This window comes from Enterococcus sp. DIV0901a (genome assembly GCF_051711525.1).
In the GTDB taxonomy this organism is placed as follows: domain Bacteria; phylum Bacillota; class Bacilli; order Lactobacillales; family Enterococcaceae; genus Enterococcus_B; species Enterococcus_B faecium.
The window spans coordinates 1-57,671 of sequence record NZ_JBIOMW010000002.1 but is presented as its reverse complement, the minus strand read 5'-3'; the positions used below and the strand labels follow the sequence as shown (position 1 = coordinate 57,671).

The 57,671-nt window shown below is 35.6% G+C and carries 55 protein-coding genes and 8 pseudogenes; 11 read left to right on the top strand and 52 right to left on the bottom strand.

Annotated features, from left to right (window positions below):
* Window positions 1-125: 125 nt before the first annotated feature.
* The gene (locus tag IGL70_RS13130; protein ID WP_002290351.1) at window positions 126-359 is read left to right on the top strand and encodes an addiction module antitoxin; all 234 of its coding nucleotides are present in this window, start codon (window positions 126-128) and stop codon (window positions 357-359) included.
* Window positions 356-763: a type II toxin-antitoxin system death-on-curing family toxin gene (locus tag IGL70_RS13125; protein ID WP_080346340.1), complete on the top strand. Its 408-nt coding sequence runs from the start codon at window positions 356-358 to the stop codon at window positions 761-763. The genes IGL70_RS13130 and IGL70_RS13125 overlap by 4 nt, the downstream gene beginning before the upstream one ends.
* 450 nt (window positions 764-1,213) lie before the next feature.
* On the opposite strand, the gene IGL70_RS13120 is transcribed toward IGL70_RS13125, so the two are convergent.
* The gene (locus IGL70_RS13120) at window positions 1,214-1,723 is read right to left on the bottom strand and encodes a hypothetical protein (RefSeq protein WP_002295345.1); all 510 of its coding nucleotides are present in this window, start codon (window positions 1,721-1,723) and stop codon (window positions 1,214-1,216) included.
* A 213-nt stretch (window positions 1,724-1,936) separates the two neighbouring features.
* Window positions 1,937-4,834: pseudogene (locus IGL70_RS13115) on the bottom strand (type I restriction endonuclease subunit R); the annotation flags it as partial.
* A gap of 161 nt (window positions 4,835-4,995) precedes the next feature.
* Here IGL70_RS13115 and tnpA (IGL70_RS13110) point away from each other — a divergent pair.
* Together tnpA (IGL70_RS13110) and tnpB (IGL70_RS13105) are read left to right on the top strand one after the other, a co-directional pair.
* Window positions 4,996-5,400, top strand: a complete 405-nt coding sequence (tnpA, locus tag IGL70_RS13110; protein ID WP_002287522.1) for an IS200/IS605-like element ISEfa4 family transposase — start codon at window positions 4,996-4,998, stop codon at window positions 5,398-5,400.
* A gap of 16 nt (window positions 5,401-5,416) precedes the next feature.
* A complete protein-coding gene (gene tnpB / locus IGL70_RS13105; RefSeq protein WP_002287525.1) occupies window positions 5,417-6,565 on the top strand; it encodes an IS200/IS605 family element RNA-guided endonuclease TnpB in 1,149 nt (382 codons plus the stop codon).
* A 312-nt stretch (window positions 6,566-6,877) separates the two neighbouring features.
* Here tnpB (IGL70_RS13105) and IGL70_RS13100 read toward each other — a convergent pair whose 3' ends face one another.
* The 5 genes from IGL70_RS13100 to IGL70_RS13080 form a co-directional block, all read right to left on the bottom strand.
* Window positions 6,878-7,585, bottom strand: coding sequence for a hypothetical protein (locus IGL70_RS13100; RefSeq protein WP_002322978.1), 708 nt, complete (start codon window positions 7,583-7,585; stop codon window positions 6,878-6,880).
* The gene (locus tag IGL70_RS13095; RefSeq protein WP_002305049.1) at window positions 7,578-8,015 is read right to left on the bottom strand and encodes a hypothetical protein; all 438 of its coding nucleotides are present in this window, start codon (window positions 8,013-8,015) and stop codon (window positions 7,578-7,580) included. The genes IGL70_RS13100 and IGL70_RS13095 overlap by 8 nt, the downstream gene beginning before the upstream one ends.
* 15 nt (window positions 8,016-8,030) lie before the next feature.
* Window positions 8,031-8,282, bottom strand: coding sequence for a hypothetical protein (locus IGL70_RS13090; protein ID WP_002287517.1), 252 nt, complete (start codon window positions 8,280-8,282; stop codon window positions 8,031-8,033).
* On the bottom strand, window positions 8,282-8,488 hold the full coding sequence (locus IGL70_RS13085; RefSeq protein WP_002324499.1) for a hypothetical protein: 207 nt from the start codon (window positions 8,486-8,488) through the stop codon (window positions 8,282-8,284). The genes IGL70_RS13090 and IGL70_RS13085 overlap by 1 nt, the downstream gene beginning before the upstream one ends.
* A gap of 447 nt (window positions 8,489-8,935) precedes the next feature.
* Window positions 8,936-9,196 carry a hypothetical protein gene (locus IGL70_RS13080; protein WP_002346647.1) on the bottom strand — a complete coding sequence of 87 codons (261 nt, stop codon included), beginning with the start codon at window positions 9,194-9,196 and terminating at the stop codon, window positions 8,936-8,938.
* A gap of 154 nt (window positions 9,197-9,350) precedes the next feature.
* Between IGL70_RS13080 and IGL70_RS13075 the strand changes: the two genes are divergently transcribed.
* Window positions 9,351-9,473, top strand: a complete 123-nt coding sequence (locus IGL70_RS13075) for a putative holin-like toxin (RefSeq protein WP_002295624.1) — start codon at window positions 9,351-9,353, stop codon at window positions 9,471-9,473.
* Window positions 9,474-9,631: 158 nt separating this feature from the next.
* Here the strand turns inward: IGL70_RS13075 and IGL70_RS13070 are convergent.
* From IGL70_RS13070 to IGL70_RS13050, 5 genes and pseudogenes are all read right to left on the bottom strand, one after another.
* Window positions 9,632-9,835: pseudogene (locus tag IGL70_RS13070) on the bottom strand (hypothetical protein).
* A pseudogene (locus IGL70_RS13065) lies at window positions 9,830-9,916 on the bottom strand (IS200/IS605 family transposase); the annotation flags it as partial. The pseudogenes IGL70_RS13065 and IGL70_RS13070, both read right to left, overlap by 6 nt.
* Before the next feature lie 267 nt (window positions 9,917-10,183).
* Window positions 10,184-10,660 (bottom strand): PTS sugar transporter subunit IIA, encoded by a 477-nt coding sequence (locus IGL70_RS13060; RefSeq protein ID WP_002305045.1) that lies wholly within the window; start codon window positions 10,658-10,660, stop codon window positions 10,184-10,186.
* A gap of 12 nt (window positions 10,661-10,672) precedes the next feature.
* The gene (locus tag IGL70_RS13055; RefSeq protein ID WP_002305043.1) at window positions 10,673-12,175 is read right to left on the bottom strand and encodes a PTS transporter subunit EIIC; all 1,503 of its coding nucleotides are present in this window, start codon (window positions 12,173-12,175) and stop codon (window positions 10,673-10,675) included.
* 13 nt (window positions 12,176-12,188) lie between these two features.
* Complete coding sequence (locus IGL70_RS13050; protein WP_002305042.1) at window positions 12,189-12,878, bottom strand: N-acetylmannosamine-6-phosphate 2-epimerase; 690 nt, start codon at window positions 12,876-12,878, stop codon at window positions 12,189-12,191.
* 160 nt (window positions 12,879-13,038) lie between these two features.
* Between IGL70_RS13050 and IGL70_RS13045 the strand changes: the two genes are divergently transcribed.
* The 3 genes and pseudogenes from IGL70_RS13045 to IGL70_RS13035 form a co-directional block, all read left to right on the top strand.
* Window positions 13,039-13,857, top strand: a complete 819-nt coding sequence (locus IGL70_RS13045; protein ID WP_002305041.1) for a MurR/RpiR family transcriptional regulator — start codon at window positions 13,039-13,041, stop codon at window positions 13,855-13,857.
* Window positions 13,858-14,346: 489 nt separating this feature from the next.
* Window positions 14,347-14,730, top strand: a complete 384-nt coding sequence (gene tnpA, locus IGL70_RS13040; protein WP_033603157.1) for an IS200/IS605 family transposase — start codon at window positions 14,347-14,349, stop codon at window positions 14,728-14,730.
* A gap of 16 nt (window positions 14,731-14,746) precedes the next feature.
* Window positions 14,747-15,556: pseudogene (locus IGL70_RS13035) on the top strand (RNA-guided endonuclease TnpB family protein); the annotation flags it as partial.
* Here the strand turns inward: IGL70_RS13035 and IGL70_RS13030 are convergent.
* On the bottom strand, window positions 15,554-16,507 hold the full coding sequence (locus IGL70_RS13030; RefSeq protein WP_113805648.1) for an IS30 family transposase: 954 nt from the start codon (window positions 16,505-16,507) through the stop codon (window positions 15,554-15,556). The pseudogene IGL70_RS13035 and the gene IGL70_RS13030 sit on opposite strands and share 3 nt — an antisense overlap.
* Window positions 16,508-16,602: 95 nt before the next feature.
* On the opposite strand from IGL70_RS13030, the pseudogene IGL70_RS13025 reads away from it, so the two are divergent.
* Window positions 16,603-16,962, top strand: a pseudogene (locus IGL70_RS13025) (RNA-guided endonuclease TnpB family protein); the annotation flags it as partial.
* A 155-nt stretch (window positions 16,963-17,117) separates the two neighbouring features.
* Here the strand turns inward: IGL70_RS13025 and IGL70_RS13020 are convergent.
* From IGL70_RS13020 to IGL70_RS12905, 24 genes are all read right to left on the bottom strand, one after another.
* The gene (locus IGL70_RS13020; RefSeq protein ID WP_002305039.1) at window positions 17,118-17,714 is read right to left on the bottom strand and encodes a type IV toxin-antitoxin system AbiEi family antitoxin domain-containing protein; all 597 of its coding nucleotides are present in this window, start codon (window positions 17,712-17,714) and stop codon (window positions 17,118-17,120) included.
* Window positions 17,715-17,794: 80 nt separating this feature from the next.
* Window positions 17,795-17,944, bottom strand: a complete 150-nt coding sequence (locus IGL70_RS13015) for a hypothetical protein (protein ID WP_002326517.1) — start codon at window positions 17,942-17,944, stop codon at window positions 17,795-17,797.
* Window positions 17,945-17,959: 15 nt separating this feature from the next.
* Window positions 17,960-20,164 (bottom strand): type IA DNA topoisomerase, encoded by a 2,205-nt coding sequence (gene topB / locus IGL70_RS13010; protein WP_002326518.1) that lies wholly within the window; start codon window positions 20,162-20,164, stop codon window positions 17,960-17,962.
* 10 nt (window positions 20,165-20,174) lie between these two features.
* Entirely contained in the window at window positions 20,175-21,635 is a 1,461-nt protein-coding gene (locus tag IGL70_RS13005) for a toprim domain-containing protein (RefSeq protein WP_002305036.1), read from the bottom strand.
* A gap of 60 nt (window positions 21,636-21,695) precedes the next feature.
* Entirely contained in the window at window positions 21,696-24,068 is a 2,373-nt protein-coding gene (locus tag IGL70_RS13000) for an ArdC-like ssDNA-binding domain-containing protein (RefSeq protein WP_002305035.1), read from the bottom strand.
* Between the two features lie 12 nt (window positions 24,069-24,080).
* On the bottom strand, window positions 24,081-24,275 hold the full coding sequence (locus IGL70_RS12995; protein WP_002302840.1) for a hypothetical protein: 195 nt from the start codon (window positions 24,273-24,275) through the stop codon (window positions 24,081-24,083).
* Between the two features lie 145 nt (window positions 24,276-24,420).
* Complete coding sequence (locus IGL70_RS12990) at window positions 24,421-24,756, bottom strand: hypothetical protein (RefSeq protein ID WP_002305032.1); 336 nt, start codon at window positions 24,754-24,756, stop codon at window positions 24,421-24,423.
* 38 nt (window positions 24,757-24,794) lie between these two features.
* The gene (gene mobP2, locus IGL70_RS12985) at window positions 24,795-26,387 is read right to left on the bottom strand and encodes a MobP2 family relaxase (protein ID WP_033603155.1); all 1,593 of its coding nucleotides are present in this window, start codon (window positions 26,385-26,387) and stop codon (window positions 24,795-24,797) included.
* A gap of 19 nt (window positions 26,388-26,406) precedes the next feature.
* On the bottom strand, window positions 26,407-26,829 hold the full coding sequence (locus tag IGL70_RS12980; protein ID WP_002304995.1) for a hypothetical protein: 423 nt from the start codon (window positions 26,827-26,829) through the stop codon (window positions 26,407-26,409).
* Between the two features lie 41 nt (window positions 26,830-26,870).
* Window positions 26,871-27,146: a hypothetical protein gene (locus IGL70_RS12975; protein ID WP_002304994.1), complete on the bottom strand. Its 276-nt coding sequence runs from the start codon at window positions 27,144-27,146 to the stop codon at window positions 26,871-26,873.
* A gap of 385 nt (window positions 27,147-27,531) precedes the next feature.
* Entirely contained in the window at window positions 27,532-27,675 is a 144-nt protein-coding gene (locus IGL70_RS12970; protein WP_002325547.1) for a hypothetical protein, read from the bottom strand.
* A gap of 17 nt (window positions 27,676-27,692) precedes the next feature.
* Window positions 27,693-27,923 (bottom strand): hypothetical protein, encoded by a 231-nt coding sequence (locus tag IGL70_RS12965; RefSeq protein ID WP_002304981.1) that lies wholly within the window; start codon window positions 27,921-27,923, stop codon window positions 27,693-27,695.
* 22 nt (window positions 27,924-27,945) lie between these two features.
* Window positions 27,946-28,752, bottom strand: a complete 807-nt coding sequence (locus tag IGL70_RS12960; protein ID WP_002326520.1) for a hypothetical protein — start codon at window positions 28,750-28,752, stop codon at window positions 27,946-27,948.
* Window positions 28,753-28,762: 10 nt separating this feature from the next.
* Window positions 28,763-29,407 (bottom strand): translation initiation factor IF-2, encoded by a 645-nt coding sequence (locus tag IGL70_RS12955; RefSeq protein ID WP_002326521.1) that lies wholly within the window; start codon window positions 29,405-29,407, stop codon window positions 28,763-28,765.
* A gap of 15 nt (window positions 29,408-29,422) precedes the next feature.
* Window positions 29,423-30,628 (bottom strand): glucosaminidase domain-containing protein, encoded by a 1,206-nt coding sequence (locus tag IGL70_RS12950; protein WP_002304929.1) that lies wholly within the window; start codon window positions 30,626-30,628, stop codon window positions 29,423-29,425.
* Entirely contained in the window at window positions 30,628-32,652 is a 2,025-nt protein-coding gene (locus tag IGL70_RS12945; protein ID WP_096705319.1) for a VirB4 family type IV secretion system protein, read from the bottom strand. Before IGL70_RS12945 ends, IGL70_RS12950 begins: the two co-directional genes overlap by 1 nt.
* A gap of 162 nt (window positions 32,653-32,814) precedes the next feature.
* Window positions 32,815-33,408, bottom strand: a complete 594-nt coding sequence (locus IGL70_RS12940; protein ID WP_010731502.1) for a hypothetical protein — start codon at window positions 33,406-33,408, stop codon at window positions 32,815-32,817.
* A complete protein-coding gene (locus tag IGL70_RS12935) occupies window positions 33,409-33,741 on the bottom strand; it encodes a hypothetical protein (RefSeq protein WP_002295656.1) in 333 nt (110 codons plus the stop codon).
* A gap of 51 nt (window positions 33,742-33,792) precedes the next feature.
* Window positions 33,793-36,183, bottom strand: coding sequence for a pLS20_p028 family conjugation system transmembrane protein (locus tag IGL70_RS12930; protein ID WP_047937784.1), 2,391 nt, complete (start codon window positions 36,181-36,183; stop codon window positions 33,793-33,795).
* Window positions 36,180-38,789 carry a VirD4-like conjugal transfer protein, CD1115 family gene (locus IGL70_RS12925; protein WP_096705463.1) on the bottom strand — a complete coding sequence of 870 codons (2,610 nt, stop codon included), beginning with the start codon at window positions 38,787-38,789 and terminating at the stop codon, window positions 36,180-36,182. The genes IGL70_RS12930 and IGL70_RS12925 overlap by 4 nt, the downstream gene beginning before the upstream one ends.
* On the bottom strand, window positions 38,789-40,843 hold the full coding sequence (locus IGL70_RS12920; RefSeq protein ID WP_010728562.1) for a hypothetical protein: 2,055 nt from the start codon (window positions 40,841-40,843) through the stop codon (window positions 38,789-38,791). The genes IGL70_RS12925 and IGL70_RS12920 overlap by 1 nt, the downstream gene beginning before the upstream one ends.
* Window positions 40,844-40,912: 69 nt before the next feature.
* Window positions 40,913-41,215: a TrbC/VirB2 family protein gene (locus IGL70_RS12915; RefSeq protein WP_002314409.1), complete on the bottom strand. Its 303-nt coding sequence runs from the start codon at window positions 41,213-41,215 to the stop codon at window positions 40,913-40,915.
* A gap of 17 nt (window positions 41,216-41,232) precedes the next feature.
* The gene (locus IGL70_RS12910) at window positions 41,233-41,475 is read right to left on the bottom strand and encodes a DUF5415 family protein (protein WP_002307547.1); all 243 of its coding nucleotides are present in this window, start codon (window positions 41,473-41,475) and stop codon (window positions 41,233-41,235) included.
* Entirely contained in the window at window positions 41,472-41,930 is a 459-nt protein-coding gene (locus IGL70_RS12905) for a hypothetical protein (protein WP_002311541.1), read from the bottom strand. Before IGL70_RS12905 ends, IGL70_RS12910 begins: the two co-directional genes overlap by 4 nt.
* A gap of 187 nt (window positions 41,931-42,117) precedes the next feature.
* Here IGL70_RS12905 and IGL70_RS12900 point away from each other — a divergent pair, with 187 nt between their 5' ends.
* Both IGL70_RS12900 and IGL70_RS12895 read left to right on the top strand, forming a co-directional pair.
* The gene (locus IGL70_RS12900; RefSeq protein WP_002311538.1) at window positions 42,118-42,327 is read left to right on the top strand and encodes a hypothetical protein; all 210 of its coding nucleotides are present in this window, start codon (window positions 42,118-42,120) and stop codon (window positions 42,325-42,327) included.
* A gap of 119 nt (window positions 42,328-42,446) precedes the next feature.
* Window positions 42,447-44,498: a CAP domain-containing protein gene (locus tag IGL70_RS12895; RefSeq protein WP_010731500.1), complete on the top strand. Its 2,052-nt coding sequence runs from the start codon at window positions 42,447-42,449 to the stop codon at window positions 44,496-44,498.
* 35 nt (window positions 44,499-44,533) lie between these two features.
* On the opposite strand, the gene IGL70_RS12890 is transcribed toward IGL70_RS12895, so the two are convergent.
* From IGL70_RS12890 to IGL70_RS12820, 15 genes and pseudogenes are all read right to left on the bottom strand, one after another.
* Complete coding sequence (locus IGL70_RS12890) at window positions 44,534-46,633, bottom strand: isopeptide-forming domain-containing fimbrial protein (protein ID WP_171025420.1); 2,100 nt, start codon at window positions 46,631-46,633, stop codon at window positions 44,534-44,536.
* Between the two features lie 42 nt (window positions 46,634-46,675).
* Window positions 46,676-46,924 (bottom strand): hypothetical protein, encoded by a 249-nt coding sequence (locus IGL70_RS12885; RefSeq protein WP_002311534.1) that lies wholly within the window; start codon window positions 46,922-46,924, stop codon window positions 46,676-46,678.
* A gap of 9 nt (window positions 46,925-46,933) precedes the next feature.
* Window positions 46,934-47,761 carry a pilin N-terminal domain-containing protein gene (locus tag IGL70_RS12880; RefSeq protein ID WP_047936599.1) on the bottom strand — a complete coding sequence of 276 codons (828 nt, stop codon included), beginning with the start codon at window positions 47,759-47,761 and terminating at the stop codon, window positions 46,934-46,936.
* Window positions 47,758-48,513 carry a class C sortase gene (locus IGL70_RS12875; protein WP_002311532.1) on the bottom strand — a complete coding sequence of 252 codons (756 nt, stop codon included), beginning with the start codon at window positions 48,511-48,513 and terminating at the stop codon, window positions 47,758-47,760. The genes IGL70_RS12880 and IGL70_RS12875 overlap by 4 nt, the downstream gene beginning before the upstream one ends.
* Before the next feature lie 12 nt (window positions 48,514-48,525).
* Window positions 48,526-48,891 (bottom strand): annotated as a pseudogene (locus IGL70_RS12870) (prealbumin-like fold domain-containing protein); the annotation flags it as partial.
* Window positions 48,892-48,956: 65 nt separating this feature from the next.
* On the bottom strand, window positions 48,957-50,075 hold the full coding sequence (tnpB, locus tag IGL70_RS12865; protein ID WP_002311530.1) for an IS200/IS605 family element RNA-guided endonuclease TnpB: 1,119 nt from the start codon (window positions 50,073-50,075) through the stop codon (window positions 48,957-48,959).
* Window positions 50,076-50,098: 23 nt separating this feature from the next.
* Window positions 50,099-50,500, bottom strand: coding sequence for an IS200/IS605 family transposase (gene tnpA, locus IGL70_RS12860; protein WP_002311528.1), 402 nt, complete (start codon window positions 50,498-50,500; stop codon window positions 50,099-50,101).
* A 526-nt stretch (window positions 50,501-51,026) separates the two neighbouring features.
* A pseudogene (locus tag IGL70_RS12855) lies at window positions 51,027-52,637 on the bottom strand (pilin N-terminal domain-containing protein); the annotation flags it as partial.
* Between the two features lie 52 nt (window positions 52,638-52,689).
* Window positions 52,690-53,361 carry a class A sortase gene (locus IGL70_RS12850; protein WP_096705464.1) on the bottom strand — a complete coding sequence of 224 codons (672 nt, stop codon included), beginning with the start codon at window positions 53,359-53,361 and terminating at the stop codon, window positions 52,690-52,692.
* Window positions 53,362-53,446: 85 nt separating this feature from the next.
* Window positions 53,447-53,714, bottom strand: a pseudogene (locus IGL70_RS12845) (hypothetical protein).
* Between the two features lie 66 nt (window positions 53,715-53,780).
* The gene (locus IGL70_RS12840) at window positions 53,781-54,014 is read right to left on the bottom strand and encodes a hypothetical protein (RefSeq protein WP_002311524.1); all 234 of its coding nucleotides are present in this window, start codon (window positions 54,012-54,014) and stop codon (window positions 53,781-53,783) included.
* A gap of 191 nt (window positions 54,015-54,205) precedes the next feature.
* Window positions 54,206-54,496 (bottom strand): hypothetical protein, encoded by a 291-nt coding sequence (locus IGL70_RS12835; RefSeq protein ID WP_002311523.1) that lies wholly within the window; start codon window positions 54,494-54,496, stop codon window positions 54,206-54,208.
* Window positions 54,497-54,514: 18 nt separating this feature from the next.
* The gene (locus IGL70_RS12830; protein ID WP_096705466.1) at window positions 54,515-54,856 is read right to left on the bottom strand and encodes a DUF5406 family protein; all 342 of its coding nucleotides are present in this window, start codon (window positions 54,854-54,856) and stop codon (window positions 54,515-54,517) included.
* Between the two features lie 618 nt (window positions 54,857-55,474).
* On the bottom strand, window positions 55,475-55,807 hold the full coding sequence (gene traE, locus IGL70_RS12825) for a type IV conjugative transfer system protein TraE (protein ID WP_002323647.1): 333 nt from the start codon (window positions 55,805-55,807) through the stop codon (window positions 55,475-55,477).
* 823 nt (window positions 55,808-56,630) lie between these two features.
* On the bottom strand, window positions 56,631-57,671 hold the full coding sequence (locus IGL70_RS12820; RefSeq protein ID WP_002303636.1) for a replication initiator protein A: 1,041 nt from the start codon (window positions 57,669-57,671) through the stop codon (window positions 56,631-56,633).

Below are 57,671 nucleotides of genomic sequence, written 5' to 3'. Positions count from 1 at the left end.
TTTTCTTAATTAATTATATAGAAAGAACAATCTTTCTATAGAGTTAGACATGAGAGGGACTATGCTTGATTTAAAATCAACAAGCGTATATACTGTATATACAAAGAAAAAGGAGGGAGAAGACTATGGCAATTAAAGAAAGAAAATTTAGGGAAGTGGGGAACTCAGTAGTATTAACTATTTCAAAGGAGTTTCTTAAAGAAAATGGGTTAAATCCCGGAGATACGGTTTTTTTAGATGAAGAAAAACTTCGAGCGGCAATTACAAAAAAACAAGCCTTATCTGATGAAATTGATTTAGCAATATCTCAAGCATTAACTGAATATGATACTACTTTTAGAGAGCTTGTCGATAAATGAGTATTCATTACCTAGAAGCCAAAGATATTATAAAAATGAATGTAATCCAAATAAAAAAATACTCTCCTAATGAACCCCTTGGTGTAAAGGATGCGAATGCTTTAGAAATGTGTGTAGGGCAACTTCGAGCCTCAGCTTTTGGTGAAGAGGTTTATCCTTCGATTTATGAAAAAGCAGCTATCCTACTTATACAATTGATAAAGAAACATCCTTTTCACAATGCAAATAAACGTACTGCTTTCTTAGCTACTTTTGTCTTTTTGAAAATCAATGGACAGCTTTTAGCTATTGATCAAAAAGATGCTGTAAATTTAGCGGTATATATTGCTACATATGATAAGGATTTTGACCAACTAAAATATGAAGTGATCAACACTATAAAGACACATACGAAACCCATTTAAGGAGTTGCTGTATGTGTCTTTATAGTGTTATTAGCTGCTATAGCGAAATAATTGAAGTAAATTACAAATAGCTATAATTCAAATCCAACTATATAGAAAACGTAAATTTTCTATATACTTGGATATGCTGGAATGTTTAAGAGAGTAATTACATTTCTAGAAAATACAATAAAAATTACAGGATAATTAGCCATATCCTACCTCCTCTAGCAGTTGCTCAAAAGTTAGCACTAAGTAACTTCTTTTTTGTTGCTGGTAACAATTTATCAATACTAAAATAGCTTTTAAGTATCTAATAAATACTAATTTTAAAGCTCTTGATTATTATGAAACACGATATAACAATATTGCTATATCGTGCTATTGTAATATTATACATTTGAAGACAGCGTATTCTTGTTCTAATATCAGGAATTTTTTATAAATATCAGTCATATTAAGACTCAAAATTTATTGGTATGTTCCTCTGTATAGAGTTTGACCGTCTACCATTATATAGCAATTATTATCATTGTTGTCTTGCACCAATATACCGTTAAGGGTAGCACTAGGAGTAGTAACAATCACTGGAAACTCATGAGAAAGCTCGGTCATTTTTCCTGTTCTGCTAGAATCGTGTTCTATTGTCAAGCCATTTACTATAAACGTGAATACTTTACTTCCTATTGTTATAGTAGCTTTTTGAGAAACAGTTTCTGTAGCTGGAGCTGTGCTTCTTTCCGAATTTGTTAGGGTTTCACTGGATTCATTGCTATAAACAATTGTAGAGGATTCTACGGCTTCTTGAGTGTCCACGTTGGTGCTGCTAGCTTCATCTAGCTTCCTTTTGTATTGTTCGTTACTGATTGCTAAGCTTTCCCGTTGGTCATCAAGCTTATTCATTTCTGTAATGGTATAAAATAATCCTCCTGCTAGTGCTATATTAACAACTAAACTAACCGCAAATAATACCTTTTTCATTCTTCCTTCTCTTCTTTCTCTTTTTGTAATTCCTTACTTTTGGCTCAAAAAGTCACTTATTAAGTTTATACCAACCGAAGCTAAATATTTGTATATAACTATACATGTTATACCCGTGGTGCTAGTTAATTTTTTCCTCTAGGAAAAAATTAACTAGCACCACGGGTTAATCATATTATATTTTTATCATCCAGTTTATTGAATTCTTCTCGTTTACCTCAATTCATTCTCAAGTGGAATCAACTCATCATCTAACATTTTACGCCAGGCTCGCTTCATTTCTTGTGTGTATTTAAATGGCTTCGCTTCTGGATGTTTGGCTTTATATCCTTCGTAATCCTCACTGTTGATAATTGCTTTCATATTAGGAATTCGATCTTCACCTGGTAGATATTGCAGATTAGAAGCATGTAATTCTTTCTCAGAGACAAACCACTCATTGGAAAAGACATGAATCAAATCATCACTTGCTTGTGTAAAATAGCGACGTTTAATGACAAAGATATCTTCATTACTATCTAAAGTCCCCACATCAAATGCATTTAAAATTTGTCGGTAAACTTCTTTGACTCCTTCTGTTTTATTCAATTTAGCCAAAGCTTTTTCAATTTCTTCTCGTGCACCTGAACTATTCGCAGCATAAGTTCCTAGTAATTGATCAATATAAGTAGAATCAATATCATACAACTTAGTGGTATTTTCACTATAAAATTCGATCGTTGAAAAATCTTCTCCCTCTTTTTCTGGTTCTTCCTCTATTAAGGAACCCTTCACGGTCTCGTACACGCCAATTTGTTCTTCCAAAAGTTGAATTTGATTGTTCAAAGTTGAAGATTGCACCATGTCATCATTGTAATCGTCATAAGTCACTAACGATTCATACGCACGATTCAATTCTTGAAATGCTTTGACATATTCGATACGAGTTTCAAGAGGCGTATGTTCATCAATGGATTCCATGGATGAAACCTCTTTTAACTTACCATATGCTTGCTTGAATCTTTTTTTTGATTCCTGATAACTTGGATAAATCAAACCCGATTCTTCTTTTGCTTCTGAATACAGTTTTGTCGCATCCTCGACATTCTTCTCCATTGTCGCTGGCTTACGAAACGTCACAATCAATCCTTTTTTCTTTTCAGGATACGTACGGTTCGTACGTGAAAAAGCTTGAATCAATCCTGCATACTCTAGATTACGATCCACAAATAGGGTTTGAATCGTAGGTGCGTCAAAACCTGTCAATAGACGATCCACTACAATCACTAAATCGATTTGTTTCCCAAATTGTTTGAATTCCGCTCTTTTTCGTGCCAAACGATTATTGATGTCTCCGTTATAACGCTCAATGTCTGCTAAAGACCAGGAAGTATCATAATACTGATTATATTCCTCAATAATTTTTTGCATTTCTTCTTGTTGGACACTTGAATCTCGGCTGTTTTCTTCTAATGAATAGGTAATAGCGATTCGTGGAAAATCAGGATCCTCCATCGTTCTTCCTTCACGAATGGGCTGATTAGGAAACTCTTTTGTTAACCAGTCAGGTTCTTTCGTCATTTCTTTGATCGCTCGATAATACTTTTTGGCCATGTCAATGGAACTCGTGGTTAAGATCGCAGACTTCGTTGGACGGCCATTTCGAAAATTAAATTTTGTATAGGCATTATCTGGACGGAACATTTTATGAATGACTTTTTGGATATGTTCATCTGCTTCAAAAACAGCAGGGTCCAAATAACTTTCTTTTTTGATTGTCTCCATTTGATCGATCATACGATTGATCTGTTCTGATGAATACTCTGCATATGTTTCTACTTCTTTTAATTTCCGATAGATTTTATTCTCTAATGAAGTCGGCTCAACGGTGTTTTCATGCTCTACTTGAAATCCTAAAACAGAGCCATCTTCTAGCGCATTCTTGATGGTATAGGTATGCAAGACCTCTCCATACTGATCATGGGTCGTACGTGCTAATTGCCCTTTGGCTTGTTTCCGATTCTCAGGGAAAATTGGTGTACCTGTAAAGCCAAACCAAGTGGACTTCGGAAACATTTTTTTGATTTCTTCCATATTTTCAGCACTTAACGCTCGATGACACTCATCGACTACAAACACGATATGTTGTCCCATTAATTTTTGGAAGCGATTGGTTCCTTTTTTCTCTTCTTGTTTCTTTGCATATTTCAACGCCGCATCTAGTTTTTGACGGGTTGTAATGATTACAACATTTGCATTGGCATCTGCCAACAGAGTTTCACTTAACTCTTTGGCACTTCCTGTTCCAACGATCAAGCTATTCGCTTTGGCATTCCCGGAAGAAATCCCAGTATTAAATTCCGAAGCAAATTTCGTAAACTCTGCGGTGGTTTGATTATCTAAATCTTTGCGGTCCACTAACATGATCGTTCGATCGATCCCCGATTTTCGTGCTAAAAGCTTAGTAGATACAAAACTAGTCAACGTCTTTCCTGAACCAGTCGCATGCCACACATACCCTGATTGATGTTTATTTGCGGCAATAAACAAGGCTTGAATCGCATGCACTTGATAAGGATGTAACACCATGAGGGTTTTATTGTCTTGATCTTCACTGACAATCGTATAATCCGCAATCAAGCGATGGGCATCCGGGATATTTAGCACTTGTTTGCAAAACTCATATAAGTTTTCTACCTTTTTATTATCTTTCGTTCGCCAACTAAATAAAAACTTAGGATGTAAATCCTTCGGTAAGGCATTTGCAAAATACCGAGTCGTTTGTTCATTAGAAACCACAAACAACTGTAAGGTCGAAAAGATATTGTTCCGAAACATGCCTTCTTCTGCATATTTTTTGATTTGGTTAAAGGCCTGATGAAAACCATCTTTTGCGGTTACTTGTTTCAACTCGATTTGAACAATCGGTAATCCATTGATCAATAAGGTGACGTCAAAACGTCGATCCCGTGCTTCTATGTTACTTCCACGTTTTGCAATTTGATGGACCACTTCATAAGTAGAGATTCCTCCACCAATGTCTTGATTGGAATAAAGGATAAGTGAGACAGAACCTAATTGCGAATCTTCCCGTTCAATCGTGATCCGAGCCATCCCATTTTCACCTTTTAACAGAATTAGGCAGAAGTCGCCCATCCTCTATAGGTGGGTGATGAATGCCGTTCGGTATGAGGGTTACCGTTGGTAACTCGAAGACCGACAACTAAGGCGTATTGCCTTTTTATTTTGTCCCATGTTACAATCAGTCTATACAAGAAATGAGTTGATATAACATGGAATTAGATACAAATAATCATTCAGTATTTCTTCTTTATTACCACCTTGTTTTAGTAACGAAATATCGTAGACAAGTGATTGATGATGAAATATCTGATTATGCCAAAACTACTTTTGAAAGAATTTCAGAATCGTATCACATTACTTTAGTGGAGTGGAATCATGATAAAGACCACGTTCATATTATGTTCAAAGCTCAACCTAAAACAGAATTGACAAAATTCATCAATGCCTATAAAAGTGCCAGCTCAAGATTGATAAAACGTGACTTTCCAAGAGTCAAACAATTTCTTTGGAAAGAAATGTTCTGGTCTAAAAGCTTTTGTCTTCTGACAACTGGTGGCGCACCAATTGATGTGATTAAGAAGTATATCCAAAATCAAGGAAACAATCATAAATAGAAAGTAGGTGAACTTTATGGAACAACTAAAAGCATACAAATTCAGAATCTATCCAACAGAGGAACAAGAAATCTTCTTTGCCAAATCTTTTGGTTGTGTCCGTAAGGTCTACAATCTAATGCTTGATGACCGAAAAAAGGCGTATGAAGAAGTTAAAAATGATTCTTCTAAAAAAATGACTTTTCCGACACCAGCTAAATACAAGAAAGAATTTCCGTTTTTGAAAGAAATTGATAGCCTTGCTTTAGCCAATGCCCAACTTAATTTAGATAAAGCATACAAGAATTTTTTTCGGGATAAATCCGTTGGATTTCCACGTTTCAAAAGTAAGAAAAATCCTGTTCAGAGTTATACAACGAATAATCAAAATGGTACAGTTGCTTTGATTGATAGTAAATTCATCAAAGTTCCTAAATTGAAGTCATTAGTAAGAATTAAGCTTCATAGACAACCAAAAGGGATTATCAAATCTGCTACAATATCACGTCATTCTAGCGGTAAATACTATATTTCTTTGTTGTGTAAAGAAGAAATTATCGAATTACCTAAAACTAATTCCACAATTGGTATTGACTTAGGTATTATGGACTTTGCGATTCTTTCTGATGGACAAAAAATTGATAATAATAAATTCACGTCCAAAATGGAAAAGAAACTAAAGCGTGAACAACGCAAATTGTCTAGGCGTGCTTTATTGGCTAAAAATAAAGGTACCAATCTATTTGAAGCTAAAAATTATCAAAAACAAAAACGCAAAGTAGCTAGATTGCATGAAAAAGTAATGAATCAACGTACTGATTTTCTGAATAAGTTGAGTACAGAAATGATCAAAAATCACGATATTATCTGTATTGAAGACTTAAACACAAAAGGTATGTTGCGAAATCATAAATTAGCTAAAAGTATTTCTGATGTTTCTTGGTCAAAGTTTGTGACTAAATTACAATACAAGGCTGACTGGTATGGACGAAAAATCATCAAAGTAGATAAATGGTTTCCGTCTAGTCAGATTTGTTCAGAGTGCGGACATAAAGATGGCAAGAAATCTCTTGAAATTCGAGAATGGACTTGTCCTGTTTGTCATACTCATCATGATCGTGATATCAATGCTAGTATCAATATTCTGACCGAAGGTCTAAGACTACATTCTATGGGATTGGCTTAGATCCAATCATCAAGAACCGTAGGAACTACGGGGATAGCTTGGTAAATAAGAGACACCGCTGTTAGTAAAGAAATACGCTATCAAGTATGCTCTATTCCCAAGAAGCTCCCACTTCAAGCGTTAAGAACCGTCAGGTTTAGCTAAGTGGTGAGTAGTTCACATGTACGGCTGCACTAAGTCGCATGAGTATTTCTCCAACAAATAGGAATAATAATAAGGGAATAATTTTGTTCATATAAATCTCCTTCTTTCTCTTAGGTTTTCGGGCTTTGCTCGCTTATTTCACACATTCTCACTTTTCGGTATAAATGGTTATTGATCTTTTTTCCTTTCAAATCGTTGATATGGCATTCGTTTACGGTCAAGTTCATTTTGGATTTCTTCTGTATCGTCGTAAGTGTAGGTATCTAAAAAATCAGTTAAAGTCGTGTACCAGTCGTCGCCTGGGTTATCTACTTCTTCTACATATTCCCTCAAAAATACTTCGGGTACAGCGAGTTCATAATCCATTCCCATTAACACGATAGATTCCGTCCCACACGTCAAAAATTTAGTAAATACAAGGTAATAATCGTCTACCATCGCATCTTTGCTGTTTAGCTCTTCCATTTCTTCTTCCATTAATTCCATGCTCTCAAAAATTGAATAATATTCTGATTCTGAGTAATAGTGTTTCCTGCAAATCGTGTAGCTGACAAAGTTTTCGACCAGTTCACTCCTTTCTAGGTAAACATTCATGATATATTTTTCTGTTTCTAGTCGTAGAAGCTCCGCTCCTTTTTTTAATGTGTCAGGACGACGTTTATACACGTCTAAATAATTATTGCTGACTGTAACCTTCGTTTGACTCGTTTCACTTTCCAAATACAATTGTTCTTCGACTCTTTGAATAAAGTACTTCATTTCTTCCATACAACTAAAGTCTTTTTGAATCCGTCTGATTACTTCATTCAAATGTTCTTTGTTTGTTAAAAAGTGTGACACATCTTCCGTTGTTAGTTGATAAATCACCTTATTCATTTTCGTTGTCCTCCTTTTTCATGATGTAACATGCGCCATACTTGTTGACATTTTCTAAGTAGTCCAACCATTCACTTGAAACAGTCTTGGCTTTTTTCGTTTCGACAAATTTCCCATACGTTAGTTCTAAAGCTTGGTATTCAGAAGGTTTGATAGTGTTTGGCTTGACGCCTGCTTCCAAGCATAGTAAGGCTTGGAAAAACCATTGTCCATTTTGCTTTTTCAGTTCTTCAAGCGTTCGATAGTAGGTCGCAATGAGATTCATTTCGACACCCGATTCAATCATTTCTTCCACAGCTACCGACAATCTTTCCTTATAATGTTTTTTTGGAACACGTGTCTCATTGTATAGGAATGTCATATCCTCCATTTTTTGTGCCATTTTATCCAAAGGTAATTTGACAAATTCGTCATAGTAATTTTGAGCCATATTTTTTTCTCCTTTTTAGTTCTCTAATTTGGTTAACCAATATTCGTTTTCATAAGTTTCCATGTTTTCTTGATAATGCAGTTCATATCCTGCAATCTTCACTAGGTCTTCAAATAGCATAGTCGGTGCATCCTCTACTAAAGGGGTTTCTATCGTCCAGTACCGCGGAATAAGTAAAGCTTCTGCTACTTTTTCAGAAATGACTTCTTTGTCCACCAAAATTTGAACGACTTCTTTTACAGTCAATAATTTGTGTTGTGTTTTCATCAGCGTTTCTTTCCTTTCTCATCAATCAAAATATAATCGCCATAAGACAAGGTATATTTTTTCCCGCATGTTGGACATTGATACAAACAATAGCTTTTGATACATTTCGCTCTTTCTCCACAATCGCATTCGACAGTATATGGTGCATGATAGTTTGGGAATAATTCGCTGAAGGGAACACCCCAATAATCAAATTTCTTTCGCATGATTGATTCTGCCTCCTCTTAGGAAAGGTTTTACTTCCTTTCGTTAGTTCTTTCTTTATTGATTTGTTGGCCAGAATGAATCAACTAAAAGCGACAAGGACAAGGGCGTGCAGCGTGCCATTTACCCTTGTCCTTGTCGCTTTTTGGTGATAAAAGGCAACTTGTTGCCGGTCTGGCAAATCAATAAAGAGATAGCGAACAGGAACGAACCTTTTGGTGAGAGGAAGTTTTTTCTATTTTGTCTTGCTTTGCAAGACCCCTTATCTTAGTGAACGTGCAACGTTCACTTCCTTTCTTCTCGAACGGCGGTGGCGGTTGGAGTGAGAGAGAGGTTTTTCAATTGAGAAGGCGCTTGCGCCTTCCTAAAAAGGCCTTTTCATTTTTCTTGTTTCTATGTAAAACAAAAAGAGCTGCAATCCTCATTTAGGACTGCAGCTCTTCTTTTATTTATATGCCCATTAATCTCGTAAAATGATCAGGGTTTCTAATTTGCATTGATTCAATGACTAGTTGATTTCGTTTATTGAAGTGACCTGTCACTGAAATAGTATACTTGCCTTCTTCCAAAATCAGCAATTTATCCGCTATTTCTATATTGGCCACTACACAATTGATTGGTTCATGACTCGTGTGTAATGTAAATCGCACAAGCAATGGCTGTGTCTTGATCACCCGAATTTTATCGAGTAAACCAGTATAATATTCCATCGCGATCACCTCGATAAAATTATAGCAAAACCAGCTAAAATTGAGAATTTTTATTCGATTTTAGATATGCTATAATAATCAAGACAGTAAAGTTTGAAGACGGTGGCGACTTCTGGAAAGGTGGTGGTGCTTATGAATGTAAGTGCTAAAATCTATGAAAGGAGTAAGCCTTTTGTCCGCATATGAGACAATTCAAACCATTCTTGGTTTTGGTATGTTTACCATTGCTTTGATTAGTTTGATTGTAAATATGCTTAAAAATGACAAAAAGAAATAACCGTCTACTTTAGCAGGTCAGCGGTTATTTCCAAATAACTATTATTCTGCCACCGTTCTTTAATCGGTGCTGTTACTGAGGGGTTGTTCGTGCAACTCCTCTTTTTCACGTTCATTATAGCAATATTTCGCAAGAAGTTCAATGATTTCCCGTTAACCCTACATATAAAGCGGTAGAATAGCCGTAAGTATAACAGCTGTCGCGGCTATTGTGACTTTAGTCAATCACCAAAAGGAATTATCCTTTCCTGCTCTTTTTAAAAGATAAGAACAGACAAGATACACGAATACAAGAAATAGTGATCCTTTCGCAATTCTATTTACCAAAGGATTTTCAGTGACGCCCAAAGAAATCCCGTCTATTACTTGTCTACGATATTTTGTTACTAAAATAAGGTGGTAATAAAGAAGAAATACTGAATGATTATTTGTATCTAATGTCATGTTATATCAATCCATTTCTTATATAGACTGATTGAAACATGGAACAAAATAAAAAGGAAATATGTCTTAATTGTCGGTTTTCGAGTTACCAACGGTAACCCTCATACCGAACTGCATTCATCACCCACCTATAGAGGATGGGCGACTTCTGCCTGAATTACGTTAAAATAAAAAAATGAACAGAAAGAAAACAGTTCTTTCTGTTCAGCAACTTCATTTTACAAATATCCTATTTAGCTTATTTTATAGCTTTTTATATACACTTTTTTAAAAAGTGATTTTTCCACATGAATTCCCATGAGCAATTCGACCATTATCTATTATTAAATCATTGAACTGGTTTTTCTCCGGAAAAACAACTATAACAGAAGTATCTTTACCAGATTTTATTATTTTGTCAAAATCCACATCAACCAACGAGGTTTCAGGAGTAACATCATCATTTTCTTGAACACAAATCGAAAAAGGCTCTCCTTGTAATTCGACTGTATCAATTCCAATATGAATCAAATAATCAATGCCTGAGTTGCTTTTTATATTAATAGCATGTTTAGTAGGAAATATATTTGTTACTCGACCAGCCAATGGAGCATAAATTTTTGAACCATCAGGTACGACGGCAAAACCATCACCTAGTAATTTTTGTGAAAAGACAGGATCATTTACTTCTGTGATGGAAATGATTTTTCCGGAACAAGGTGCATAAAAAGTTTCTTGTTTTTTCTTTTTGAAAATTTCAAACATATTAAAAACCTCCTAATTATCTTTTCCTAATATTTGATTGATTTCTTGACTTAGTAAGTCAGCTTTCCCTCCAAAAACAGCTTGGATACCACCCTTCACTTCGAAGACAGCAGTTGCACCAGTGTCTTTTATTGTTTGTTTTTGAATAATCTCCCCATTCGTAACAGCAACACGCAAACGAGTTGCACAAGCTTCAACAGACTCAATATTTTCTTTTCCACCAAGAGCTTCAATAATGATAAGAGACTCTTCATGTAATGATGTATTTTTGTTTATTACTTTTTCAGAATGAACTTCTACTTCTTCTTCCATTCCAGGAATAGCTACCTTAAATTTTTTGATAAAGAATGTAAAAACAAAGAAATATATAAATGCCCATGCAATACCAAAAGGGATTAATTTTAACCAATTAGTTTTGTCATTCCCTTGAAGTACACCGAATAATAAAAAGTCGATCAAACCACCTGAAAAGGAATTCCCTACACGAATATTTAAGATATCAGCAAAATAAAAAGATAATCCATCTAAGAATGCATGAATCACATAAAGCCAAGGAGCAACAAATAAAAACATATATTCAACTGGTTCAGTAATTCCAGTTAAAAATGAGGTAAGGGCCCCGCTAAAATAAAGCCCACCATTCTTTTTACGATTTTTCTTAGGAATTGCACGATACATTGCATAACATGCTGCAGGTAAGCCAAACATCATTGTTGCAAATCTTCCTGCAAAAAATCTAGTACCATAAGTAAACAGACCAGTGTGGTTTGGATCAGCTAGTTGGGCAAAGAAAATATTTTGGGCTCCAGCAATTGTTGACCCAGCTACAGTTTCGGTACCACCTAAAGATGTATACCAGAACAAAGGGTAAATGGTGTGGTGTAGTCCAACAGCACCTGTTAAACGCAATAAAAAACCATATAAAAAAGTTCCTAAACTACCCATTTGAGCAATTTGTTCACCAGCAATTACTAAACCATTTTGAATTGGTGGCCAAATTAAATAAAAGAAAGAACCAATAATGATTGCAGCTAAACTAGAAACAATCGGAATAAATCTTGATCCTCCAAAAAAACCTAAGAATTGTGGTAATTCAATTTTTCTATATCGATTGTGTAAAAATGCAACAGTACCACCCACAACAATTGATCCCACTACACCTGTATCTAGTGTTGCATCTTTTGCTGAAAAAAGTTCAAGAAACCCACTAATAGTTGCAGTATATACTAGATAAGCTACCCCACCAGCTAAACCAGCTGTTCCTTTATCTCCGTTTGCAAGTCCTACAGCAATACCAATTGCAAAAATTAGTGCTAGGTTTGCAAAAACTGCATTGCCAGCATAACTCATAATACTTAAAATTGTATGCAACCACGGTTGAGCTAAAAATGGATAAGCATTTATAGCGCTCTCATTTGTTAGCGCTCCTCCCAATCCCAATAGTAATCCGGCTACTGGTAATATAGCAATTGGTAGCATGAAAGCGCGTCCTAATTGTGAAAATTTTTTAAACATTTTATTTCTCCTCCTAACTTAATGCTTTAACAAATCTTGATGCAATTTCCTGTGGTCGAGTAATAGCACCACCGACAACAATACCTGCAACTCCTATTTTTTTTATCTCTTTTGCTTGTTCTGGAGTATGAATCCTTCCCTCAGCAATTACACAAATTCCTTCTTCTACCAATTTTTTAATCAAATCTATATCTGGCCCATCTTGTTTTTTACTTTCCTCAGTATATCCACTTAAAGTAGTTCCTACAAAATCTATTCCTGCTTTATATGCATTTTTGCCTTCTTCAAATGTAGAAATATCTGCCATAAATAACTGATGAGGATATTTTTCTTTTATTTTAGTAATAAAAGAATTTATAGATAGTCCATCATGCCGCTTTCTAAGAGTGCAATCCAGAGCGATTACCTCAACACCGGTTTCTACTAATTCATCTACTTCTCTCATAGTGGCAGTAATGAATGGAGATTCTGGTGGATAATCTCTTTTAATAATTCCAATCATTGGTAATGATACACATTTTCTAATTTCAATAATATCTCGAACAGAATTTGCACGTATACCAACTGCTCCAGCCCTTTGAGCAGCCAAAGCAAAATAAGGCATTAAACTTTCTTCCTCTTTGTAAAATGGTTCACCAGGTAATGCTTGACATGAAACAATCAAACCTTTTGAAATAAGATCTAAAAACCTTTTTTTATCCATTATCCTAAACACTCCAATTTTTTATTATTTTTGGATAATAACTCCAAAAACAATATAGCATCCGCTTTCATAAAAGTAAAGATAAAAATGGAGTATTTAGGAGTTTTTTTTATTGTTTTGGAGTATAATGGAGAAAAGTTGAAATTATAGAGGAGTTTGTATGAATTATATCTATTTAATTAAAGAAAATTATCCATTTTTAACGAAGTCTGAAAAAAAAGTCGCTGATTTTATTTTAAATTCTGGGAAAACTATTATTTATAGTACGATGAGTGATATTAAGAAAAAAACAAAAGTTGGTGATGCTACTATTATTCGCTTTTGCCAAAAAATTGGTTTTTCTGGTTTTTCTGATTTAAAAATTGAAATTGCAAAGGAAGACTTTAGTCAAAAAAAAGAACATCCAACTAGTGTAAAGTACTATGATGAAATTGCTAATAATTTAACAGAAGCTCTCTATTCTACTATTAGGCTTTTAGACGAAGAAAAATTGAATGAAGCCATTAAAATGATCACTCAATCAAAAAACATATATATATTCGGAGTGGGATCTAGTGGAAATACTAGTCTTGATTTAGAAAATATGTTTCTTCGCGTAGGAGTTCAAGCAAAAGCTGTACTAGACCCTCATTTTCAATCCCAAGTCGCTTCTTTATTAACAGTTAATGATTTAGTAATCATTTTTTCTTTATCTGGAAAAACGAAAGATACTTATGATTCATTGAAAATAGCTAAAAAAAATGGCGCAAAAATTATTGCTATAACTAACTATATTCATTCACCTATAGGAAAGTCTGCAGACTTAGTTTTACAAACAGCCATTGAAGAATTTCTTAATGGTGGATCTTTAGATGGAAAAATATCACAACTTTATATTTGTGATCTATTAGTTCATGGTTATGAACAAAACAATAATATTGATTCAGTTGAATTAAGAGAAAAAGTTTTGCGCTCTATTATTGATAAAAGTATTGATTAAAACGCAATGCTTATGGGGTTCGAAACTTTTATCATTTCAAACGACGGATCATGATCTGCCACAGTAAAACCATTTTAACCAAATAAAAAGAACAGAAAGAAGTTTTTCTTCTTTCTGCTCAAATTATTCTAAGATTTCTCTTTACCAACATCATTTGACAAAGACCCGAAAATACACATAGACATCATCCCCTGAGTAGCCACGTCATAAACTTATTACAGTACCATTATATCATAGAATAAAGAACTTTATCTCGACCCAAAACCTGATTAGATTTTTTAAATATGTTGATTATTTTATGAATAGATATTTTCACTTTTCGGAATATATAGTTTTTTCAGTTATTTAGATTTCATGTTCCTTCCTCTTCTCTTTTGCATTTTTTTGTTGAGTTTCTTCTCTATCAATTACACGATATCCTCTAAGATCAAATAATCCATTTCGTTCTAATTCTTGCAAAATTTCCTGAACATCAATCAATCTATTTAAATTGGTGTATTTCTTCTTTATTACCACCTTATTTTAGTAACAAAATATCGTAGACAAGTAATTGATGATGAAATATCTGAGCATGCTAAAACGACTTTTGAAAGAATTTCAGAATCGTATCACATTACTTTAGTTGAGTGGAACCATGATAAAGACCACATTCATATTATGTTCAAAGCTCAACCTAAAACAGAGTTAACAAAATTTATCAATGCCTATAAAAGTGCTAGTTCACGTTTGATAAAACGTGACTTTCCAAAAGTCAAACAGTTTCTTTGGAAAGAAATGTTTTGGTCTAAAAGTTTTTGTCTTTTGACAACTGGTGGGGCACCAATTGATGTGATCAAGAAGTATATTCAGAATCAAGGGAATAATCATAAATAGAAAGCAGGTGAGTCTTATGGAACGACTAAAAGCATACAAATTTAGATTATATCCAACAGAAGAACAAGAGATTTTCTTTGCCAAATCTTTTGGTTGTGTCCGTAAGGTCTACAATCTCATGCTTGATGACCGAAAAAAGGCGTATGAAGAAGTGAAAAATGATTCTTCTAAAAAGATGAGTTTTCCAACACCCGCAAAATACAAGGAAGAATTTCCGTTTTTGAAAGAAATTGACAGTCTTGCTTTAGCGAATGCTCAACTCAATTTAGATAAGGCGTATAAGAATTTCTTTCGGGATAAATCCGTTGGATTTCCACGTTTCAAGAGCAAGAAAAATTCTGTCCAAAGTTATACAACGAATAATCAAAATGGCACAGTTGCTTTGATTGATAATAAATTCATCAAAGTTCCTAAATTGAAATCCTTAATTAGAATTAAACTTCATAGACAACCAAAAGGGATTATCAAATCTGCTACAATCTCACGTCATTCTAGCGGTAAATATTATATTTCTTTGTTATGCAAAGAAGAAGTTAGCGAACTACCTAAATCTAATTCTGCTGTTGGTATTGACCTAGGTATTACAGACTTTGCAATTCTTTCTGACGGTCGAAAATTTGATAATAATCAATTCACGTCCAAAATGGAAAAAAAACTCAAACGTGAACAACGTAAGTTGTCAAGACGTGCCTTATTAGCTAAACAAAAAGGTATCGATCTGTTTGAAGCTAGTAATTATCAAAAACAAAAATGTAAAGTAGCTAGATTGCATGAAAAAGTAATGAATCAACGTACTGATTTTTTGAATATATTATTTGTCAAATTAAGCGAGACAAAACTTTCCATTTACGTAACTCAAAAAAACTTCTAATGGTGTTTGGTAATTTAGTGATTTTCTAGGGATATGGTTTCTTTTGGACGCAACGGATGAGATGAATCCTTGATTGACTTGGTTGAAGTCCATTTCTTTTGGTAGTCCATCTTTTCGGAGGAGTCCGTTTGAATGTTCATTTAATCCCCGTTGGGAAGGCGTTCCTGGGTCTGCGAAATAAATATCAATATCATTCGTATTACTAATACTTTTCCAATTAGAGAATTCTTTTCCACAATCAAAGGTAATTGATTTGAAAAGATTTTTGGGTACGGATTGAAGCCATTCATTAATCGAATTTTTAATATCAACTGCCTTACGGCCTTCTGGTTTCAAGGCGATAATGGCTTTTGAAAGTCGCTCAACGAGTGTGATGACGGCACTTTTATGGTGGATGCCGATAATCGTATCACCCTCTAAATGTCCAAATTCTTCTTCGAAAACGACATAATCTTTTTTACGTTCAGAAATATTTCTTTTGAATGCCTGTTTTCCACGTTTTTCCTTATAACCATTTGGTTTTCGTTTTCCTTGCATCGGTAAATGTAAAACATTGAATTCTCCCGTCTTAAACCGGCGATAGAGGGTACTTACTGAACAAGAGAAGGTTCGCTCTGCACGGCCAATAATGACGTCTGGGGTCCAACCTTCAGTTGATCTTTTTGCAATGTATTCTTTTTCCTCAGCAGGAAAAATGATTTCGGTTCTCCCACAACGTCGCTTATTTTCTTTGTATTGTTCAAAGTATTCAAGTGCTGTTCCACCACATTTGAGAAAGTTATAGACATTGTAAATTGTTTGGCGTCCACGTTTAAGCTGCTTCGCAACGATAGCAACCGGAGTTTCTTGATGAAAATATGCTTCTATCATTACAAGCTCGTTTGGTGTAAGATGGGTATAAGTCATTTATGTTCACTCTCCTTGTATGCTTTAGCGGGTATTACAATTTGAGTGTAACATAAATGGCTTTTTTATTTGTCTCGCTTAATTATACAAACGGCGATAAGTTAAGTACAGAAATTATCAAAAATCACGATATTATCTGTATTGAAGACTTAAACACAAAAGGTATGTTGCGTAATCATAAACTAGCAAAAAGTATTTCGGATGTATCTTGGTCTAGTTTTGTGACTAAATTACAATATAAAGCTGACTGGTACGGACGTGAGATTATTAAGATAGATAAATGGTTTCCATCTAGTCAAATTTGTTCAGAATGTGGACATAAAGACGGTAAGAAACCGCTCGATATTAGAGAATGGACTTGTCTTATTTGTCATGCTCATCATGACCGAGACATCAATGCTAGTATCAATATCCTGACCGAAGGTCTAAGGCTACATTCTATAGGGTTGGCTTAGATTAACTAAACAAGAACCGTAGGGACTACGGGGATAGCTTGGTATATAAGAGAAACCGCTGTTAGTGAAAAAATAAACTATCAAGTACGCTCTGTTCCCAAGAAGCTCTCACTTCAAGCGTTAAGAACCCTCAGGTTTAGCTAAGTGGGGGTAGTTCACTTTAAAGCCATAATATAAGAGCGTATCGTTTTGTCTGTAGGCAAAATTCGTCGATACTCATTCAATTTTCTAAGATTTTTTCTGTCCGACTCCATGTAGTTTTTGATTGCTTTTACTTTGATTTCATCCTCAACGTTATACCAGGGATTCCAAATGTCACACAAGGTTCTTTCTGGATCATAAGCTATAACAGGATTCCCATAACGACTCTTTATTTCGATCTTACCTAATTCATACCATTCCGCTTTTGAATAGTGTAACTCAACTGCGAATTCTTTCAACCCCTTTTCAGAAACGTGATAACCGTAAGGTACGGTTAGATCGATCTGTCTAGGGATCATATCCGTTAAATCATATAAATCCAACGCGGTGATATGCGAAATAATGCCGCGCTCATATTTCTTTTGTGCCATAAACAATTCATCAGGAAATTGACCAGGTAAGGTGAAAAAACCTGGATACTCACGATCCAGCTCTCCACGATCTACCATACGTTTGATCGTTACAGGAGAAATGCCCGCTTTTTTGGCATCCTTCAAAGCCAAAGTTCCGTTAAATTCTTCTAGCAGCTTGTAAACCATTGCTTTTGTCATTTTCTCCCTCCTTTGTATACGTATAAACTTATAAATATAGTATAATATAAGTTTATGCGTATACAATAGCCAGGAAGATTTTATCGATCTAATTCAATTTCTTTTTGAATCCGTTGCTGGTTCTTTAATTGCTGAAGTCTTCTTTTACTGGCACGTAATTTCTCTTGTTCTGAACGAATTTTTGCTTTTTGATTTTCGATTTCTTGTTGTTTGTGTGTTGTATTTCGCATAAGATAACCCCTCCATTATTTTGTAGTGCGGCGTGTTCTTTTCTTATAGTTCGTTTTTTTCTTTTCAGAAAATTCAAAGCTCGTTGTGAAGTCTTCTTTTAGAACAATCGTTGCTTCAAACGAACCCTTTTGACCTTTTAATCCTTTCACTGGCTGGCTTGTTCGGCCATTTTGAATGATTTCCTTCAGCTGTGTCGCTGTGAGTTTCTTTTTGGCAATCGTTGTCCATAATCTAAAATCACAAGCTTCAGACGTACATGCGGCCACCTTATGATAGAGTAAAACTTCTTGTTCCTGGCATTTTGGACAAATCCCTAAATGACGCGCGGCTTCTTGCTTTTCACTGGCTGCTTTCACCTCTTGTAACGTCGATCCAAAATCAGTGGATTGGATTTGTCCTGGTACGACTTCCAACAAGTGAGAGACAAATTTTTGGATATTTGTTAGAAAAGTGGTTTGTGTTCCTTTTCGTTCACCGATCTTTAACAAGTAGCTTTCCCATTTGGCGGTCATTTCGGCACTTGTGAGCAGCGGTTCTTTTTCAACGGCTTGACAAAGCAAAATCCCTTTATTCGTCACAACGAGCTTATTTTTCTCTACCTTGATATATTCCTTTTGTTTCAAGGTTTCAATAATATTCGCCCGTGTCGCTTCTGTACCGATTCCTTCTACTTCTTTCAATATGGATTGCGCCTCTTCACTATCCACGGTTTTCCCAGCTGTTTTCATCGCAGTGATCAACGTACCTTCGGTATAAGGTTGTGGTGGCTTGGTTTCTTTTTCAAGGACTTGTAGATCTACCGTCACCGTTTCTCCTTTTGTCACTTTAGGAAGAAGCGGCTCTTCTTCCTTCTCTTTTCCCTCACTCTCTTTGCCAAATAACTTCTTCCAACCTAGATCTAGCGGCACCTTTCCGATTGCCTTTAACTGAAGCTGCTGAACTTGCGTCAAGATTGTTGTTTCTTCATAAGTATATTTTTCCGCAAACATCGCCACCGTTGTTTTTAACACTTGTTCATAAATAGCCTGCTGCAGTCGACTTAGTTGTTCAAAAGCCGCTGCTGTCATAACCGTTTTTGTAGGAATGATCGCGTAATGTTCCTGGACTTTCTTGTTATTCACATACCGACTATTCGGCGTATGAATAGGGGTAGGGATTGATTCGGCCTTTAAAAAATGCTTGTATTCATCTAAATGATCCAACAGATACGCATATTCCCCTTCCGTAATATAAGGGGTATCCGTTCGCGGATAGCTTAGATATTTTCCTTCATACAACCCTTGCATGGCTTCCAAAGTATCTTTGGCACTAGCTTTCATGAGTTGATTCATTTTAGACTGAAGGCTCGATAAAGAAAAAAGACGTGGGCTAGCCGCACTTTTTTTCTCTGTTTCGACTTGAAGGATCGTACCTGGCTGTTTTCCTAATTGAACACCTTTTTCTTTTAAATAGGCTTCAAATGCTTCTTGCGTCGCTTGGGTTTCATTTGGATCAAGCTTCGCATCAAATGCGCCATTTTGAGCGATTACTTGGGCTTTTCCTTCAAAATATGGTTCTTTTTGGAAGTTTCTAATCTTTTCCTGCAATTGATAAATTATGTAGAGCGTTGGGGTTTGAACTCTACCTAAAGAAAAACTTCCTGGTATGCCTTTTTGCTGCAAGAGTAAACTATACAGTGGGCTACCGTTCATGCCGATCAACCAATCGGCGATCTGACGTGCTTGTGCTTCTTCAAATTTGGGATAGGTCTCTCCTGCGTCTCTTAACTGCTGAAATCCTTGATAAATGGCTTCTTTTTCTAAGGAGTTGATCCAAAGTCTTTTAAATGTTTTTCCCTGATTTGCGCCTGCTTGTTGAATGATCGTCCAAGCGATCAGTTCCCCTTCACGAGCGCTATCTGTCGCAATAATAATGGTATCAGCCGATTGAAGTTGCTGTTTCACCACGTTGAATTGCTTTTTCTTATCTTTAGGAACATGATAGCGATAATGTGTAGGAAAAATAGGCAAATGTTCTAATGACCATTGTTTCCAATCTTCATCGTACATATCGGGCGAATCTAACTCGACTAAATGACCAAAGCCATAGGTGATCACAGTTTCACCAGGAAACAATCGATCTTGGATTTCAAAATACCCGTCTTTTCGGGTGGCTTTAGAAAAGCTATCGGCATAGGCCTTCGCTTGTGACGGTTTTTCTGCTAAAATGACAGTTTTCATCGTGACGATCTCACTCCCTTTCTTGTTGTCTGCCTTGTTGAAACAACATCGCACGTTTTTGCTTTCTAATTTCTTGTTGCTGGATCTCATGCTTCAATTGATCGTTCCAATCCTTTTTCACTTCAGGTACAAATTCATGTTCATGATTTTTATAGCCTTTGTAGTATTGTTCTGCTTTATAAGAGAAAAGAATCTGAGAATTAATATCCCCTTTTCCTTGATAAAAACGATCAAAATCGTACGTACCATTCGAGAGTTCACAATCTTTTAATTCTTTTGCGACTTCTCTACAAATATCTTTCAAACTAATGACTTCTATTGAATCGTTAAAAGAAAGCTGCTGACCAAAAGACGCATTGACTTTGTGAGCGGAAACCAGTTGGTTCGTTAATTGCAGATTGTTTTCTGTCTTGTGTATGGCCATAATAGCTTCTGTTGTGACCTTTTCTTCTTTTGCGACTTCTTCATAAATGACTTTGTATTCTCTTGGCACTTGCCAATCATTAGCGATTCCTCGTTCACAACGTACTTTCTGATTCGTAAATGGATCGACTGCGCCCATTAATTGTTCTTTTTCGTAGAAAATATGTCCTGCACGGTCATTATCCACACAAATCTCGATGGATTGAGGAAAGGCTTGTTTCTTTCTCAATTCAGATACTGCCTCACCAAAATAATGACTGATCACATGGTGTTTTAACCCTTCCATAGAGACTAACCACGTATCGTTTAACTGATCACGATTCAGTGCAGCGTAGCTAAGTAAATCAATACTACTCTCAAAAAATTTTAACTGTTTAGGATCACCAATCTTTAGGTTAAAGCCATGATTCGCTGTCGAATTTTTATCTATATGCTTATATGTGCCTCTCTCACCAAAACGTTCATAATCAATGAATGTTCCTTGATAACTCGCCCCTACTGTCTCTTTTGTCTGTGGATCTTTCCATAAAAAGGCGACCGCATGATCCAAACGATCGTCTCGAACTAAGAAATTTTGCCGTTCATGTTTTGGCTTTAGTTCGGCAATCAATCCTTCTTTTTCTGCATAATCAATCAACCAATCGGGCAGTTTTCGTTCTTCCTTCAGATAATTCCTTCCTTTTTCTGTGAGTGGTTGATAATCAACGAGGTGATCTTTGTACTTTTCTGTCTCAAAATGAAGATTTTCCACTCGTTCTGTTTTGTCTTCATTCTTTAGAATAAAATCAGTGGCTGCTTTAAATTGTTGCTTAGGGTCTTGGATCTCTTTGTCTATGAAAAAAAGTTTAGCTAATTCAATAATGTCGCCACTAATATTTTGACTATTCCAATAAAAACGTTGTTTTCTTCGATCAAAAACAAAAGAATCATGGTCTTCTAAGCGATAGTCTCGTCCTTTATTGACTACAGCCATTCCATTGTTTCGAGCAAAATCCACTATATCGATCTGTTTACATCGATCAATAAGACTCATTTTTTTCTCTGTCATTTTCAAACCTCCCAAAAGAAAAAAGACTATCCGTTTTTCAGATAGTCTTTTTTACTTGTTTTATACGCGTTCTTTTTGTGACAATTGTTGTTCATAATAGATTTCATTTTTTCGTTTGGCCACTTCTGACACTGTTTCAAGTGAAAATCGGAATGGATTTCCTAGCGCAAATTCTTCTGAAGGTAACGCCGTTTGAATCTCTTTTCCATAACTTTTTCCTTTTAAAATCACTTGATTATGCTGCGGATCTTCAATAAACGCCGCATCCTTCAAATGTAACGTTCGGCCCGTGTCTTCTTCCAGGACTTTCCCGTCTTTCTTGTCGATCCAAAGTGAGCCAACGGGCACAATATTCTTTTGTTCTGCTGTTTCTACAACATTTTTCTCATCCTGCTTCACTTCTGCTGGCTGGATCTCTGGTTCTCTTTCTCTGTATTGATTGATTTCATTAGAAATGGTTTGAATGAATTCATTTGCGACACGACTGACATCATTCATGATTTTCCCACGTTCCGCAGCTTCCTTATCATCCAACGTCTGACCATTCTTCGTCCATGTCGCAATATAAGGAATAGCTTTCTCCGAGGTGTCCATCCCAAAATGCTTGCACACAATATAGGAGGTCATTTCTGCCTGTAGTTCTTTTGTTGCAGTATCTAATTCTGAAAATTTGTGCATTCTAGCATGGGCTAATTCGTGAATACTTGTGGCTAAATGCTGCGTAGGAGTATTTCGAGTATTCATGACGATTTCTTCTTCGCCAGTAAATTCGTTACGAACGTACGCCCCACGTGCTTGTCCTAATTCTCTTTGATAGACTTCACTTTCTGTCATATCTCGAATTTGAATTCCAATATTTTTGGCTACCGCTTGAATCCCAACTTGAAGTTCTGTATGCCCTGTTTGATCCAATTGAAAATCAAAGACGCGGTTCGGGAAGATTTTCGGATAGTCTTCAGGCTTCAATTGTGTTTGTGTGATATCAAACACTTTTTCAATCGTGTAGTAAGGTTTTTTGATCACTTCGATTTGACCACTTTCGATTCGTTTTTTATCTTCTGGTGTAGCCTCTGTTTCTCGAACAAAGCCACGTCCTTTCTCATAAAATCCTTTGACCGTTTTTCTGACAAAGATCTTGTTCCCTTGTTCCCCTTTTTTGATATAGATTCCTTCTTTTTTCAACGCGGCACGACCTAAACAAGCCGTTGCGCCTGGAAATTGTTCCTCGATCAATAATTGATTTCTAAAGGATCGTTCTGGAAAACGAGACATAAAATTCAAAAGTTCTTTGACGTCTTCAGGTGAATGAGTATGCTTTTTCACCGCATCAAGCGCCTGTTGGGAAAGTGATTTGACTTCTTGCTTAATCTCTTCTGCCGTTCGTTTTTGATAACCCTTTTGTTTTGTTTTTGTCTCTTTAATCTCATTTTGTACTTTTGAAATAGGTTCATTTTTGACTGTTTGTTTTTGTTCCTTCTCAGGTACTTGTTCGCACAATCTAGCTAACTCTAAATAGATGGGGTGATTACTATTGACGCCATCCCCTAGATCCATTCGTATCTGATCTACTACTTCTCCATTCTTCACTTCTTCAAAATAGAATTTATAATAGCCTGCTTCTGCGGCGTATTGGTTATCCAGTGTTTTGAGTTGATCGATCAATTCTAGTGTTACGATCTCCCCACCATAACTTTTCAACCCTTTTGCTGGATCATTTTCGTTGAATTCTACTCGATAGAAATGATCGGTTTCTTTCTCCTTCACAGAATCAGTAGGTGTAGCTTCTTCAAGTAATTCACGAACAGCTGCCTTTTCTTCTTCCGACGTGGCTTGGTATTTTTTAGATTCCTCAAATCTACCGTTTTCATTGAGTTCTAAAGCGACTTTTCGATAGCCTTTCAGAAAATAGATAGTTGGATTCTTTTTCCATTGCGTCACTCGTCCGCTGTCAATGATCGCTTGTACTTCAGGAAGAATATTTTCTTTTCCTTTCTCTGATTTTTCTTTCAGCTGTTCTAATGTTTCCAATTTTCGTTGGTATTTTCGGATCGTGGCAGCTGAAAAAGTCGATTCACCTTTTTCAAAGCGTTCGATTTCTTCTTTGATTCTTGGAATATTTTCGATCGTCATATCCAGGCCACCGTACTTGTTATAACCCATTTCCTTTAGCTCTTCTTGTCTTTCAAGTTTTTCTACCTGTTTTTCTTGTTGCTTGATCTCTTCTCTCAGACTTTGGACTTTATTTTCGATTCGTTCTTGTTGCCTAAACCAAGAATGCCCGTTTCTCTTATCGTTCATTGGTTGACCGTTGGTCTTTCTTTGGTGTTCAAACATCTTTTCGATTTGATCATTTAATTCATTTTGCAATCGTACTAATTTTCTTTTGGATTTTCCCAAACGACTATTGTCTAGTGGTTCTTTTTCTTCTGCCATGTCCGTTTCCTCCTAAACAAATGGATAATCTTCTGCCGCATCGACGAACGTCTTCGTAGTCAGATTTAACGTTAAAATATCGCCACTTTGATACGCTTTTGCCGCTTTGTCTGTGACGACAAAAGCTCTGCCTGTTTGAATTTCTGTCACAAAAACGAGATTGTCTCTGCTTTTTTCAACAACAACTCCAATCGTTGAATAAGCCATTTCTTCTTCCTCCCTTCTCTTTCTTTTGATATAATGTAGTCGCAAATCGCACCACTCATTGAATTGGCGGAAAACAATTCATTGAAAAAAAGAGTCCTGGACAATTACGTTCAGGACTCTTTTACTTCTTTTATTCACTTAACAACTAACATTCTGTGAGTGAAATAGACTCTTCAATGCTTTTACACGGGAAGTTATTGATCCCCTCTTCATTCATTTCCCAAGTAGTATAATAAGGCGCTAACTTGCCCTCATATTCTTGAATGATAAAATATTTTTCACCCTTCACATGATTACAACAGTACACACCAGTAGCTGGGTACTCAACGACTAAAAATTGATTTGGATCAAACTGTTCGTTTATCAACATTTCTCTTATCTGAAACAAATGCTCTTTTTCTAAACAATCGGGAAGTTGTTCGATTCGTTCTTCTCTTAATGATCCTTCTATAACTTTCCATTGATCTAAATATTGTTTCATTGCTATTCCTCCTACTGTCTTTACTGTCTTTACTGTCTTTACTGTCTTTCTTGTTCCATTTGGATTCTTCGTTGTTGCTCTTCGTAGGCTTTACTTGCGTGGTATTTTTCTTCATGGGCATTAATCGTTCGATTTAATTGACGCAAACTCCGTTGCGTGACAACTCTTTGTTGGAATTGTTTCCTGCGCTTCATGAATTCTTCGTAACTATATTTGTATTCATTCGTTGGTAACTGTTTAAGCGTTCGAAAGGATCGTTCATTGTAAATAGATTGCATCTGATCCATACTTTCTATTAAAGGTTTTATTTGACTATCCTGTTTCTTCAGTTCTGTTAGAATGGCATTTCCTGTACGCTTTTTCAAATCAAAGAGAGCATTTTTTTCTGCATCCTTTGATTCTCTCTTGCTTTCCCCATAAAGACTTTTTGCTTCTTCTTTCAATGATTTTGAAATCTGTATATATTCTTGATATTCAGGTTCTTTTGTTAAAACATATTTGGTTAACTCATCGAGTTTCTCTCTTGTGTATGGTGAAAGTTTGGTTCGTTTTTCATCCCCGTAATTCCATTCCGAACGTTTGTCAGGTAGGGTTTTATATACTTCATTTAATAAGTTCATTGCGTGTCGATCGTAACGCGCTGGCTCTTTTACCACTTTTGTTAAGGTGTTACGCAAATCACTTTTCCGCGTCAATAAATTTCGTTTCTCCATACCAATCATTCGATCCTTTTCATAAGAAAAACGTTCTAACTCATGTACATAATTGGTCTTCATTGCGTCTAATGTTGCTTGTCTTCTCTTACCTTTCGGTACGATATAACTCACACCATTTTCAACCTCCGTGTAAGGTTTACGCGTATTTTCTTTTTCAACAACTGCAAAATGAATATGGATATGCTTAGTGTTACGGTGAATCGTTGCCATCCAGTAACCTGTTTCATTCAATTGTTCTTTCTCGAATAATGTCTCCATCATTTTTCTTCCAGCTGCTTTTACTCCTTCTTCATCTAAGGTATCTGTTTTGGGATCGTACAAGCCCATTTTTTCAAGATACGAATTGTCGTGAGAGACAACATCTTGATAAATGATTGAGCCTTTTTGTTGTCCTCTTTGGAAGATTTGTTTGATCTCCTTCAGATCACTTCCTTTCACTTCGTCTGAAGCCATAGAAAAAACTCCAGAAAGATTTCCTGAAGCTTTTTTATGTGGCTCTGTTTGATATTTTTTCATTGCTTGGTTCAACCGTTGGTATTCTTTTTGTTCCCTTTGCGTTAGTTCTTTCTTTTGTTCTAACGCATAGTGACGGGTCATATAAGAAAGATATTTGGTAAAATCTTGTTCCTCTAACTTGTCAAAATTGATTCCATGTTCCATCAACGATTGAGCTTCATTCGACGTTTCACTGAATTCTTTATCCGTCTTACTCTCCGAAAAAGTTTCTCCTTCAGGAATATAAAACTCCTCTAAAGCATTCTTGATTCGTTGCAGTTCCTGTTCTTCGTCCGGCGTGCGTCGTTCCTTTTCTTCCAGCGCTTTTTCTCTTGTCATATAATCAATGTATGTTGAAAAAGATTTTTTATTGGGCAAGGTAAATTGACAAGTGAGAATGACTGCAGGCGATTTATTCATCATGTTCCCCTTCTACTTTTTATCTTTTTAAAAACTTTGTTGGATCAAACGGGTCTATTCTGGCATGAACAGATTCATTTATTGGTTTCTTGATCTTAGGAGAATACTTTTTCGTTTGATTCGCTTTTATTTTCCCTTCCACACGCTCTTTTGCTTCTTGATAGACAGTTGAATTTGTACCAATTAGTATTCCTGTATCTTTCAAATGAAGATCCGCAAACTCTGAAACCATTTCGGTTAAAATAGAAATTTCTTTTCCCATTGCATTCAATTTACTTTGAATTGGATTTATTTTTTCTTCGATTTTTGGATCATACATCATACACAAATGTCTGACTGCTTCACTATAATTAGATATATCTTCATGAGTAGAAATTATTTCATCAAGTACTTCGATATGCATATCGTAAAGATATACATGTTTTCTTGTTGCTTTTGCCAAAATTGATTTCCTCCTTTTATAAATTCACAATACTATTTTTATTATTCAATTAACAAACCAATTAATTGATTATTTGTTGCAATATATTCTTCTAAAGTTTTCGTATTATAAGTTTGAATATCCACAAATTTTTCTAACAACCGATCAAATTGGTCTTTTTTATAATTCAGAAGAGCGTGATCAAAATCATTTTCGATCAAAACTTTTAGGTATTGATTTCGACTCCATTTTTTGCCAGTCTTGACCGTAAGTTCTTCACAACGTTTGTCAATTTTATTAATATACTTTTTTTCAATATTTCTAATTAATAAGTCCATATTTTCCTCCAAATTTATTATGTGTAGGGATATGTGTAGCTACACATATCCCTACACATTTTTTGATTTTGCTACACACAAACGCTTATTTTACTGCCCACATTCGCTTTCATCCTACCCACAAATCTACACACAAATCCAAAATTTTGATATCATTTATCTTTCTTAGAAACGTGGTAGGCACAGCCTACCTAACACCTTTCGTGAGAAAGTGATATCACGTTTCCTTATGCTCTTTAAAAATTAAGGTTATTTGTGTATTTAGACAATAAAAAATCCTTCTAACTTTGTCGATTAGAAGGAAATATTTTGTCATATGAAAAATGAATTTAAGAAAAAGTGTATGCTATAATTGATACGCTGTCTTCCTGTTTGGTTGAAATCTTCAGCCAGAAAGGAGGAGTGTTAAATGTTTTATGTGCTTGATGTTTGTGTTAGAATCGTGGTTAATGTTTTCTCCCATCTCATTAACAGCTATACCTAAGGTGATATAGCTGATCCATAAACATTTTTGATATACTTTTTTCACATAAAATCCTCCTGTTTTTATTTTCTTTCAGCCGTAAAATATTTTTTAGCAGCTAAATACAAAGCTTCAAATGATCTGAATTTTAAGGTATCTAAACTCTTTCTACCATTCTTCAACTCAGATATTGTTGTGTTAGATAAATTCACTTCTTGACATATTTCTTTAGCTTTTACAACTTTGAGATAGGCTTTAATCAATACTTTCTGCTCAGCAAAAGTATCTTTGCCGACCAAGTTCGCTCGCTTCATTTCTTTTACTCCACCTATTCTTCTAAATATTTTCTTTTGTCATACGATCAATTTTTTCTTGAAGTTTTTGAATGATCTCTTCTTGATCTTTCATTTGCGTTTTCGATGTTTCAATTTCTTGCTGGTAACTATTAATCTTATTTTCAGTATTTTCCTGATCGTCTGCAACTTGATAAGGCAATTGATCTTTTAGTTTCATCACTAATTCTTCATTCAAATCAATGGTTGCTTGGAAGTATTCAATCTGTTTTTGTGCTGCTTTTTGTTCTTTTTTGTATCCTTTCACTTTGTAATTGATCGCATGTCGTTCATAATCTTCATCTTTCACTTGATCTTTGACCTTATCTTCGTGAACGTAATAAATCAGATCTTGTGGTTCTTGCATATCCACTTTTGGATCAATTTTTTCAGGTATAATGGTTAATCGCATAGCAATATATTCTTCTGGTACATGAGATAGCTTCACTGCAAAATAATCATCAGAAACTTTGATTACTTTGGCTTTTATTGCTTGATAATCCCCTTTAGCTGTCTTTACTTCTACGCGATAATTAAGATTAGCCAGTTCTTTTAATAAGCTTTGATCTTCATCGTCGATCGCAAATTCAAAAACTAATTGCTGGTTCGCTCCTTTTTCTTTTGAAACCATCGTCAGTTCCTTCGTGTTTAAAAATGCGTTCGTGCTTACCTCATCTGGTATGTCTACCTTCTTATCCGTATAAATCGGACTAGCAAGAATCAAAAAGCCGAGAATCATAAAGATCCCCAGCCATCTAAGATAACTTTTTCGTTTTTTGAAACGTTGTCTTGCTCCTTTTTTCTTACTCATTTTCTTCCTCCTAACGAGTGAAATAACTAAAGTCTGTGACTTTCCATTGACCATCTACTTGTTTTTCAGTGACAGTTAATCCACCTTTTATTTTTTGCGGTTTGACATCTTTGAATTGAGGATTGCCGATTGTATAATCAACAAATACGACAAAATTTTGTTCCTCTTTTACACTGCTTGTTTGAGCGTAAGTTTGCACGTCACCTAATGTAAAAGAGTAACTTCCGTAATCATCATGTTGGTGATCATCGTCTGCAGGACTTAATTTGTCGATCACTTCTTGGGTTGCGACATCTTTTAGTTTTTCCGTTAATTCATTTCTACTTAATGATTTATCAATGGCCAATTTACCAAATTCTTCTGCCGTCTTTCTTTGTGCTTCAGTTACTTCCTCTTTTGCTTTTGTGCCATCTTGTTGCTTCAGCTGATCGATTTCTTGGTTTTTCTCATTAATGGTTTGATTTAACTTGTCGATCTTCGCCTGTGCCTCAGAGGAATTTTTTTTGAGCTTCTCAGACGCGTTTTTAGCCACTTCTTCAATTTTAAAGGTATTTGTCTCTTGTTCTTCTTTAAGCTGCCAAAACAACGCGATATTGCCGATTAAACTAACGCTAATTACGGCTGTTAAGACGATTTTTAAAGTTTTATTTTCCATATTTTTTCTCCTGATCTATTTTTTGCTGCTATTCAAAAATGGTAATGGATCGATCCATGTACCATCATCTGTGAATGCGTGTCCTTGTGCTTGACGCCAATCCATACGAGTGAAGCCTAAATGCAAGTGTGCTGTATCTCGTATCCCGATTACTTGACCAACTTTTACTTGATCTCCAACCTTCACACGAGAATTTCCTGTACTATTCGCAAATTCTTGATACACCATATTCAAGCCATCGTAATTAATCACAATCACACACGCGCCCAAACCTGAAATACCAGGATTGCCAACGTACACGACTTTTCCGCCATGAACCGCATGAATCTCACTTCCTGGATGATCAACTGAACCAAAGTCTAATCCGTCATGGAAGCCATTTGGTCGGAATTCACCGCCTGGATTTGTTCCAAATAATTGACCACCACTGAAGGAACTTTTATCTAAACTGCTGCCAGGGAATGGATTCGTCCATTCACCAGTGATCGTGCCGTTGTTATTGCCACCTTCACCCCAATGTTTGATGGCGAATTCATCATATTCGGTTAATTTATTAGAAGTGATAATGGACATACATCCTGTATAATACGGACTATCTTCCGTAATTCCTGCAGCGGCATAACCGCCTCGTCCTAAGATCAATAAACTTGCGCCAGGGCTTTTATTTCCGACACAAGCATTAAAATTGGATTGTGTGGCTACCATAAATCCGTAATAGGAAAATGCAGCTTTTGAGTTGGGAAACTTCATGTACCAGCCACCTTCAATACCACCGATTCCTCGCGCAGTTCCTTTAGGAAACAGACATCCATCAAACCACGTAATCCCAAAATAGTTGAGATCATTTCTTGCGGACGCCGACGTACCAAACGCTGATTCGTAACCGTATTGCGAAAGGATCACACTTGGTAATAATTTATATTTCACTGCTGCACCTACAGCATATTGCGCAATCTCATCAGAAAAAGGGCCTCTTCCTTTGATTTCTTTATAAATCGGTAAGCCTTCCGAATATTCTCCTGTAAAAGCTTCGCCACCACTGCTTGAATCTGAATCCGAATTATCAATCGAACCTGCCGCAAGTATTAGAAATAGGGTCACAAACACAGTGATCAAAATAGTAATCAAACCTGCAGAAGTACCAAACAACCACAAAAATAAGCGTCGCTTTGCGCGACGCTTAACATACTGCTTGATTAAGCTTTCATTTTGGTTTTCCATTATTTTCCTCCATCAAACAATTTTAATTGACGTTTGTTCGGACTAAAATGAACACGAATGGTTTCTTTTGAGCCAAAATTGATCACAGCGTCTCCTTGATTTTGTTGAGGAATGGATTCTAATTCTGAGTTCGTCATTGACTTTCCAACCAGTTCTTGAATATGTGTTAAAGTAGATTCATCCATACGCATAAAGATCTTCGTAGAAGAAAATTCAAAGACTTTCTTCAATTTCGAGAAGTTATCAGAAGACATATTTTCTGGCACCATTTCTTGTGGGGATTGTGTAGCTAAAACAGTCATTGCTTCTACTTTACGCATTTCTCGTTGAAAGTTTGTTACATAATTTACCGTTTCAATAAAATCTGGATTAATCGCATTATGGCACTCATCAATCATCGCCAAGAAGCGTTTGAAGTCTTGTTCTTCCATTTGTTTTTCTTTAATTAAACGTCGTTGTCTTCTTCCTTGAATCAATGCCTGATTCCAAATCAACGTCATAGCCATGTACATTTGACATTGTTGTACCCCTCGATCTAAGCCTGTAATAGAGTCAATGTCAAAAAAGACCAACTGTTGTTGGTCAAGGTGTCGAATCGTACTATGACCATCAAAAATCATGCCATACGTCTCACATAAGGATTCTACGATGGATTCCATTTCTTCTTTTCGATTCTTTTTCTCTTGGGAAGCACCTGGTAATTCCAGTTGTCCTAAAAAGTCTAAAAATTCTTTGAACGTCGGATAAGCTTCTGGATCTTTACCTGTGACTTGCGTATCAGTATTTGAACGCGAATTTGAGGAAGTAAAGCCGCGTGGTACTGTTCCATACTCTTCATAAAAACGATTTAAGTAGGTCTTAAATTCTGCTTTCATCGTTCCTTTTAGCTGAGGACTCACTAACTGTACCTGATAGACCACTTTGTCTAAGTGTGTTTGATAGGACGCTGCTTCATTGATCTTCAAATCTTTGACTGATCCATCGTCATATAAACTGGATGCTTCATCATACGTCCGTGTGGCAAATATTTCTAAAGGATTGATCATCCCGTCAGATCCGTCTAAGCGCACCATAATACCGTTATATTCCTTTAAGAAAGGAATAAAGTCTTTTCCCTTTTCAAAGCCCCAAATAAAGTCTCCTGCAGCTAAATGGGCTTCCGCGATCATTTTAAGAACGGTCGATTTACCAGCTCCCATCATTCCTAGAAGCAAGGTATTAGTAGACAACCGTACACTATTTTTATACGTCGCATTCCAGACAAATGGGCCGCCTGTCATGGTTTCCCCATATTGTGTACCTCCTGGATCTTTTAGCGTTTGGTGGTGGAACGGGAAACCTCCGCCAATGTTTAACGATGGTAGTGATTGCCCTTTGATATTTCCGAACCATTCAGCTTGTTCATCGAACATGGTAAACATCGATTGCCAATCTCGTTTGGTTTTATGCAGATAAGTCACCGCACGATAATCCATCCCTTTGAGATTTTCGATCAGTTCCTGCGCTCGTTCATCTACTTCTTGAATCGTTTTTCCGTAAACATGTACTCTCACTTTGACTTGTTTAGAAATTTCCCCATTAGAAGTCAATTTTCGGGCATATTCCGCTAGTTCCAGGTATTCTTCCGCGCTTTTATTTCGGTCAGTCGCTTTTCGTTCATTATCTGATCGATCATTTAATTCATCTAATGCGCGATTGATTTGATCAATCACTTTTTGCTTTTCATCTGTGCTAACATCGAGTGTGGCCACTGTATGAGGATTGTTCATGAGATTGGCCAACCAAAAAAGAGTAGGATTTTTTGTGTAGTGATAAACTGTCACACACCGTGAATAACCATTTCCATAGGTCACATACTCTTCATCGAAATTTAATCCACCTTGTGGCATCACTTGTTTTAAAAAATCTAAATCATACCCTTTGGATTTTAAAATTTCGATTTCCCGATTTCCTAGTTGCTTTAATGGATCAAGTACTTTTTGATCATTTTGTGGTGAAAAAGCTGTTTTAATCGCTTCTAACATGTACAGTCACCTCTTCTTGTTTGATTCTTTACTTGGTTAAAAGATTGCCCTTTTCCCAACTTACCCAGGCTTAAAGTGTGAGGAAATTTTCTAGTGGTCTCTTCCTTCGGAACATCTTTTTCTAACCATATCAACAGATATTTCATTCTCTCTTCTCCATTCCTACTCATCATTCATATTATTCATTCGATAAAGAATCTTGATCAATTCTTTTTTGTAGAGTGGTTTTAACCCTAAAATGCCACTAGATCGCATTAACTGACGGTTTCTGGTTTGTAAATCCCTGATTGTCTTTCCTTCAATGATGAAAAAGAAGCTTAAGTCAGGACGTTCTTGTTCTGCTCGTTTCAATTCCTGGATTTCCTCTACTAATTTCTTTTCATATTTTCTTAATCGCTGTAGATTTCTTCCTAAGGATTGTTCCATACGATTCTTATCTAATAACTGCCGCTTTTGTACGATTTGCTCCGTTAGATCCGTTTCTGTGGTCAAACTAACTAACTTAATTGTTGGCACATACGTACGCATGACGGTGGTCAACTGATTCATTCGTTCCAGTTTCTCTTGTTCATTTAATCCCTCCACGTCAGTGGAAACTACACGATAATAACGTTGAAAATGATCTTCTTTAGTAACTAAGACCCCCTCTTCTGTACAGGATTTATAAGGAAATAAATCCAAGATCGATCGTTCTTCTGGTTTTCCAAACTGAAAAATGGATTTCTTATCAACAGAGTTTTGTCCTTTGACTCGCATTTATTCATCCTCCTTATACGTACCATGATAATTTCGGTTAGGATCTAGGGCATGGTAATGGTTCTTGTCCGTAAAAAAAATAGATTCGATAATCGCAAAAATCTGGCGTTGACCTGGGTTATTATAGGGTCGCCAAACAATCACTAGAGCTATCGCAATCCATAAGCCATAATTCAAGAGTGCAAAAAAGAGTGGTAAGTGGACAAGATTATTGACTATTTTCGCCCAAAAAAAGCAACCACCAAGCGTTAATAGATCTAAAAAGAAAAAGGCGAAAAACTTCCATTCCCCACTAAATCTTGGAGGATTTTTCATGTTAATATATTTATCCATAAATGATTTCTCCTTTTCATACATAGAAAAAAGGCCTAACTTGTAGGCCTTTTATGGTTTGATATCCTGTTTGATATCCCGCAATAGTTGTTCTTTCAATTCATTGTTCCTGTTTTTAGTTTCTCGTGTCACATTTATTTTTGTTGGTGCAGTAAATGCCACATTTGCTGGCTTGTAACCTGTGTGAACTTTTTGAATAGGTTGTGGTGCAGCTTCTCTTGTCACAACATTTTGAACGGACGCATTCCCTGTCTCCCCACTTTCAGATAAATTGTAAGAAACAGTTGTCAGATTTCCATTTTCAGGCAAACGACTTGGTTTCATTTGAACATTACCTGCAGTTGATTGGTGAACAAAGCTTTGATCATTCTCCTTGAATTGATTCAAACGACTATCTTTCATTGGTAAATTTTGTGTCTTAGGCAAACCAATTTTAGTTGATTTTTCAGTTCCAACTTCGATGCCATTATCATTTGGCAGATCGATGGAATCCTCATCCGTTTGTACTTCTTGATTTCGTTTTGGTAAATCTGAAATGCGTTTTTCGTTTTCAGAATTAATGTTAGATTTATAACGATATTGTTCTGGATCGGTCTTTGGTAACTGACCATGTTGTCCTTCTTCTGAATCTTTTTCTCCGATCGAATTTTCGTTAGAATGTAACTCATCTTGGTGATCTTTGGCTGAAGGAATCGCTGCACCTTCTTGATTTTCTTTTTCACTTGTTGTATTTGCCTTCACTGCTGCATTGACTTGTCCTTCACCATACGCATCTTTTAGTCCTTCTTTGACTTCTGAAGCTTTTTCTTTTTGTTTTTCTAGTGCTTCGGACGGATTCTTCACAGCTTCAGCCAATTCTTTGGCTCTCGTGCCGTCTAATTTTTCTTCTAAGGTGTCTTTGGCTTTTTCTGTAAGATCTTCAGCTGTTCCTTTTAACCCACGTTCATTGACGTAACCAAGACCTTCTGCGGCTTTAGAAACACCATTCTTCGCTTTCCCGAACATTTCGGAAACTGTCTTTTTACTATTAGGTACTGTTGTAGCTTTATCGTCTGGTTGTTCTTCCCCGTTATCAGGAGTACCATCTTTTCGATTGCCAAATCCATTTTTACGAATATCATTTAAATTGCTTAAACCACTCTTACCAGCACTTGCAAGGTTTTTAGCCCCACTACCCACATTTTTCGCAATATTTCCTAAGGCAAACATGCTAAGAAGAGAATTGCTGCCGTTTTTCAGACTCGTATCAACGCCGAAAATTTTCGTAACTGATTGAGAGCCTTTGAATAGCGCAATGGTTAGTACAATCAAAGCGACAACATACAAGAATCCATTGATCTTTCCTGCCGCATGCAAATCACCAATACCTGAAAGCATTAATGTATAGATTCGTAATTCTAAAATTGTAAATGCCAATAACAAGAAGGATTGAGAAATATCTTCTATAGCACTTTTCATCCGTTGTCCTGTCTCAAAGTCCGTTGACGCGGCAATCACTAAATAGAATTTTTTAAATACCAGCTCAATAATACAAGTAACAATCGTAAACAAGATAAATAAATAGGCCACCGCCAAAGAAGATTCACCAGCTAAAATAATCCCTGGACTACTAATGTATCGACGATACCCTGAAGTATAAACATATTTGGCTAAGCCTTCATCACTGATTTGCACAGGAATTTCTTTCCCATTATCGTCTAACTCTAGTCGATACTGTAATGCCTTTAACCGATCTTTTTGTACTGTACTAATATCACTTGATTCAGACATTTTCTTAGCTTGATCAGGTGTAATAATCCCATTGATATTCGCTGTTTTAAAATTTTTCGCCGTGAGAGCATTTCTTTTATCTGTTGGTATGTGTTCTACTTTGTTCGGATCATTTTCTAGTAACGTACTCACATCAATCACATTATTTTGAATAATTTGAAAAGCAGGTGAACCAGTTTTATCTGCTTTATTTGCTGCAGTCACGTCTCCGTAAAAGTTTTTACTAATATTTAGCCCTTCATCGATTAAAGAACTACCACCAAAAATCAAAATCATGGCCATAAATAGATTAACCAAGATATTTTTGATTTTTGGTGGATGTTTACTCATAAAAAATTTTAAGCCTAAATAAATTAATGTGACGACACAAAAAAGAGCCAATACCTTACTAATCAAACTTTGAAACAGTTCATTAACACCAGCGGCGTTCAATAAGTCTTTTAAATCAAAGCTTTGATAAATTGTTTTTTCTAGTAAAGTATTGAGATTATATAACCCTTTAATCAAACCCCATAAAAAAGTATTACAAATCCAACTGAATACATCTTGATACTGCAGATAATTACCATAATCTTGTAAGACTTTCGTTACGGTTTTGGGATCTGCATCCCCATCTCCAAATAAGCCTGACCACCAGTCGGCAATGCCGGAAAATATTCCTCCAATGATCATTCTTTCACCACCTTTTCAGCTTCTAGCAAAAGTCGTTTCCTTATAACCTCTGTAATTTCTTCATTTTGACGCAATTTTTCAAGGTATTCTTGCAAACGATCTATTTGCTTCTCTTCATAAAATTGAATAAGTAACTTTTGTGCCGTTGAGTTGTCTAAAGATTGAACGATTTTAATAAAAATGTTTTCTTTAGCTTCCTCTTCTATTTGATCGTGCATATTGTGATAAAGTCGACGTGCATAGATATCAGGTAGAAAATAATCGTAATCAATTTGTAAAGCCTTAAGATCTAAGTCCGCATGTGTACAATGTATGTCTATATCATTGATATCCCACGATGGATTGAAATCTTCAATATATTGATAAGCATAAGGAAGATTCGTTTCCCCATGATTAAAAATAGGATACGGCCGTATTTTATGACCTTTCAAATCTTGTCGTTTTAAAGGAGCGAGTACAATCGTTTCACCTTCTAAAAAAGTAGAAATTCTTTCAGGAGTTAAGATACGATCTGAATCAACATTGCGATTGATATGAGTATTCATACCTAATGAATTGATGGTACTGTTCTCTTGTTCAACCGTCTTATTCCCCACTTTTTTAGAAAATTCTTCGATGGTATTATCATCTGTCGACATAATATAAATATGTGTCTGACAATTTTCTTTGATAATCGCTGCGTTTTGTTCCCCATACTTCGCATAAAGTTGCTGATAGGATTGGATAAACAAATCCCACAACATGTTTCTACCAGCTGTGACTGTCATGATTCCTTCCATATTATCCATTGGTGGCATATTCCCAAATTCATCTAAAATAAAATGAATCCTACGGTGACATTTATCTCCTTTAGTCTTAACACATTGCGTAGATAATTCTTTATACAACTGACTAAGAAAAATACTAACAATGATATGGTTAGATGGATCATAATCAGGTGTGAGCATAAAAATAGCCATTGGTTTATCGGTATAGTGCATCCGAATAGACTCTACTAATAAGTTACTTTTATCCTCATCTAATGTTAGAACGGCTTCTTTTTCTAATTCTGGCAAATGGGTTTCTCCTCGTTTTTTTCGATAAACGATATTTCCCTCTTCGTCTTTCAATACTCTTTGAGAAAACTCATACCAAGCAACATATTCTTTTCCTCGATGATCATATTTTAAGCAAACATGATCTCCCTGTTCTAAATGACAATCAAAGTTAATTTCACAAAAACCTCTATAGCCTACTTTGACACGTTCCTCATGAAATTTTTTTCCTTGATGATAAAACTCTACAACAATTCGCTGGTTTAACAGACTCTCGTGTAGTTTGAGATCCAAATACTTCGGAAAACCAATGGATTTATAATCAATGGTTGATTGAGAAGTCATTTTCGCAATTTTCGTCAGTGTAAATGGATTTAGTCCTGTGATTGCTGTCGATAGAATGTTGCCTTTCGCTTTATCAGAACCAATTTTTGTTGCCCCATATTGTTTTTTTGCTATGTTTCCAGGTGGTAACTGATTCATAAATTCATCTAAAGCATTGAGCTGCTTGAATTCATTATCAGGATCTTGGTAATTAAAACCACCAATCTCAGAAAGAAGTTCGACGAGATTATTCGGTGTTAATTTGGAGTAATCCCCTGTCTGATCCGCTTGTTCCAATAACGCAAAAATAAGCGCATTGACAGCTTTTTGCGCATTTTCGTTAAAGTATTTATTGTCTGAAGCGTTGGCATCATAATAAATCGTATTCGTGAAAGTATTGGTTAACTGTGTCGCTGTGTCTATGTCTCCTCGCTTCCAGTATTTCACGATGAGTGCCAATGGATTATCACTCATTGATTGCAGTGGATCGGTGATATTAAATGCATACACATCATACCCTCTAGCTTCTAGTTCATCTTTACTAGCAACATATAATTCTGTTTTTGGATCATTAACAACCATTGAACTTTGTCTTTCTGCACGAGACAAATTGTCAATGGTTGCTAAAACTTCTATCTGTCCTTTCCCTGAACGGGAAGTACCAACAATACAAGTATTTACTGTATCCGTCTGAATATACCAGTACTTTTTATAATGAGTAATTGGTATTCCGCCATAACCAGGAAAACCTCCCTTTGATTCTGGTATTTGCGGATAAATTTGCTGGATTTCCTTTAACGTTTTTAATCGGTTATCTCCTTTTTGCCCATCTGCTAGAGGACGAAACCACATGTCCATTTTCAATCCCATAAGTACAGCTGGAACAACACAAATCGTAGAAACAACTAAACGTGTGCCTAAACTTGTTGTTGGGGTCAAAGGATTCCAAAAACCAGTTGAATCAAAATGGAATAACTGCGGCATTTCTTGTAACTGAAAAATATTCACTCCTTGTAAACTTCCTGGAATAATCTCAAATCGATGAAATGCTTCTGGTATTCTTGTAACAACATAGTTTAAAGGAAGATAAGCTAAGCCACTATAAAAAATCTTTTGAGAAATACGTTTGTCATGTTTTTCTGGTAGCTCTTCTCCTGAAGGAGTATAGCGATAGAAATGAGAAAGATACCTATTCTTTTCTAAATTGAATCGTTTGTCTTTTCGTCTCATTGTTTCTCTAACACGCATTATTTCACCTCATTTGATTCTGAACTTTCGGAAGTGTTTGATTGTACAGTTGAATCGCTTGATCCTTCTTTAGCCTTACTAGGATCACTCTCTTTGCTATTTTCCATACTTGACTCTGTTGTTGACTGATTGGTACGATTCAATAATTCTTCTAATTGTTGTTCATACTCTTTTCTTGCTTGTTCTTGGGCTTCTTCCTTGATTGACGTCGTTGTGGCCACAGAATCAGCCTGTGAAGATTGATTGATATGATTAAAAGCAAATACTGTTCCTCCACCTAGAAGCAAGCTTAAACTTGCAATACATCCCACCATCCATCCGTTAAAGGAACGCTGTGGTGAAGGAGTTAAATTTGCTTGGTTGTTCACTGGCGTTTGAACAGCAGCTACTGGTTGAGGTTGTGCTAGATAATTTAACTGTGCTTGTCGCAATGTATCCATTTGTTCTTGACGTTCCTTACGAGCAGCTGCTTCTTTTTCCTTTTCTTGCTCTAACCGTTGTTTTTCTATCGCCATTTTTTGTTCCGCAAGATCCTGTTCACGTTTTTTTAATTCTAATTGTTCGCGCTCTTTTTCTTTTTGCCGTTGTTTTTCTTCTTGTTCTTTCAATTCTCGTTGTTGAATTTCATACTCTTTTTTCCATTTTGGAATTTGTACTTGTAATTCTTGCTGGATCTGCTCGTGTTTTTCCATAAGAACTTCAGTCGTTGTTTGATATAGCTTATTCAGTTGCTCATTTAATTCTTTGCTAATCTTTAGCTTATCTGTACGCAAACCTTGATAAAATTCTTCTTTTCGTTCTCTTATACGTTCTTTTAACAAGTTTTCTTTTTCTTTCGATAACGCTTCTTGATTCGTCTGAGTAAAATTATTGATCTTTTCTACACACAAGGAATACGCATTGTCGCGTTTCTTTTCGTATCGCTCTTTAATTTTTTGTACTTCTTCTTCAATCACTCGCTGTTCTTCTTTATTTAGTTCCTCCTTTGCTTTCTCCCAATTAGACGACTGTTCCGTCGCATACTCATTAATTTCTTGATCTGTTTCTTGTTGACGTTCTTCAAAGGTGGCTAATAAATCTTCTTGTGCAAGCTCATGCCAATTTGTTGATTGGACAGACTCTAACTGTTCTAAAAGTGTGCCTTTACCCTGTGAGATTAATTCTTCTTTACTCTCTAAAAATGCTTGATAGGTTTGGGGTAATTGATATTTCGAATAAAGCCCATTTAAAAATAATTTGTTTTTTTCTTTCATCCATTCATGCTCTGGCGGATATTGATCCAAAATATAATCAAATACAGTTGCCTTTTGTATCTCTGTTTCGTTTTTCTCTACTTCTTCACTGATAAGTGGTTCAATATATTCCTGAGAATCCCCTTCAGTCCATATTGACTCTTCATTAGCTTCAACTGGATCAACTTCTACTTCGGCCGTCTCTTCATCCTCCATTGTTTCTTCAAAGGGATCTACCTCCAATTGACCCATCACATCGCTCTCTTCCTCAAATATCGATTTCTGAGTCGGAATATCAGCTTGTTCGTCAACATAGACTGTCTCTTTTTCTTTTGACTCCTTCTTTGGAAAGATTGGTCGTTCCCATGGTACTTCTTCATTTACTTCGACTTCACTCACTTGATTCACTTTTCTTTGGTCGCTCTCTAACTCTTCTTCTAAAACTTGTAAAAGTTTTTCGTTTCGATAAGACTCTTCCACACTCATAGTTTCATCCGTTTCTTTAAACACATCAAGGCGGATTAAATCCATCAATGTAGGATAGAAACCTTCTGAAATTTGATAATCCAGCGGGCCAAAAACGTATTCTGTACCAGCTTTCTCTATTTTTCCTTCTGTGTCATGTAACGTGAGAGTCAACTTAACAGAAGATCGACTTTCGTGTTCCAGTACTTTCCCTAACACATGTAGCTGTTCTTCCGTTTCAATGACAGAATATTTAATTGTTTTCGGTAAAAAAGAAGTCCGCTTTCCTACTTCCTTCGTTGCTTTTTTAATTAACTCTTTATCTGTTTTGGTATTGCCTGCAATCGTAAAGTACATGAATATTCTCCTTTCATAAAAAAGGAGTAAAAAGTATCGACTACTTCTTACTCCTACTTTTTTACTTTCTTATAATCCTTGAGGTGTTTGCCCAAATAATCCAAATAACGAAGTTATGATAGAAGCAGCCCCTAGAATAACACCTACCCCCATCAATACATAACCTACGTGCATCTTCCCGTTTTCAGCTCCTCTTCGTCCAAATAGGAAGAAAAGCCCCCCAATAACAATGGAAGCAACGGCCGCAACACCAGCAAAAATCATCAAATTGTTTTTTAAACTAGTTGCTGCAGTTTGTAATGCTCTAAAAATATCAACCGCAGCTACTACTTTCGGTTGTGTTAAAAAATTCATTGTAATTGATTCAAACATAAAATTGTTCGCTCCTTTTAGTGTTTAATAATTTCATCGAAAACAAGCTTTTCACGTTCACGTTGATAGATATATCCTTCTAAGTCCTTGTCTTTTCCCCGTAATAGGTCAAATTGTGCTTTTTCAAGGACTTCTTGTTTCCACTGTGTTTCAGATACACCGCGACGTTCTAAGATTTTAGACGCGGCTTTTTCAAATGGCGTTTTAGCTTTTGCCACTGTGATTCCTCCTTCAGGATAAATAAAAAGACTAGCAATCACTCGCTAGTCTTTTGTAACTTGTATCCAGATTTAGTACTGTATTCTTTTAATATTTCACTTTTATCTCGATGTTCTTTTTCGTTTGTTGGAATAAATTTAAACGTTTCTAAACCGTCTTTGTTATAGGGAACTATTAAGGCTGTTTTACCTATGAATAAATCTATTCCACCTGAATCGATTACCTTATATCTTTCTAATCCTTTATAGTCTTTTAGCTTCTCAACTGTTATTTGTACTTGTTCAGGATGCCAAACACTTTCGGAATATTCCCATGTTGTATCGTCTATAATTTTCAAATTATTAACAAGACCACCTACTTCTTCTTTCCAAACAGTTCCTGGTTGCAATAAACTATTATCTTCTTTAGCTTCCGATTTCTTATTACTTGAACATCCACTTAAAATAATAAAAAATATTGCAAACATAGAGACAAACCATAGTTGCTTTTTCTTCATTTTATTTCTTCTTTCGTTGTTTTATTTTAGTATATCAAATAACGAAAGTAGCAACAAACCTCATTTTGATACACGGGGAACGGATACTCATAATTTCCCACCTTTCTATAAAAACTTTCTCTCTTGATATTGTGATTTATTACAAAAAAGAGCTATAATAAAGAAAAAATCAAGAGGGAGCATTGCAATGTACGCTGATAAAAAGAAAATCGAATGGTTGCTGTTTGATAGTGGTAAATCAGTTCGTTCTATATCTATAGAATCTGGCGTACCTTTAACTACGGTCAGTGATCTCGCAAATAAGCGCTCTAGTATAGACAATATGAGATTCATCAATGCTATAAAATTAAATAAATTAGCTGAAGAAACCATTGATACTAACGCTTCAACTAAGTAACAAATTAAGAAAAGCCAGAAATACATGAGGCTTTTCTTAATTTTTTTATTGACCATATCGGTTTACCGATATATAATGATTTTGTAATCGATTTTAACTAATTTTTAGGAGTTGAAAATATGAAATTATTAAACCCAAAAACTGTTTTAGCTATTGGAACATTTGCTGCCACACTTGGTTTCGCTGGATCTGCTGATGCTGCTTCAACTAACGTCATGTATCGCCTTTATAATCCAAATAACCATGAACATTTTTACACCTCTAGCACAAAAGAACGTGATCACCTAGTGAAGATTAAGTGGGGGAATTATGAAGGCCCCGCTTGGGAAGCACCGACTAGCGGTGGTCATCTTGTCTATCGTTTATACAATAAAGGTCTTCGTGATCACCATTACACAGCTAGTTGGGATGAAGTGAAATGGTTGACTAAAAATTACGGCTGGACTTATGAAGGGCCTGCCTGGCGTTCTGCCGAAAAAAATAATAAACCGATCTACCGCCTTTTCCTTCCTGGTGTAAAATCTGGCTCACATCACTACACTGCAAGTTGGAAAGAAGTACAATGGTTAACCAAAGACTATGGCTGGAAATACGAAGGTATCGGTTGGTATGGCGCTGACACCTCTAAACCCAAAGTGAATAAATCAGCTTTAGAAGCTCTTTATACGAGCGTTAAGGGAACGAAAAAAGGTGACTATACCGACAATACCTGGAACGCATTTCAAACTGCTTTAAATAATGCTAATAAAGTGTTAAATGACTCAAAAGCGACTCAAAAACAAGTGGATAGTGCTAAAAATAATTTAGATTCTGCTTACAAGGGATTAAAGAAAAAACCAGCACCTACTGTGAATAAAGCTGAATTACAAGCTTTATACAACCGAGTAAAATCAACTGCTAAAGGAGATTTTACAGAAGAATCTTGGAATAATTTTCAGACTGCTTTATCCAATGCTAAAAAAGTACTAGACGATTCTAAGGCTTCTCAAGCCCAAGTAAATAATGCTAAAAATAGTCTAGATGCTGCATTTAAAGGGTTGCAACACAAACCTGAAACGCCATATATGGTTACCATTAACCATATTGACAATCAAACAGGTCAAGTGATTGCTACAGATCAAGCACAAGTGACTTCTGGTTCTACTTACACCGCTAAGGCAAAAGCATTTAAATATAGCGAAGGCGCTAAAGATAATTTTAGCTACAAAGTGATTGGTAATGATACTCAAAGCCAAACGATCACAGGTAATACAACAATCACCTTCAATTATAATCAAGTGCATCAAATCAATTTGTTGTGCAATAACAACTACAAAAATGAGGGGCGAGTTGATATTTTGAAAGAACAGATAATCAACGTCACTCACGGTGAAAGTGTCACTTTAACTGCTCCTGCTATTCAAGGATATGTTTTAGACGATCGGGTAGAACCAACAAATTCAGTAACCTTAAACAATGTGACTGAAAGTCAAAATTATATTTTCAACTACACTCGTAAATTTAATGTGACTGTTAATCATGTAAATGCTGATACCAACGCTGTTCTCTCTAGTGAATCAAAAACAGTATACGAAGGGGATAGCTTCTCTACTCCTTGGAAAAATATGACTGATCAAAATTATTTCTTGTGTAGAAATGACGATCCTTCCATTAGCGTAGATAAAAACGGCCAACGAGTAATCAATAATGTTGACCAAAATCGAACGATCACGTTCAAATACAAAAATATCTCATTAAGTGATTTAAACAACTATGTGCGTCAAAAAGAACTTGTATGGTTAAATAATTATCGTCAACAAAACGGTGCAGCTCCAATGCAATTTAATGATATCGTTCAACAAGCTGCTGATATACGTGCAAAAGAATTACAAGTAAGCTTCAGTCATTATCGACCTGGCGGCGGTACTTTCCAAGATCTCTTAGAAAGTTTAGGCTGCTACGGCGCTAAAGGAGAAAATATCAATAGTTTCTACCTTTACGTTGACGAGATCCTTTCAGATACGGGAGCAGTGAATGCCATGATTATGTGGAAAGATAGCGCTGCTCATAACGCAAACTTACTTTACAACAATCAAAGCATCGTTGGGTTATCTCATGCTTATGAAGTTTCTGCAGATGGATCACTTTCTTCAGACAACGTATTTATTAGTGCCAATCCAATTTTCAAATAGAAAAACAAGGCTGATTTTCAGCCTTGTTTTTTTGTTTAATTGAACTTCAGAGCCACATAACTAAGAGTAACTAACACAAGTAATACTAAGCTAACCACTAAAATTGTTACTAAATGTGTAGAACCTGTTCTAGGAACAATGACTTGTGGCAAGTTAGGATCAACACCAATTGTTACAACATTCGTTTTATTAGAAACATTCTCTACTGCTGCTACGGCTTGGTTATCAATATTTTTTTCTGACTGTAGTGGAGTTTTAGCTGTAAATATCAGTTGAATTTCTCGTCCATCTAAAAGATTTTTACTTAAGAAATCAGCGGAAGCTTCCCATTTCAGCGTTCTTAAATTGCTATCATAGGTTAGTGTACCTTCTGAAGTAATATCTTTTCCTGTACTCATATCTATCACTCGCGCAGAACCTTCTTTATACGTCAAACGAGCTTCCACTGGATCTTGAATACTAAATTGCTTGTAATGATCTGACGCAATGTCTACACCTTTTGTATGCCATTTTTGTGTGACTAGATATTGTACTTCAGATCCTGCATTTAAAGGAGCTGTAGGCGTTCCTTTTTTACCATCATTTCGACCATCAACATCTTTCCCATCTTGTTCCACTTTTTTATTTGGTTTAAGAGAGAAATAGTTTTCTACTGTATTTGTTTTTTGTGTTCCTTTGTTCGGATCATTGTTAAACGTTACAGTAGCCACATTTGGTGCAATTCCTTTTGCATCATTTTTTGCTTTCATATGGAGCTGCAAAATATAATCCCTACCGTAATTTGCAGCGTTATCTAAAAAGCTGTCAGAAGCAGTATAAGTGACTGTATTACCTGATACAGTTAATTTTCCTCCTGTATCAGCTTTTTTCCAAGTCCCATTCGCTTCAACATACCACAATGCGCCATCATAGTTTTTCCCATCCGATACCATATCAAAATTTTTGCTGTCAAAGGTATCAGTGATTTTAAATGATTTGTATTTGTTCATTGTGTTGACTGTTAATGCATCAAACTTTTGGTGAATATGATAGTAAACATCTGATCCTTGTGGAATCACTTTTTTGTCAATATTGTGTGCTGCCTCTTCAGTATTAGCTTTGTTAAACACTTCTTTTGTAGGCTTCGATGGTTGTGGTGTCCATAGCAATGCAGTATCAAAGCTAAACATCATACTATTCGTATTTGCGCCAATCATGAATGTTGGGGAAGCGCCTTGAAGCGTATACGTTACACCACTTCTGTGATAAGTATCAGCTCCTACAACATCGGTGAAATGATCATTCGAGCTATAAGCCTTTTCTGCACGTCCTCCCACTACTTTTGAAGTTAAATTGTTTGTTGATAACGCAGGAGCTTTGTATTCTGCACATGCTGTATCTGTTGTGACAAAATAAGGTAAGCTACCCATTTTTTCATACCCAACAAATTCTCTCATATCAATATTACGTTCACCGACAGATTCATTATTGTCATTATACCAAGACACACGTTGCTGATACTGTCCATTTAAACTGTAAATAGATAGAAATGTATCATTCAACTCAATACCAGCTGCTCTCATCGATCTCATTTTTGAATTAATTTCTGGCTGTGGTTCACTCAAAGCTACTTTTGTTTTTGATCCTGAATACTTAAAATCTAGTTTTACATTCATAACGTTGATTGACTGCATGAAAAAGCCTCGATAAATGTTTTTATCAAAGAGCAAATAATTATAATACTTTTTCCCATTAATTGTTTTAGCTAATCCGTCTTGGTTAACCCCAGCGTGCGCTACAAAATTAGAAAAAGTTACGTCGCAATCAATTTCTTTTCCTAGATAAGTGCCCACCTTTTGATAATGGGCAACAATTTTTGACGTGCTTTTCAAATCTTTGACTTTTGGCCAAGCAAGTACTTTTTGTTTTTTAGTTGAATACTCATCTAGTATCTTAAATCCATTGATCCCAGTTACTTCGATATTTCTCAATGAATCACTATCATGATAAAGTACCAGATTATTATTTTCTCTGATTTGACTCGGATCAACTTTTTCTAAGGCCTGGACTGCAGTTCCCCTTGCAAAAAGAAGAAGGAACAAAAACAACACTAAAGTAAATACTCTTCCCGTAGTGCAATGAATTTTATTTTCCATAATGCCCTCCATCTATTATTTTGTTAAACGATTGTAAGCTTCTCATTCTTTTTTTCCTAATACCCACGTTACCAATCCTGCAAGAAGAAACAAACTAGCCATAAAAATTGGATTGATTAAGAGCATGTTAATCACTTCTAGTGGCATGGAAGCATGCTGGATATTTAGAAAATGAACGAACAATCGTTGATATCTTGGATAAATTGATAATTGAGAAAAAACTAAACCGCAACACAATATTGTTGCGGCTAAAAAAGATAGATTAAAAGCTAACATTTTTATTATTTTCATCATTTCATCCTAATCGTTAAAAAATAAATGAGTGAAAAAATCCCAACAATTATCAAAAAAGTTTTTCTTTACACCAGTTGATACAACTTTTTTAATTTCTTCTTTCGGCTCTGATTTCTTTGATTTAGGATATAACCAAACATCCGTCAAAAATTCACCCTTTTCATCTGAAATAGGTGTCAATAAAATAATATCTTCGCTATTTGAAATGTTTTCAGGGCTTGATTCATTGACGATATAGTATGCTTGTTTTTTGTTTGCAGGTACTTCAATTGAAAAATCAATCACACCTTCCTGATCATCAATTGTTTTGGTTTCTCCTTCAGTCACTTTTTTCAACTGGTCGTATGAAAGTTTTTTTGCTCGATCTTTCAATTTTGACTCAATTATTTCTACCGATTGATTTTTCTCATTATCATCTTGTGTCATTTCTTCTAAGATATTCGTGATATCGTAGACAATAAACTTTGCGCCATTGACACCTTCTTGCTGAGCTACTTGCCTTCCTTGATTGTTGATTCGATTCGAAGAAATAATTTTTTGAATATGAATGTTTTGCTTGATTACTTGCGTATCTTCTACTTCTTGCAGTTTTTCTGAAGTCTCTGAAGAACTTTCTGACGTTGATTCCGCTGATTCAGTAGAACTCGTACTTGAATCTGCCGTTTCTTCTGCAGTGTTCTTCGAACTGTCCGTGTCGCTTGTTGCAGTTGTTGAACTATCTGTTGTCTGACTGGTAGTTGGAGTGGTACTGCTATCAGCAAAAGATATCTGTGAGTAAGCTGCAGTTGCAAAGAGAGCTGCTACACAAACAAACAGCCATTTTCTCTTATTCATTCCGATCTCCTCCTTATTTTTTTTATAAATAAAAATAATAGGAACGCAAAAAAAGCGAATAGCAGTGCTAATCGCCAATCCAATGAAATTGATTTCCTATTTTTTGCTTTTTTCTGTAGTTTTAAATCTTCTTTACTGAATGAAACTCGTTCACCATACACTAAAAAGCGGTGTGAGTTGACACCTTTTGGCGTGCAGGTCATTAACGTAATCCTATCTTGGTCTTTTTCAGGCATGAGATAATCTAAATAATTCTTTTGTAATTCTTCTGCTTTAACTTCTTCAATTCGATAAATTTGATAGGCATGTTGTTCTTCATTTACCTTAATAAAGAATTTTTGCCCTTTTTTTACTGAAGGCAAATCATCGAAAAGATTATCTTTATAAAGTCCACTGTGCCCTGCGATTAAAGGATTTTTACCGTTTCCTCCTGTAATATCGCCAGTTCCTTCCGTAATCCCTACACCATTCTCTAAAATTTTTTCGGAAGTTCCATCATAAATTGGTAGTTTTAAAGAAATACTTGGAATTGTAAGAACACCAACAGGATCGCCTAACTCTATTTTCGCAACATCCAAAGAAGAATCTGTTTTTTCAAGATTTTCAATGGCTAAAATTCTTTGCTTTTGTTGAAATTTAGCTACATTTGTTTCCACAACTGGAATTAAATAGACTGCTACTGCCGACAGCAACCAAAAAAATATCATCAGTTTGTGCATGACTCTTCTTTTTGGGGGCTTACGAATAATCATTAGCTGATCCTTCTAGGCTTTCTTCTTAAAGTAAACAACTGCAGAAAGTGCCCCTGCCCCTAGCAACAAGCAAGAGATCAATACATACGTTTGGAAACCATTACTACCTGTTAATGGAATAGCTGCTTTTTGATTATTTTTAACAGTGATTCGATTTTCCTCTTTAAATGAGTTTTTGTTTACTTTAAATGCAATATCTTCTGTTAATTTTTGGTAACCAGTTGGTGCTTTTGTTTCTTCCAATGAATATTCACCTTCAGTTAAACCAGTGATTTCAAAGCGCCCTTCTTTATCTGATTTTAGGATCGCTGCATTTGCTACATTGTCTACCCATACTGCTTCTTTGACACCGTCTTTATCCGTATCAACTAATCCACCCTGACACTCCACACGACTAAAGTCATGGGGTTCTTAGGTAATACACCCAAACGGGCGCAAATTTACTAAGCTATCCCCGAAAGTCCTTCGGTTCTAATGTTTATACTAGCGTTGATATCTCTGTCATGATTTGTTCCGCAATTGCTACAAGTCCATTCTCTAATATCTAACTCTTTCTTACCGTCATTATGACCACAAGAAGAACATATTTGCGAGCTAGGGTAAAAACGGTCGATTTTTACTAACGTTCGACCTTTCCATTCACACTTGTATGTTAATTGCCTTACAAATTCACTCCAAGATACGTCTGCTATTGATTTAGCTAATTTATGATTTCTAACCATGCCTGTTACATTCAAGTCCTCAATACAAATGATTTGGTTCTCATCAGTTATACGAGAAGACAGTTTGTGTAAAAAGTCATTTCGTTGGTTAAAAATCTTTTCATGGATACGTGCCACTTTCACTCTTTGCTTTTGGTAGTTTTTGCACTCTTCTAATTTACGATTATGCTTCTTTGCTACTTCTAAGCGTCTTGAAAGTTTACGTTGCTCTACCACTAAGCGTTTTTCTAATGATCGATAGAATCTCTCGTTTCCTATCTTCTCACCTGCGGAAGTTATGCAGAAATGAGTAAGACCCAAATCTAAACCAATGGATTCCGTCACAGGATCTTTTTGGAAGTTTTCAATATCGACTAAAAAAGTTGCAAAATATTTTTCTGTTTTTGACTGGCTGATTGTCACATTCATTAATTTACCATTGAAACGCAACGTTTCAGCCATTTTTACCCAGCCAACCTTGGATACATAAAAGTAGTTTCTATTCACCTTTATACCCATAGCTGTTCGATAGGACTTTTTGGAATACTTCTTACTTTTGAATTTAGGAAATCCAAAAGTAGAGTTGAACGTATTTTTAAATGCTTTATTTAGATCCATGGCTACTTGGCTAAGTGGTTGAGCTTCAACTTCTTTTAGCCAAGCGTATTCTTCCATTTTTTTCAATGAAGCATACGTTGTCTTATCTTCTTTGTAATCGGCATTTTCTTTTTTCTTCTTGTAATTCGTTATTCGTTGATCTAGTAGAAAGTTCCAATAGAAACGAACGCATCCGAATGTTTTTTGAAATTGAATTTCTTGCCGACAGTTGGGGTAAATCCTGATTTTATGAGCCTTTTTCATTTCTGCACACCTCCTTAACGCAATCAATATCTTGTTCTTTGGTTCTCAACATATCGCTTGATAATTTCGCTAGATACATTTCCTGCGGTTGAAACAAAGTATGAACGTGTCCAAACACTTGGCATTTTACTTAAGTGTTCAAACTCTTGCCGGATTATGCTAGATGTCTTACCTTTTATTATCTTCATGATTTTAGAAGGAGAATACGTAGGCTGAACATTTATTAATAAATGACAATGATCTTTATCTGTTTCTATTGCAATGATGTTCCACTCGTTTTCCTTTGCTATTTCTTGAACGAGTGCTTTAAATCTAGCATCTACTTCAGAATTAACGAATATTTTCCGACGATACCTTGGGCAAAAAACAAAGTGGTAATTGACTAACGATACAGTTGTCTTTGAGTATCTGTATTCGTTATCCATACCTTAATTTTAGGTTAAGCCATGTACTAAATCAATGTTAATATACACAAAAGAATGAAGAATTTTTTATGTGGAGTTTGTTCACATAGGTTCGCTACTTCCTATGCAGTTCTCTGATGAACTTCTGACACTTTCGTGCCAGCACAGACTATATCTTATCCGTTGGCTTTACCCAGTACGGCGAAACCACTTCCACACGCTTGTGTGTACTTCCCTCAAGAGGAATAGTCGTTGAACGTTACTCTGTTCGAGTCTTCGCTGCAGATTGCCCATTGTCGCAACACTTAGGATTTAACCATATGCTATCGAGTAAATTTTTTCTGCTTTCGCCACGGTCACGTTTGCCTATTTCAAGACTACGTTGTCGTTTTACTCGCTTTAGGGGTTCCCCGCAATTCAGTTTCTTTGTTGGGATATACGAGATTTTATATATTCCACTAAGCACAAGTTTCCCTATGCTCTTACAGTACAGTGCGGGCTATCATCCACACGGTTAAAACCGTGGGTTTTCTCGCCCGCAAAAGCTATAATATTTTCCTTCTGCGTTTTTAGCAGCAAATTCTGCGCCTTCAAGCGGTGTTGCTTTGATTCCTGTTCCAAATAGTCCGCCATCAGCTTTTAAGAATTTTGCGCCATAAGTTACAGCGTCGGCTTTCGTTTTTTCATGGTGTTCTTCCTGATTGAATGGATTGTTGCTATAGACGAAATCCACGCTATTTGTTAATGGATTTGCGATTTCAGCACTATCATTCACAAACATGTTATAAGTCATTTTTAGATCTTGACCATGTAAATTCGCAACTGTATCACTTACTTGTCCATTATTTACGATAAAATCGATCACAAAACCACTATCAGAATTTTCGATTTTATAGTCAGTATTTTCTTTTAATACGACTGAACCATCATTATTTGTGACTTTGATATTTGCTTTTTCAGCGACATAAGAAAGTCCTTGTCCTGCTGTATCCCCCCATTTAAATACACTGTAAGGAGAAGTTTCGCTTTTCACTCCGTTTACTGTGATACCGTCTGCTCCGCCTGCAATGTCTGTTGGGATATGAATCGTTCCTTGATAATTTACTGCGTCACCAATTTGGAAAGAATGTTCTTGTCCTGTTCCATTTGTTACTGTTTTATCGATCACTGGTGCTTTATAGTTTACGTATGAAGCTTTTAAGTCACTTGTCACGCCATCATTCGTAATTTCAAAGGTTAATTTATTGTGCGCATCGTTGCGAGCGTCTGCGCCTAATAAATATTGATCTGCTGTTGGTTCTTTATCTGATCCCACTACAACTTCTGAAGGAACTTCCACAAAATAGTATTTTCCTAACGTCAAATCAGTAGCAGTCAGCTTTCCTTGATCATCCGATACAAGATCTCCTAATTTTGTTCCTTTTCCAGGTTCGCCCTTGTATAACTCAAATTTTGCCCCTTTTAAAGGTGTTTGTTTGCTTTGAGCTGTGCCATCGTCACCAAATTTCGTTAATTCAAAACTCAACTTAGAAACAATATTTTTAGGATATAAGTGAATGTCTTTTAAAAAACCTGAACCTGTATTATCAGTCATTGGCGCAATCACAACCATTGGTTTTGCTTTTTGTGTGACTAATCCAGCAGCGGATTTACTTTCATAAACCACATATACATTCCCTTTGGAATTGACATAGGCTGGTTGATCAGCAAAAGTGATCTCACCATTTTCATCTACAGCTGAAGTAATTTTATTGGTTGCATTCTTAACGTACTCACTGTTAGATCCCTTGTCTTCTACATCTTTAACGATTTCGTCCACCTTCGCGTTGGTTAGATCAGAATCTCCCCTCGGTAATACTTGATCCGTAATATTTCCTAACGTAAACTCAACATCACCATAATCTGCCTTGTTGTATTTCGTTACACCTGTAGGATATTGATCGTGCGTATAACCATCGTTTTTGATCCCGTCAATATCAACATTCAATTGCGTTCCTTGATCGTACATTAATTTATGAACCGTGATATTGACCTTCTCTGGTGGCGTTTTTTGCGTGACATCTTCTGCATATGCTTGATACCCCTGAAAGCAGCTTGCAATGATTCCTAACATTCCAACAAGCATTCCAGCTTTTTTTACATACCGATTTATTGCCATTTTTTTATCTCCTCATTTCATATTTCAACGACTCGCGTTGATTAAAACCTTGTTATTGTAGCTCTCCCTGTACCACGTATCTTTCTTTTCCTTGTGACGTATAAACACAAGTAAACAACGTTAATAAGGGTTTCTCTCCTTTCTTTGGCAAAGACAAGAAAGAGTTCTCTTCAGGAACGCCATCGATTAATTTAAAGTACTCAGGTACGATAAATTTACGCGTTACCTTGTAACGATAGACGCCATCGTTACTAACTAAGTCCATCACCTCCCCTAATGACAACTTTTGAATATCAGAAAATAAAACACCTGGCATTTCCATGTTATGACCTGCTAGGACATAGTTTCCTTTGCCCATTTCGGCATCTTCATAAAAATAAGTAGCCGTTCCAAGACTCAAAGTGTATTGATTTGCCCCTTTAAAAATTGGCAATGCTAAACCAAGTGCAGGAATCTGAATTTGTGCAAATACTTGTTTATTGACGCCCATTTCGATTGCTTCTTTTTGTATGGACAACATTTGACCCAAAGACATATCATTATTGACGTTCGTTGCATCCTCCTTGTAACTCTTTGCGTGTGCATTGATTTGATCTACGGGCATCTTTTTTTCTATATTTTGCTTAAACACCTCTCCTTCATGTTTTTGGTAGCTAACATAGCCAAACACACTGCAAAAGACGATTAAAGCGACTCCTAAAAAACCAAATGACCATTTTTTCATCCATCTGCCTCCTTTCAGACAAAACAAAAAAACTTTTTCTCATTTCCATAGAAAAAGTTTTAAAAATGAATTCTATTAATGAATGTCATGAGACTTCTAACAATAGTTGACAATTAGAACTTTTTTTCACATAAGTTCGTCTCAACTGTTCAAAGTTTTTCATTGAACCTAACAAACAAGCTTTCTCTTTTCCTGTTAACTGCATATCATTGATATATTGCGCGACAGATAATCTTTTAAGGTGTTTTTGTTTCATTGTTTTTGTTTCATTGTTTTTGTTTCATTGTTTTTAGTAACTTTTCTTCCATTTCTTTCGACACTTTTTTTCTATTTTCGATTTCTTTACAATTCATGAGTTTTCCTTCCTTTCATTATTTTTATCAAAATAAAAAAGCCTATGTACGCCATACGCTTTGGTCTTACTTCTTCAATTTTTTTCGTCTAATAACTGGACGTGCTGGTTTTAAATCTTTTATTCCGTTATGCTCTCTCCAATAGTCGAATTCTTTTCGTAATCTTTCTTTTTCCATATCTGTTCCTTTAGATAGGGCTTTGAATACATCTTTAGGTGAATAACCACGAGCTAACAGCTGTACATACCTTCCTTTTGTCAAAGTATCCATATCCATCGCATCTAAAACTGGTCGCGCCATCTAATTTTCCTCCTAAATAAATTCCTTACTCAATGCCTAAGGTAATACTACCTTTTTATTAATCGCCGTGATTCCTTCTAATCCTTTATCTGTAAAATCTAATTTGTATGGTTATTTTCCTAAGTAATTGGTCTGAGAATCATTACCTAATTTCTTTTTACTTTGAAAAAAATTATAGAATCTTGGATCTATTAAACCAATGTAGAATCAATGCTTAATACACAAGATTTTTGTTCATCAATAATTGTAAAAATGTCTTTTGTAGCTTCCTCCATACCGATTGGTTGTAACGTTTCTTCACTAATTTTTTTCGCATCCTCTTGAATTGCTTCATTTCGATTTAACTCATGCAAACATCGAATAAATTCTTCACGATTTTCGATATCTGTTACTACTTGTTCATACAATTCTGCACATTCTTCTTCATTCTTTGCTGCGATTAACGCATAATAGTATGGTGATTTTACTTCGAAAAATTTCATAATTTATTCCTCCAGTTTTTATTCTTCTTTATCCGCTACAAATTCAATGATTTCAACGCTGACAATATAATCACTCAAATATGACCAAGTATCTTCAACAGATAATTCGTCTCCATTACCATTCATAAGCGTCATTTTAAACCATTCATTACCTTCATCATCTTCAGGTAGCAAGCCGAATCCAATTGGATTATCAGTCAATGTTTGATCGTATAAATCATCCTCGTCTAATGCTAAAACATCTAATCCTTTACAATTTCCGCCCCTTCTAAACGTCACAAATCCTTTGTAATCCCAACGTTGGAAAGAAACCTTAATAGTATGTGTGCCCAATCGTATATTCGGATCATAATTTTTCATTTGTCATTCCTCCATTACGTAAATTTCATTTTCTCTATGTTTTATATCAATTTTTTCACTTTATTCAGGACTTGTTCATATTTTATCGTTTTTCGTTTACTTAAAAATACATAAAAAATTTCGACTCGTTTATGGCGTCCGAAACGAGAAACCCTAGTAGACAGCGGTAAATGCTCGATTGATCCAATAATCAACGTCCTCGCAAGTATCTACATGTACTGCAGCACACGACACAATTTCTTGTGCGTCCTCCCCATTACGAGAAGACCTACTCCTTATTCCATGAGTTTGCGTCAAAGTCTAGATCCCTTAGTAGCTGCTCATGATTAATCTAGACGCTATTCTAACTTGTCTAACTTCTAAATTCCCTCTTGTTTACTCTGCGCTTATTATTTACACAAATTCATTTCACCACTATCCAAACAAGCGCATTTACTCGATTGACCAATTTTTTACGTTACCAATCGTTAAAACCTACCCCGTCACTCCCCGAAGGGAATTGTTGATAGATCAAGTCTACTCCTTATTTTTCTAGTGACTCTAAGTTCCTTTAGAAGTCTCGACAATATTTTCAAGCAAGCGAAAAACGATAAAATACAAGTTATGAGAATGATCAATTCAGCCGATCAAACGCCCCATCCCTTTTGCGGTACAACGCAAGACTCCATTTTTTCTTCGACCAATCAGTACACCGTTTTGGTCATAAACATGTTTGATTGTTGGATATAGCTCTTTTAAGGGGATAGGATCTTTTAAAATTATTTGCTTTTGTTTCCCAATGTAATAAATCATTTCCTCTGAGACTTTGTCTTTCTGGATTATATATTTCTTACACTGCACAACGGTTTTACTTTGGCCAGTTGATAGTTTCTTCGTGATTTTCTCTGTAGCGGTACACCGTTTACCGTAGTGACAAATATCTTTGAGACTCAAAATTCCTGTATATGACATAAAATAAACCACCCAATTTCTTTAAATATTTTTAACAAGTTTTTCTTGTTATTTTTCAAAAATAGAGAATTGATTTTCGTTCATGACAAACAAAAAAGAGGGAACGCATCCAAACATGCGTTCCCTCTAATTTCAGCGTTCGTCATACGGCAAAGAGCCACACGGACATTTTTATAACATTGTGCTTAGGCATAGATTCATCGTAATATCACGTATTTTTAACCTTAACACAGCCAAAAAAAGTGGTATCACTTTTGAATATCTGTTATACTAAATCCATTGCGGGTAATACCGTAACACTGAAAGGTTAACGCATTAAGGGCCAAATCTTAATGCCGTGTATGAACGCTGACGAAGGTTACCAGCCTTCCGAGTTCATACCGCCTTTCTTTTTTTTGTATTTTCAATTGTCCAAATTTATCATCCAAAAGTGCAGAACGAAAATCAATTCATCACAAGCATAGCAGACAATTAAATTTATACAAAAAATGTAAGCGAATAATATTCGTATTGCCTGAAAAGAAGTAATATCAAGATTTTTAGCTTGTTTAAATAATGAAATTATCTCTCTTCGCGTATTATTATAACTCAAAAAAAAGGAGTATGCAAACATACGTTCCCTTTTCTATATTTGAAATTAATTATTTCTTTTAACACTTATGACGTAAAAGGCTACGTTTGTGATTTTTATCATAATATTTTAACTTATAAATTCTATTAAAATAGCTATTATTTTGTAATATTCGTAATATAATTAGAATAATAAAAAATTTTTAATTTTAATGTTACTCCATGAAGCAACAATCACTTTGTCAGTAAAGTTTCACTCTAACCAGTCTTTCGTAATAGTGCTTGGGGAGCTTTCATAATTCAAACGTTTTTCACTTGATACTTTAGCAGCTATTGGTTTTTCGATAAACCAATTTTTTACATAGACAAAAATCAGGTTCTGGATATTTTCGACTTTTTCGGTTTTTAATTTTTGATAGGCTTTTAACAGTGTCGTGTATAATTCTTGTTCTGCATTGACATAATAACTATCGAGTTCTTCAAAAACTATCGAAATACCACTTTCTATTTCAGCTTTTTTCTTTGCATTATGAATAGTCTGGACGGTTTTTTGAGCTTCACTGTAACTTGAAGAAAATGTTTTTATCAAATTTAATACTCGTTCAGGGACAAACGTAGCAATGCTGTCGTTTGTCATAATTGTCTCAAAATTGTCTAACAACAATTGATCTTGTAGGCGGTCTTTTTCAGTGTCTATATTGTGTCTATTAGTGTCTAATATATTATTATTAAGTTCTGGTATGATTTTCATACCCTCTGATTTATCAACGTTTTGGCACGGTATGATTTTCATACCCTCTTGAGCCCCAAGGGATTCAGCGTCTGATTTTTCGTCGAGGGTGGGTATGATTTTCATACCCTCTGATTTATCAACGTTTTCCCTATTCTCTCTATCAAATTTTTCGAGTAAGTAGATATCATTTTCTGAGACTTTTAATTCTGCTAGATATAGTCTATTAGGATTATTTTTCCCTAACTGTTTGTTAAATCCCATCTGCTTTTGTAATAATAAACCAAAGGATTCCAACTCTTTTTTGATTGCTATCGCTTTTTGTTTTTGGCAGTTTAATACTCTACATAGTTCATTTGTCGTATAAGTAAAATAAACATTACCTTCTTCATCGATTTGCCGTTTGCTGATTGCGATCTCTAATCTTGCTTTTAAAAGCATATAGGCAATCTTAGTTGAATCTTTCATTTTTTTGTATTCGTCAGAAACAATAAAGACTTTTGGAAATTGATAAAATAATTCGTTGTAAACTCTATCCGCCTTAAAAAATTTAAAATCAGTCAT

Bases quoted from the DNA above. Each gene is read 5' to 3' on its own strand.
- IGL70_RS12990 (WP_002305032.1), bottom strand. From the start codon at position 24,756: ATGAAACAATATTTAGATCAATGGAAAGTTATAGAAGGATCATTAAGA.
- IGL70_RS13015 (WP_002326517.1), bottom strand. From the start codon at position 17,944: ATGCGAAATACAACACACAAACAACAAGAAATCGAAAATCAAAAAGCA.
- IGL70_RS13030 (WP_113805648.1), bottom strand. From the start codon at position 16,507: ATGACTTATACCCATCTTACACCAAACGAGCTTGTAATGATAGAAGCA.
- IGL70_RS12840 (WP_002311524.1), bottom strand. From the start codon at position 54,014: ATGGCGCGACCAGTTTTAGATGCGATGGATATGGATACTTTGACAAAA.
- IGL70_RS13085 (WP_002324499.1), bottom strand. From the start codon at position 8,488: ATGCGAAAGAAATTTGATTATTGGGGTGTTCCCTTCAGCGAATTATTC.
- IGL70_RS13020 (WP_002305039.1), bottom strand. From the start codon at position 17,714: ATGACAAAAGCAATGGTTTACAAGCTGCTAGAAGAATTTAACGGAACT.
- IGL70_RS12875 (WP_002311532.1), bottom strand. From the start codon at position 48,513: ATGATTATTCGTAAGCCCCCAAAAAGAAGAGTCATGCACAAACTGATG.
- IGL70_RS12900 (WP_002311538.1), top strand. From the start codon at position 42,118: ATGTACGCTGATAAAAAGAAAATCGAATGGTTGCTGTTTGATAGTGGT.
- IGL70_RS12945 (WP_096705319.1), bottom strand. From the start codon at position 32,652: ATGTTAGAAGCGATTAAAACAGCTTTTTCACCACAAAATGATCAAAAA.
- topB (WP_002326518.1), bottom strand. From the start codon at position 20,164: ATGAAAACTGTCATTTTAGCAGAAAAACCGTCACAAGCGAAGGCCTAT.
- IGL70_RS12935 (WP_002295656.1), bottom strand. From the start codon at position 33,741: ATGGATAAATATATTAACATGAAAAATCCTCCAAGATTTAGTGGGGAA.
- IGL70_RS13100 (WP_002322978.1), bottom strand. From the start codon at position 7,585: ATGAATAAGGTGATTTATCAACTAACAACGGAAGATGTGTCACACTTT.
- IGL70_RS12885 (WP_002311534.1), bottom strand. From the start codon at position 46,924: ATGAAAATAATAAAAATGTTAGCTTTTAATCTATCTTTTTTAGCCGCA.
- IGL70_RS12880 (WP_047936599.1), bottom strand. From the start codon at position 47,761: ATGAATAAGAGAAAATGGCTGTTTGTTTGTGTAGCAGCTCTCTTTGCA.
- IGL70_RS12905 (WP_002311541.1), bottom strand. From the start codon at position 41,930: ATGAAGAAAAAGCAACTATGGTTTGTCTCTATGTTTGCAATATTTTTT.
- IGL70_RS13050 (WP_002305042.1), bottom strand. From the start codon at position 12,878: ATGGATAAAAAAAGGTTTTTAGATCTTATTTCAAAAGGTTTGATTGTT.
- tnpA (WP_002311528.1), bottom strand. From the start codon at position 50,500: ATGGATAACGAATACAGATACTCAAAGACAACTGTATCGTTAGTCAAT.
- tnpA (WP_002287522.1), top strand. From the start codon at position 4,996: ATGGAATTAGATACAAATAATCATTCAGTATTTCTTCTTTATTACCAC.
- IGL70_RS13000 (WP_002305035.1), bottom strand. From the start codon at position 24,068: ATGGCAGAAGAAAAAGAACCACTAGACAATAGTCGTTTGGGAAAATCC.
- IGL70_RS13080 (WP_002346647.1), bottom strand. From the start codon at position 9,196: ATGGAATATTATACTGGTTTACTCGATAAAATTCGGGTGATCAAGACA.
- IGL70_RS12950 (WP_002304929.1), bottom strand. From the start codon at position 30,628: ATGGAAAACCAAAATGAAAGCTTAATCAAGCAGTATGTTAAGCGTCGC.
- IGL70_RS12915 (WP_002314409.1), bottom strand. From the start codon at position 41,215: ATGTTTGAATCAATTACAATGAATTTTTTAACACAACCGAAAGTAGTA.
- IGL70_RS13130 (WP_002290351.1), top strand. From the start codon at position 126: ATGGCAATTAAAGAAAGAAAATTTAGGGAAGTGGGGAACTCAGTAGTA.
- IGL70_RS12975 (WP_002304994.1), bottom strand. From the start codon at position 27,146: ATGGACTTATTAATTAGAAATATTGAAAAAAAGTATATTAATAAAATT.
- IGL70_RS13075 (WP_002295624.1), top strand. From the start codon at position 9,351: ATGAAAGGAGTAAGCCTTTTGTCCGCATATGAGACAATTCAAACCATT.
- IGL70_RS12930 (WP_047937784.1), bottom strand. From the start codon at position 36,183: ATGATCATTGGAGGAATATTTTCCGGCATTGCCGACTGGTGGTCAGGC.
- mobP2 (WP_033603155.1), bottom strand. From the start codon at position 26,387: ATGAATAAATCGCCTGCAGTCATTCTCACTTGTCAATTTACCTTGCCC.
- IGL70_RS13045 (WP_002305041.1), top strand. From the start codon at position 13,039: ATGAATTATATCTATTTAATTAAAGAAAATTATCCATTTTTAACGAAG.
- IGL70_RS12920 (WP_010728562.1), bottom strand. From the start codon at position 40,843: ATGTACTTTACGATTGCAGGCAATACCAAAACAGATAAAGAGTTAATT.
- IGL70_RS13125 (WP_080346340.1), top strand. From the start codon at position 356: ATGAGTATTCATTACCTAGAAGCCAAAGATATTATAAAAATGAATGTA.
- IGL70_RS12895 (WP_010731500.1), top strand. From the start codon at position 42,447: ATGAAATTATTAAACCCAAAAACTGTTTTAGCTATTGGAACATTTGCT.
- IGL70_RS12965 (WP_002304981.1), bottom strand. From the start codon at position 27,923: ATGAAGCGAGCGAACTTGGTCGGCAAAGATACTTTTGCTGAGCAGAAA.
- tnpB (WP_002311530.1), bottom strand. From the start codon at position 50,075: ATGAAAAAGGCTCATAAAATCAGGATTTACCCCAACTGTCGGCAAGAA.
- IGL70_RS12830 (WP_096705466.1), bottom strand. From the start codon at position 54,856: ATGAAAAATTATGATCCGAATATACGATTGGGCACACATACTATTAAG.
- IGL70_RS12890 (WP_171025420.1), bottom strand. From the start codon at position 46,633: ATGGAAAATAAAATTCATTGCACTACGGGAAGAGTATTTACTTTAGTG.
- IGL70_RS12960 (WP_002326520.1), bottom strand. From the start codon at position 28,752: ATGAGTAAGAAAAAAGGAGCAAGACAACGTTTCAAAAAACGAAAAAGT.
- IGL70_RS12820 (WP_002303636.1), bottom strand. From the start codon at position 57,671: ATGACTGATTTTAAATTTTTTAAGGCGGATAGAGTTTACAACGAATTA.
- IGL70_RS12925 (WP_096705463.1), bottom strand. From the start codon at position 38,789: ATGCGTGTTAGAGAAACAATGAGACGAAAAGACAAACGATTCAATTTA.
- IGL70_RS12835 (WP_002311523.1), bottom strand. From the start codon at position 54,496: ATGAAATTTTTCGAAGTAAAATCACCATACTATTATGCGTTAATCGCA.
- IGL70_RS12850 (WP_096705464.1), bottom strand. From the start codon at position 53,361: ATGAAAAAATGGTCATTTGGTTTTTTAGGAGTCGCTTTAATCGTCTTT.
- IGL70_RS12940 (WP_010731502.1), bottom strand. From the start codon at position 33,408: ATGCGAGTCAAAGGACAAAACTCTGTTGATAAGAAATCCATTTTTCAG.
- IGL70_RS13055 (WP_002305043.1), bottom strand. From the start codon at position 12,175: ATGTTTAAAAAATTTTCACAATTAGGACGCGCTTTCATGCTACCAATT.
- traE (WP_002323647.1), bottom strand. From the start codon at position 55,807: ATGTCATATACAGGAATTTTGAGTCTCAAAGATATTTGTCACTACGGT.
- IGL70_RS13120 (WP_002295345.1), bottom strand. From the start codon at position 1,723: ATGAAAAAGGTATTATTTGCGGTTAGTTTAGTTGTTAATATAGCACTA.
- IGL70_RS12995 (WP_002302840.1), bottom strand. From the start codon at position 24,275: ATGGCTTATTCAACGATTGGAGTTGTTGTTGAAAAAAGCAGAGACAAT.
- IGL70_RS13095 (WP_002305049.1), bottom strand. From the start codon at position 8,015: ATGGCTCAAAATTACTATGACGAATTTGTCAAATTACCTTTGGATAAA.
- IGL70_RS13090 (WP_002287517.1), bottom strand. From the start codon at position 8,282: ATGAAAACACAACACAAATTATTGACTGTAAAAGAAGTCGTTCAAATT.
- IGL70_RS13005 (WP_002305036.1), bottom strand. From the start codon at position 21,635: ATGACAGAGAAAAAAATGAGTCTTATTGATCGATGTAAACAGATCGAT.
- IGL70_RS13060 (WP_002305045.1), bottom strand. From the start codon at position 10,660: ATGTTTGAAATTTTCAAAAAGAAAAAACAAGAAACTTTTTATGCACCT.
- IGL70_RS12955 (WP_002326521.1), bottom strand. From the start codon at position 29,407: ATGGAAAATAAAACTTTAAAAATCGTCTTAACAGCCGTAATTAGCGTT.
- tnpB (WP_002287525.1), top strand. From the start codon at position 5,417: ATGGAACAACTAAAAGCATACAAATTCAGAATCTATCCAACAGAGGAA.